This window comes from Floccifex porci (assembly GCF_009696175.1).
In the GTDB taxonomy this organism is placed as follows: Bacteria; Bacillota_I; Bacilli_A; order Erysipelotrichales; family Erysipelotrichaceae; genus Floccifex; species Floccifex porci.
This window is the reverse complement of record NZ_VUMM01000016.1, coordinates 1-40,715: the sequence shown is the minus strand read 5'-3', so window position 1 is coordinate 40,715 and position 40,715 is coordinate 1. Positions and strand designations below refer to the sequence as shown.

The window sequence follows — 40,715 nt, the reverse complement described above, 5'->3', positions numbered from 1 at the left end:
AGAAGCAGCTGTAAGAGCCTTACAGGTAGCAGGATTGGATATCACAATGATCAATGATGTGACACCAATTCCACATAATGGATGTCGTCCACCAAAACGACCTCGTGGATAAAATGGATAAGGAGGATCCCTGATGAACGTAAATTTTAATATCAAGACATTAGAAGAATCAAATACATTAGGAAAATTTGTATTTGAACCCATTGATTATCGTTTTGGAACCACATTAGGAAATGCATTACGAAGAGTACTTTTATCATCTGTTCCAGGAGGAGCGGTTTATTCTATTCGTATTGACGGCGTTTATCATGAATTTACTGGAATGAACGGAGTTACAGAAGATGTAGCAGCGATTATTTTAAAGTTAAAACAGTTAATTCTGAAAATTGATATTTCCGATAATGATATATATACGTTACGTATAAATAAGCAGGGTCCTTGTGTTGTAAAAGCAGGAGACATTGAATGTCCTGCAGGAGTGGATGTATTAAATCCTGAATTGGAAATTTGTACATTGGCCCAAGATGGTGTATTAGATATGGAATTACTGGCAAAGCTGGGAAGAGGATTTGTTCGTTCCGATACAAATAAGGCATTCTATCAGAATGAAGGACAACCTCTAGGTATCATTTATATTGATTCCTTATATTCACCAGTAAAAAGAGTTAGTTACCGTGTTGAACCACATATTGCGGTAAATGATACTTATGATATCTTAACGATGGAAATTGAAACAAATGGTACATTGCTTCCTTCTGAAACTTTATCAATCGCAAGTAAGATTTTAAGAGATCATATTCATATTTTAACAGAAATCAATGAAGAATCTTTGGAAGAGGCTGAAAATCAGGAAGAAGAAGTTATTGGAGAACCAGTAAATTCTGTATCTCAGAAAATGATTGAAGAATTGGAATTGTCTGTAAGATCTTATAATTGTCTGAAACGTGCAGGTATAACTACTGTTGAAGAATTGACAGAGAAAACAGAAGAAGAAATGATTCATGTTCGTAATTTAGGTAAAAAATCATTAAATGAAGTAAAAGAAAAATTACATTCACTTGGGTTATCATTTAAACCTGGGAATGAATAAAATAGGAGGACCGTATGAGCTATCGCAGATTAGGACGTAAAGCAGATCATAGAAAAGCTTTATTGAGAAATATGGCTACATCATTGATTGAAAACGGACAAATTGAAACAACAGAAATGAAAGCAAAAGAACTAAGCAGTGTTGTGGATAAATTAATTACTTTAGCAAAAAGAAATGATTTACATGCAAGAAGACAAGTACTTGCCTATGTAAGAAATGTAGAAGTAGATGAAGAAGGAACAACAGCTGTTCAGAAATTATTTAATGAAATTGCACCATCTTATGCAGATCGCAATGGTGGATACACAAGAGTGGTAAAAACACGCATTCGTCGTGGAGATGCTGCTCCAATGGCAATCGTTGAATTTGTGAAGTAGAAATCTACTTCACTTTTTCTTTAAGGAGATTTGATATGTTAATTTCAGTTAGTCATCTAAAGAAGAAAATAAATGAAAAATGGATCGTTAAAGAGGCTTCTTTTTCAATTGAAGAAAATGAAAAAATTGCTTTAGTAGGAGTGAATGGAACAGGAAAAAGCACATTTCTTAAAATGATTAGTGACTTAGAACCTTATGATCAGGGAGAAGTTATAAAGAAGAATGGAATTAAGATTTATTATCTGCCCCAAATTCCTCATTTTATAAAAGAAACCGTTTATTCTGAAATATCTTATATCAATCAGCAGAATACACATCCAAAAGAAGATTTTGAAATTAAATCAGTCTTAACAAAACTGGGTATTTTAGATTTCAATCAGAATATAAATGAAATGTCAGGTGGGCAACAAAGAAAATTATCCATTGCATGTGCTTTAATTGTAGAGTGTGATCTTCTTCTTTTGGATGAGCCAACCAATCATTTAGATAATGAAATGATAGATTGGCTAGAAAATTATTTGATGAAATCGAAAAATTCCATTGTGATGGTAACTCATGATCGTTATTTTCTGAATCGTATTTGTACGAAAATATTTGAATTAGATCAGGGAGATTTTTATATTCATAAAGGAAATTTTGAAACGTATCTGGAAAATAAAGAAAGTCGTATTGAAATAGAAACAAAAGCCATTCAAAAACATAAAAATCTGTATCGAAAAGAACTGGCATGGGTTCGCGCAGGATGCCAGGCTCGTTCGACAAAATCTCAGGCACGACTTAATGCGTTTGAACAATTGCGTCAACAGCGTTTTAAAACACAGGAAAAAGCTTTATCGATTACAGGTAATACAAAAAGATTAGGAAAAAAAACCATTGAATTAGATCACGTTTCTTTTGGATACAATGAAATTCTATTTGAGGATTTTTCTTATAATTTCTTAAGAAACGATCGCGTTGGGATCATTGGTAAAAATGGTTGTGGAAAATCAACATTATTGAATCTGATAGCAGGCGAACTAAAACCTTCAAATGGTACTATATCGTATGGGGAAACTGTATCCATTGGTTATTTTAAACAGAAAGATTTAAGTGATGTTTCAAATTTGAGAGTGATTGATTATATTGAAGATACAAGTAAAGTGGTACAAGATGGTAAAAATAAGATAACTGCCAGTCAGTTGCTTGAAAAATTCTTATTTGATAAAAAGATGCAATATACAACCATAGATCGATTATCAGGTGGAGAAAGAAAAAGACTTTATTTGTGTAAAATACTTATGGAAGAAGTGAATGTCTTACTACTGGATGAACCTACAAATGATCTGGATATTGTCACTTTAGAAATATTAGAAGATTATCTGGATACCTTTAATGGGATCGTAATTGTAGTAAGCCACGATCGTTATTTTTTAGATCGTGTCTGTGAAAAAGTGTTTGTTTATGAAAATAAAACTATACATCCATATATGGGAGGATACAGTGATACCATCAGTCAATTAAAAAAAGAAAAAGGATATACCAGAAATGAAAAAAAAGAATGGAAAACGAAAACAATCCGATTATCCTATATGGAAAAAAAGGAATTAGCCCAAATCAATGAAAAAATACCAGAACTGGAGCAGAAAATTCAGAATTTGAATAATGAAATGAATTTTGTTTCGGATTATGAAACCATTCATTCTTTATCATTGAAAAGAGATCTACTGGAACAGGAATTAGAAGAATTTACAATGCGATGGATGGAATTAGAAGAAAAAAATGAGGGATAGTATGAATTATTCAAAACCATTAAATGTATTTATTTTAGCTGTTATTGCGACCTTTTTATGGGGATGTGCTCCTTCTTTTATAAAAATTGGATATGAATTATTAAATATTGATGCCACACAAATTTCAAATATTATTTTATTTGCTGGATTACGATTCACATTAGCTGGAATTCTAGTCATCTTTATACAATCCATTTTAAAAAGAAAACCATTAATTCCTCAAAAAACAGATATAAAACCAATCATTGTATTAGCTCTATTTCAAACCTTTGGACAATATATGTTCTATTACCTGGGTTTATCCAAAACAACAGGTGTAAATGCTGCAATTATCACTGGAACAGGTGCTTTAATTACTTTATTATTTTCGGTATATTTATTTAAAAACGAAAAACTCACAAAGAGTAAATTAATTGGATGTTGTATAGGATTATTAGGCATTGTCTGTATGAATATTTCAAATGAAGTGAATATATCATGGGGTGGAGACGGTTTGGTTCTAATATCTCAAATATGTTACTCATTATCTGCTTGTTTTATTCACTTGTTTTCGAAAAAACATGATTCTGTTTTATTAAGTGGTTATCAATTTTTAACAGGAGGAATGGCTTTAATTTTAGTTTCACTTTGTATGGGAGCTTCTTTACAATTTGAAGGAATAAAAATATACTTTGTCTTATTGTATTTAGGAATCATTTCTGCAGTCGCATATACATTATGGGGACTATTATTAGCTCATAATCCTGTAAGTAAAATTGGAATCTATGGTTGTTTAACACCAATATTTGGTGTATTTATTTCAGCTGTTTTATTACAAGAATTTAAACAAGCAATATCTATTCAAAGTTTATCGGCATTGTTTTTTATAGTATTGGCATTGTATTTAGTAAATAAAGAAAAGAAGGCATAAAAACTCATGGATTCACTCATAAGTTTTTTTAAAATTTAAAGTAAATCTATACAAATAAATATTTTAATTATTAAAGGAGGACATAAAACAAATAGAATTAACATTATTAACGAAAAAAAATGAAATCATGCCGATTCTTTGGGAAAGTGAAAAACTATAAGCGATAGAATATTTATAGACAAAACTCAAAGGGAATTGAAATGATGGCTAAAATGCGTTATAGTTCATTAAATATTTTTTCGCAATATTATATCAAAAAGGTCGGGAGTTTGTTCAGTTCAAAATTTCGGCCTTTTTTTGACTGTATAATTAATTTGATATTTCAACCGTTACAGACCACTATATATTTATGAATTCGTTTTTTGATTCTTTCTTAAAATATACTATCTTAACTTTAATTTTGATTGTGTTAAAATTAGCAATTAAAATAAAAAAAGAATGTTTATGTTATTAAATGTTTACGGTATAATATTAATAGAAAGGAAGAATATTTATGGAACTAAAGTTATTAACAAAAAAAGAAAATCAGATAATGTCAATTCTTTGGCATAATGAAGAAGCTTTAACCGCTCATCAAATAACAGAAATAAATCCTGATTTAAGTATTTATACGGTTCAACAAGTGCTTCAAAGACTATTAAAAATGGAGTATATCAGAATTGATCAAATCAATTATTCTGGTACTGTACTCGCACGTTTTTATACACCAAATATAACAAAAGCAGAATATATGAAGTTTTTATTTGGAGAAAAAAGTACATTTGAATTGGCATCTAATTTTATTGAAACTAGTACAAATGAAAAAGAATTGGAAGCATTAGAGGAATTAATAAAAAAACAAATATCCTCTATAAAAGGATAGAAAATATGATTTTTTCCGTATCTTCTTTATTTATTACTCTTATTGTTTCAACTGTGCTTATTCTATTATTTTATTTAATATTATTTAATAACAAATTAATTTTTTTATTTCGAGTGGATTTACTAATTGTATTGTCTTTAATAATTATATTAAGATTATTTCTGCCATTCGAATGGCCATTTACAATCACAATTTTATTTCCAACTTTGATGAATCCGATTTTTGATTTTTATACATATAAATTGGTAAATAATTTTACAGTACTTTATTTATTAATTTTTATTTGGATAATCGGAAGTATAATTCAAACAATCCGGTTTATAATTCAATTTAAAAAAATATCCAACATATTTAATATATTAAAACAAACAGCAGAAAAGAAAAAATTATCGGATTTTTTAACAATTGAAGAAAAAATTAATTATCCAGTATGGATCGATAACGAGATTCCATGTCCAATGATTTTAGGTTTTAAGAAAATCATTTTACTTCCAAAAATGAACTTACAATCAAAAGAATTAGACTTTGTTCTTTTCCATGAATTAAATCATTTGAAGCACCATGACAATTGGATAAAACTCATAACAAATATACTTTTGATACTATACTGGTGGTTTCCACCCGTATATTTGCTTTGTAATAAAATTCATTTGGTTTTAGAAATGAGAGCAGATAAACATGCAATAAAAACATTGTCTAAATTAGAAGTGGCAGATTATGCTAAAACACTGACAAAGATACAAAAGTCAATTTCAAATCAACAATCTTCAATATTTAATAATTTAATGATTTCATCAAAATTTTATATTGAAGACAATTCGTATACACTTCTATTTAGAGTTAAATATCTGTTTAATCGACATTATGGAAAAAGGTCCAATGTATTATTGATTGCATTGATTGTTTTCTTACCATTATTAAGTTATGGGGTTGTATTTGAACCATACTTTAAACCTCCAGTTGAAGGAGAAGATTACTTTTATGCTTCCGATTTTGAAAGAGGATTTCTTGTTTATCACAAAGATGGGACTTATACAATGCATATTGATGATAAAATACTTGAGTTAGGTAAAATAGACCCAAAAGAGGATCTGGCTTTTAAAGATGTTCCAATTATTGAAGAATAATAAGATTGAAAGTCAATTATTTCTGATTTCAATTTTAGTTATGCTATTAAGGAAGTACATTTTTTTTGAGTTATAAAAAGTTCTATTCTAAAAAAGAAAAATTGCATTAACAGTCATTCCAATATCGTCATCTTTTGTTTAAATAATAAATGTCCATGTTCAAGGGCCTGCTTATTTATTTTTGAAGAATAGTGGTATAATATCAACTAAATAAGCATTTTTGTCTATTCTACTACACAAGTTCTATAGTATGCCAACTCTCAATAAAATGGTATCACAAATAGTTGAAGAGGATAGTAGTTACACTAATAAAATATTTATACTCGCATATAATGCGGGAGAGGAGGAAAACTATGAAAAGAATTATTTTATCTTTATTTATATGTACTTTAACATTGTTAAACAGATTTCCTATTTATGCTCAAGAAAATATTTCGATAGTTAATGAAGTTGAACCAAGAGCAGATGTTTATGAATGGATTTATAAAACAGAAAATGGAAAAACATACAAACGACTTTGGAATGCGACAAAGAAACGTTGGGAAACAGAATGGATTCAAATAGGAAATTAGTTTTGTTTTTAAATAAAAATAAGAAAAGAGTATGTCCTGAAATTGAAATCAGGACTTTTTTGAGAGTGTAATATAAACCGTGTAAGTTGAGAGCGTACGGATCAACTTCACGGTTTTTATTATTATCTATGCTATGATATAGGAGAAAAAAGGAAATGAATGAAATGGCAAGACAAAAAAGAGACCCTAAGGCTGTGGCACTTGCCCAGGCTATTATTGATACTTATAAACCTAAGTCAGTTGAAGACATGAATGATGCACTCAAGGATATTTTTGGACCGATGTTTGAAGCAATGTTAAAAGGTGAAATGGATAATCACCTTGGTTACGATTCAAATGACAAAGGACCAAAGAAAGATTCGAACAGAAGAAACGGTTATGGATCCAAAACAATAAAGACAACAAGGGGTGAAGTTAAAATTGATGTACCCAGAGATAGAGATGGAACTTTTGAACCCGTGGTAGTTCCTAAAAGACAGAAAGATGTCTCAGAAATCGAAGATAAAGTACTAGCTATGTATGCTAGAGGCATGTCTCAGAGAGACATATCATCAACGATTGAAGATATCTATGTGAGTATTCCACGCATTCAGAGCCACACCGTCCAGCACTGAGAGCCACCTATTCCATTATTTAGAGCCACCCAATCCATTAATCAGAGCCGTTTATACACCTTCAGTTGTAAGATGTATTTGTAGAATATTAAGTTCTACAGATCTTGCGAATTGGAGGTGTTTTTTTTATGCGAGATTTAAAACGAATTCTTGAACTTAGGTTTGAGAATCATTCTCAGCGTGAAATCGCTAGAATGCTGAAAGTGTCACGAAATACGGTTCGTGATGTATTTGATGCAGCAGATGCTGCAGGTGTCTATTGGAACACTGCTTACAATTTAAGCGAATCCCAAATTAATGAACTTCTTTTCCCATCAAATGGAATAGATGTTTCTTATGAACAGCCTGACTATGCATATGTGCATAAGGAGCTTTTGAAGGTTGGAGTCAGTTTGAAAATGCTTTGGAAAGAATATGTGGATCAATGTAAAAGTACGCATAAGGTATATCTAAAGTACAGTGCATTTTGCAGCAACTACTCAAGCTATGTAAAAAAGAACAAGCTTACAATGCATATCACGCATAAGCCTGGGGATAAGATAATGGTTGACTGGGATGGTAAGACAATGAAGGTTCATGATCGCTCATTGAACCAGGATGTTACTGCTTATATGTTTGTAGCCGTGCTTCCATTCAGCATGTACTGTTATGTAGAGGCTTGTCCTCGGATGGATTCTAAGAATTGGATTAATTGTCATATTCACGCATTTGAATATTTTGGTGGTGTCTCACGCATTCTTGTTCCAGATAATCTTAAAACCGGTGTTACTGAACACAAGAAGTATGAGGATCCTGTTTTGAATAAATCTTACCAGGAAATGGCAGACTATTATGGAATGGCTGTTATTCCTGCACGCGTTAAAATGCCAAAAGATAAAGGAGCTGCAGAAGGATCTGTATTCAGTATGGCTACAACGATAATTGGTATTTTACGTAATCGAACATTCTTTACTTTTGAATCATTGAATAAAGTCATCTATATTGAAATGAACAAATTAAATAATGAAGAATTCCAAAAGCGTGAAGGTTCTAGAAAATCTGTTTATATGAATGAAGAAAAAGAGTATATGAATCCATTGCCAGAACATCCATTTGAATTGAGTGAATGGAAAATGGCAACAGTCCAGCTAAATTATCATATTCAAGTAGAAAAAATGAATTATTCAATTCCTTATGAATATGTTGGAAAACGAGTGGAAGTAAAACTGACAAAAGATACAGTCACTGTTTATTATAAAAAGAATCAGATCTGCCAACATAAACGCTTATATGGTCATCGCAATCAGTATTCTACCAATGAGGCGCATATGCCAAAGAACCACCAATTGTTCCAGTGGAATAAAGAACGCTTTATGAATTGGGCTGCAACAATAGGTCCTTCCACTGTTGAACTAATCACTCTTATGTTTAGTCGTTACAAAGTAGAAGAACAAGCCTACAAGGGATGTTTGTCTATTTTGAAACTGTCCGATAAATATTCGCAGGCAAGATTAGAAAATGCATGTAAGTTGGCGCTTTCTCGCTTATCTAATCCTACCTATAAGAATATTAAGTTGATTCTAGAATCAGGTCAAGATGAAGTAAAACGCGAAACTGAACGTATGATAAATAAAGAAGATACTACATACGCATTCACTCGTGGAGCTGAATATTATGGGGGTAAAAAGTAATGAATCAAGAATTATATGAAAAACTAAGAGAAATGAGATTGCCTATCATGGCTGAAGAATATAAAGATCAGTCAGAAAATACGGATACACAAAATATGACTTTTGAAGAAAGGTTTGAATCCATAGTCATCAAAGAATATGATTCACGTATAAATCATACTGTTGAACGATATATCAAGAATGCACGCTTTTATGATTCGAATGCCAATCTACAGGATATTAATTATAAACCTGACCGTGAAATCAACAGAGGCTTGATAGAAGAATTGAGTACAAATGAATATATCCAGCATGAATATAACGGATGGGCAAGCCCATCCGTAATATTCATCTATATATAAAAGTTTTAAAACGTATATCTGTTATTTGTATAACAATGTTTCTCATAATCAATTAAATAAAATTGATATTGTATAAAATAACAATAATTGCTATAATTAATTTAAAGATAACGTTATCAATTAAATGGAAGATTAGTTATAGAGAAATATATTTTTTTGTACCGATATTGCGAAAAAAACTATAACAATAAATTCTAACATGATTTTAGTTGTTTCACTGACAACAATTCAATGTTATGAATCAAAAAGAAAAGGAATGATGTCAATGTGAACAATAAAAGAAATATTAATTAAGCATAATCAAAAAATTTTAGAAAGGAAAAAGTATATTACAAATAATTGTTAGATGGGTTATTTGTAATATACCAGGAAATATTATGAATTATTCAATAAATTTTAAAAAAATATTTTATGTTTTGGTTACTATGTTGGCTATGATGTGTATGAGTATAGTACCAGCACAAGCAGCTGCAGGAAGAAAACTTATTACAAAAAATGTAAAAAGTACACAATATTGGTCTACTTACACGATAACTTATTCAGTAAATGCTACAGCAGGATTAACTTATAACAATTCGAATAATATAACAGCAATATCAGATTTATCATTTTCAGGACATAGCTATACTGTTAATCCTGTCGCTAGTGGTGGTGTAACATGTACTTTAACTACAAGACAAAAGAGTAAAACTTATTCTGGAACAACTGCTACTTATGTCATGACGTTAACTCGAAATGTAATGGGAGTTTATGTTGATAACGTGGACTACACTCTTACGTACAGAACAAGCGATGCAGGAACTCCATATTCACTTGAAAAAGATGAATTTTTAGTATTAGTTGATGTTGAAGAAGGAGAACCATATAATATTCAAATTCTCGAATAAAAGAATTCGATCCTGAATGATAAAAAATAATTAGTTTTTCAAAGGGATATCAAAAAGTAAAAATTGCATTCGTCAATCATAGATTAAAATATAAAAAGTCAAATCATAACAGATATTAATAATGTATTATTGTTCATAGGATCTTTATTTTAATAAGTAAAAATAAAGATATAATTTAATTCTGTTTAAAGGGTATGTACTTTTAAGCTCAATTAGTGGATTATACTAATTGTGCTTTAAATTCTTGCTTAATTGTATGTTAATTGATTTGTTAAAAATTGTACTATATAAAGCTTATCTTATAGAAGAACTGTTATTATATTTTAATTAACAATATTATGTTTTAATATTTATGATACAATACATTTGAAGAAAGACATATAAATGAGGTGAAAACCAATGGGGACATAAATAAGCTGATTAAAAATGATATTTTAAAGAAAGGATTTAGATTATGAACGAGGAACAAAGAAAAAAAGTAGAACAATTAAATAAAGATAATAAACAATTAAATGACATTCACCAATCTTGGATTGAAAAATCTAAAGTTCAAATTATAGGTGGAATCATTATTGTATTATTGATTATAGGTGTTTTCATTTTTTAAATTATAATAAGAAAAAGAAGCTTACGTTGTAGGCTTCTTTTATAGTTGATCAAAATTTTTTGCGACATCTTTTGGATAATGTGCATCGGAACAAGTAATAATTTTGACATTGTGTTCTTTTAAAATATTGCGAAAAACTGGATGTAAACCAATTTCTGGATGATGATATCGATAACTAGCTCCAGTATTATCTTCTAAAGCAACATTAGCTTTAGAAGCATGTTTTGCGATTTCTATATAAGTATTTGTCAAATCATATGAAGGATAGATTTCATACATCTTAATCACATCGGGATGGGCAATTTGGGTAAATAACTTAGAATCAATGGCTTGAATTAAACAATCAAAATATTGTCTATAAATCATGTCTACGTCATTCTTTGTCCATAATAGTTCTTTCGATAGTTCATGTAAATCGTATATGGCGCCGTCTATGGAATGAATGGCTCCAACTAAGAAGTCATAAGGAAATTCATTGAGTTTTTCCTTGAGAAAGTCAATGTGATTTGGACTAAAACAGACTTCCAATCCAAAGGATACTTTGATTGGAAGTCTTTCTTTTTTGATTTCCTTTATTAAAGAATAATATTCGTGAATTGAATTTTTTTGTTTGGATTCTACCCATTTTTTTTGACGAACATCGAAAGCACAGACTTGGTCATAGAGCTCTTTAAATTCAAAGAATCGATGTGTGTGATCTAGAATACAGAGATGGTCAATTCCTTTTTCAAAGGCTGCATCAATGAATTGATGGACGTATTCTTTTGTTAAGGGACCATTTTCTAAGTGAGTGTGACCATCTATCATTGTTTGTAACAAAGAACACGAGTTACGCCATCAATTTTCGAAATCGCATCCAATGTATCTTGTGATACTTCTGAATCTAAGTCTAACATTGTATAGGCAATGTTAGACTTAGATTTATTTAATAAGTTTTCAATGTTAGAATTGTCTACAAAACAGTTTGTGATTTGGCTAATCATTTTTGGAACATTTTTATGAATGACACAAATACGATAAGGAGCACTGAATTCCATAGATGCATTTGGTAAATTCACGGAATTTGTGATATTTCCATTCTCCAGATAATCTTTCATTTCCTGACATGCTTTTACTGCACAGTTGATTTCACTTTCTTCTGTAGAAGCTCCTAAATGAGGGATTGCAGCTACAAATGGATGAGAGGCCAGTTTGTTTGTTGGGAAATCAGTAACATAGAAAGCAACTTTTCTGGAATCTAAAGCTTCTTTCATATCGTCGTCATTGACAAGACCACCACGGGCAAAATTTAAGATTTTAACTCCATCTTTCATCTGGGCAATGGATTCTTTATTAATGGTATTTTTTGTTGAATCATTCATTGGAATGTGTAGTGTAATAAAATCACATTTACGGTAAATATCTTCAATGCTTGTTTCATGATGAACATAACGAGATAAGTTCCAGGCAGCATCAATAGACATATAAGGATCGTATCCATGAACTTCCATACCAAAACGTAAAGCCAGATTAGCAACTTGAACCCCAATGGCACCACACCCAATGACACCCAATGATTTTCCAACCAGTTCATTTCCCGCAAAACGTTTTTTCTGTTTTTCTACAAGTTTAGATAAATCCGGATTATCGGATTCTTTTTTTACCCATTCCATACCATGATAAATGTCACGACTTGCTAAAAGTAAACCGGCAAAAACCAATTCTTTTACGGCATTACTATTGGCACCCGGTGTATTAAATACAGCAATTCCTTTTTCGGTACAAGTATTGATATCAATGTTATTAACACCGGCTCCTGCTCTACAGATGGCTTTTAATTCTGGATTGTATTCAATATCAAATAAATTTGCACTACGAACTAAAATTCCATCACAAGATTGTACATCTTCAGAAACATTATAATTCGCATTGAATTGATTTAAACCTTCCTTAGCAATATTATTATATAATTTTATGTTATACATTATAAATTCCTCTCTTCAAATTCTTTCATGAATTGAACAAGTTTTTCAACCCCTTCAACAGGCATCGCGTTGTAAATGCTGGCACGCATACCACCAACAGAACGATGTCCTTTCAGATTTTCAAAACCTGCTTCTTTTGCTTCTTTAATAAATTGAGCATCTAAATCTTTATCCCCTGTAATAAAAGGTACATTCATTAAAGAACGAGACTCTTTTTCTACCGTTCCTTTAAATAATTTCGATTCATCTAAGAAATCATATAGAATTTTAGCTTTCTTTTCATTGATTTCTTTCATAGCTGTTAAGCCACCTTGTTCTTTTAACCATTTAAAGACTAAACCACAAATATAAATTCCATAACATGGTGGAGTATTATATAAGGAATTGGCATCAGCTTGCGTTTTCCATTTTAACATGGTTGGAGTGCATTCCATAACATCATCACGAATCAGATCTTCACGAATGATGGCAACAACCACACCAGCAGGTCCAACATTTTTTTGAACTCCAAAATAAATTACACCAAAGTCAGAAACATTAACTGGTTCAGATAAAATACAGCTGGACATATCCGCTACCAATATTTTACCTTTTGTATTTGGAATTTCCGGAAATTTTGTTCCATAAATTGTATTGTTGTAACAAACATATACATAATCAGCATCTTCTGAAACGTTTAAATCCGAACAATCCGGAATGTAAGAGAAAGTTTTATCTTCACTGGAAGCAATCACATTGGCTTTAATATAGCGTTTGGCTTCCTGATAAGCTTTTTTAGCCCATTGTCCTGTAATGATATAATCCGCAACACCATTTTTAGATAAGTTTAATGGAACCGCTGAGAACTGCTGAGAAGCACCTCCCTGTAAAAACAATACTTTATAATTGGATGGAATATTTAACAGGTCTCTTAAATCTTGTTCTGCCTGATCTATAATTTCCTGAAACATTTTGGATCGATGCGACATCTCCATTACCGACATTCCACATCCTTTATAATCTAACATTTCATCTGCTGCTTGTTTTAATACGCTTTCTGGTAGTACAGCAGGTCCGGCACTGAAGTTGTATACTCTTGACATAATTTCACCTAAATCCTTTCTTCACGTGACTTATATTATACAACCTTTTATAGATTAATCAAGTGTAATGTTCATAATCTGTATTCAAATGTATACAAATTAAGCACATAAATTTATAAAAAAAGAAATGACAATTAAATTAAAAAAGGTTAAAATATATCTATATATTGTATTCTATATTGTGGTTGGAGGAAATTATGGCAGTAGATTATAATGACGAAATGTTTGAAGAACAAGACTTAGGTGCAGACATCAATGAAAAAGAAAAATTGATTGAAGAAGCTGAAAGTCTTAAGGACGAGACGAATTGGAATGAAGCCAATCGTAAAGCAAATCAATTGAAGAAAAGATGGCGTAAAATTCCATTCTATGAATCTTTGCAGGAAGAAGATTTGAAAGAACGTTTTGAAAAAGCTCTGGACGTTGTTTATGAAATGAGAAATGAAGTATTTAAAAAATCTCAGGAAATTAAAACGAATCTGATTCAGCAGGCAAAAGATTTATCTTTGTCCGAAGAATGGAATAAAACAACCCAAAAATTAAACGAACTAATGGATGAATGGAAAAAAGCTGGTAATGCGGGAGATAAAGATGATGAGTTATGGAAACAATTCAATGAAGCTCGTCAGGTATTCTATGATCGTAAACGCAAAAACTGGGAAGAAATGAATAAAAAATTTGAACAGGCTCGTCAAATTAAAGAAACTTTAATTAACCAGGCAAAAGAACTTCAAAATTCTGAACAATGGAAAAAGACAAGCCAGAAATTAAATGATTTAATGGATCAATGGAAAGCAGCTGGAAATGCCGGTAAAGAATATGAAAATGCATTATGGAATGACTTTAATGCAGCTCGTCAGGTATTCTATGATCGTAGAAGCGTTTTCTATGAAGAATTGCATAAAAAACAGGAAATCAGTTATGAACAGAAAATGGCTTTAGTGAATCAGGCAAAACAAATTGTCGCAACAAATGAATTCACAAAAGAAAATACAGAGACAATGAAAGAATTGTCAGCTGAATGGAAAAAGATTGGTTCTTGTGGCAAAGAAAAAGAAAATACGATCTGGAAAGAATTCCGTTCTATTAATGATGAATATTTTGATGGTTTAACAAAATTTAATGAACAGAAACATCAGGACTGGAAAAAGAGAATGATCGACACTCGTGATTATAAGAAATCACAAATTGAAAATCAGAAACGGCAGATTGCTCGTCTTCAGCAGGATACGTTAGGATTGATTAGTGAAGAACAGACTCGAGCTATTGAACAGCAAATTGCGGATAAAGAAGAATTTATTCAGAAATTAGAAGCAGAAGTTGCAGATATCGATAAAAAAATTGGAGAATAACAGGATGAATTTTTTCATCCTTCTTTTTTTATGATAGAATAGATTCAAAGAGGTTTATATGAAGAAAAAAAGAAGAAAAGTAAATGGATTTCATGTGGTTCTGATTAGTACATGTTGTTTATTAACAATCGTTTTGGTTTGTTGTTTGTCTTTAATTGGCATTCGAGTCATGAATAAAGATATTACGGAAAAAGAACAGCCGAAAGTACTGCAGAAAGTGGAAAAGAAAGAAAAAGAAACGAAAGGAAGTTCATCTTTTTCTTTTGTAGGAATGGGCGATAATCTGATTCATGGAGCAATATACTATTGGCAAATGCTGGAACAGAATGGCTATAATTTTGACGATATTTATGAATTGACGAATCCATATGTACAACAGGCTGACTTTGCTTATTTGAATCAGGAAGTTATATGTAATGGGGAAGAATATGGATTGTCCTCCTATCCTGTATTTAATGCACCTAGAGAAATATTAGATGCGGTTGCACATTCAGGTTATGACTGGTTATCTACTAGTTCCAATCATTCGATGGATACTGGAGCCACTGGTTTACTGGAAGAAATGAATTACCTGGATAAAACCTATCCAGAGATGGTTTATACAGGAACGCATACAAGTCAGGAAGATCGAGACAACTATAAAGTTATTGATTTAAATGGAATTAAAGTAGGATTATTAGGTTATACCTATGGATTAAATGGATATTCCATTCCAGAAGATATGCCATGGTTGATTGATGTCATTGATGAAGATTTAATACGATCCGATATGGAAAAATTAAACAAAATCAGTGATGTTCAAATTGTTGCGATGCATTGGGGAACAGAATATGTAACATCGGTAACTGACGAACAGGCTTATTATGCAAAAGTATTAAATGAATGTGGAGTGGATGTCATTATTGGAACACATCCACATGTTATTGAACCATGTGAAATTTATCATGGAGAAAAACAGGATACTTTAATTTATTATTCTTTGGGTAACTTTTTAAGTGCACAGGATACAGTAGCTGGAATGATAGGTGGAATGGCTAGTTTCACATTAAATTATGATTTTGATACAAAAGAAGTGTCATTTAAAGATGTGAAATTTATTCCAACGGTAACTTATTTTAATGCCAAGTTCACAGATATTAAAACAACGACCATTCATGAATATACAGATGAAATGGGATCCAGTCATGGGACAGTTGGAACAACAAAAGAAGCAGTTGCAGAATACGTACAGGAAGTTGTAGGAAATCCAGAAGGAATTGAGGTAGTGTTGGAATGACAAATCAGAAAACCGTTGCAGAGAATAAGAAAGCAAGACATGAATATGAGCTTTTTGATTGCTTTGAAGCGGGTTTAGAATTAAAGGGTACAGAAATAAAAAGCATTCGTAAGGGAAAAGTGCAATTAAAAGATAGTTTTGTCAGTTTTTCAAATGGGGAAGCTTATATAAAAGGAATGCATATTTCTCCTTATGAATTTGGAAATCGTTTTAATCATGATGAAGTAAGAGATCGTAAATTGTTGCTTCATAAAAATGAAATTCGTAAATTGTATCAGTCAACTCGTATTAAAGGATATACAGTTGTCCCTGTACGATTGTATTTAAATCATGGATTGGCTAAAATGGAAATTGCATTAGCTAAAGGTAAAAATCTACATGATAAGCGAGAAGCTCAGAAAACTAAGGATGCACAAAGAGAAATTCAAAAAGCATTGAAAAATCGATATTAGTATGTTAATATAGAGCATCCTGGGGGTGTTCAGGCATTCGATAGATAAATGTTTGGATCCAACTACAGCCGTGAAGGAACACGTAAAAACCAACTTAAATTAAACGCAAAAACTAAATTAGCTAATGTATTTGGATTTAACCAAAACATGGCTTTCGCTGCTTAATTCGTCGAAACAGACTTGCAGCCCCTTTTAAGAATTTCGCTTTCTTATTCTTAAATGTGTGTTATGGCAAAGAAGCTAGGATAACCTTTTGACCGCAAGGAAGTCTGAAATATTCAGGTTGATTTGAATGATTCCCTTCTGTTCATCCAGGCATTCAAATTATAAGATGAAATAAGCTGTAAACGTTGTTTCGTGGGACTTTGTTTAGACAGGAGTTCGATTCTCCTCACCTCCACCAATAAAAAATAAATGTGTCAGTTTTTCCTTAATATTAAAGAAAATTGACACTTTTTTTGGTTTATAAATTATTGTTTGACTAACATTTTTGACTTCTAAAACCACAAAGAATCAGGAGTTTTCCGGAGGGATTCTTTTTAATATAATTCCTGAAAATAGTATTTATCGTAGGAGAGGTTTCAACTGATTAAATTAAATGGGTTCTAATTAATTCCTAAATTACTACGTGCGAAATTTAATTGTTCCTCTATTTTTTCTTTATATTTATTTAAATCAAAAACAAATGAATCCATCTCACCATTTAACATATCTAATAATGGTTTAACAGCAAATGCAAACAAGTCATCGTTTATACCCAACAATTCATTTATAATTTCATTTTTATATGAAACATCTAGTAAATCTGGATATAAATCATTTTGATATATTTCAATGGCTTGTTTTATGTATTCCAAAGAACTATTCATATGATGCATTGAAACTGCTAAGTAGCTAAGTTGCAACAAATCTACAATCTTTTCCTTGTAAATTATAGTTGAAGTTATTGAAGGAGAACCATACAATATTCAGAATTTAGAATAATGGACTGTAATAAGAAAATAATCCTAAAATAATAAAAATATGCCAATCATAGTAATATAATTGTCGTATTGAATATGTATGTGAGCGTCAAATAACGTGTATTGACGAATTAAAAATGATGAAGAGTATGTGATTTTAGATCTTCATCATTTTGTTTTTGTGTACAGTTCTTTGACACTTACAGAAATTCTGACCTTAAGAAAAGGAGATAGACTTGGCCCGGTCAATCCCCTAGAATATTTTCTAAGATAGTTTTAAGCTGTTAAGAAATTTAAAAAATCACTTAAACAATTTGTTTAACAAGGTCTAGGATAATCAAAAATCAGCTATTCGTTACAGCCTCATTTATCCTTTTGTCAATCATTTTTTTAATCTTATTTGCTTCTTTATTATCTTCACGATATATATCTGTGTTAAAAATAGTTTTTCTATCTGAAATAAATGCAGCTTTTACAGATCCGTCTTTTAATTCAAATTTAAGACCAACATAAAATTGAGGCTCCATTATTGCACATAGAACAGCAGTACCATACATAATTTGATGTGTAAAAGGTTTTTTCTCATTTTTGAAAGTAGCTTGTTGATTTAGTATAGACACTTTTTTTATGTCAGCATAATCTATAGAACATTGATTTCCAATTAAAATAGATATTTTCTTATTATTATCATCAAATTCTACACATTTAAATTTGTTTTTAGTCATATTATATACCTCCTAAATATTAATTTTAATATAGATTAGAAATGGAGTTTCAAATGCAGTATTCAATATTATTTTAACATAATACATTATCCGTAATTAGCTGAATTACTTAGAAACTAAACAGTTTTTTTAATAATATCGAGTACCGATACACGATGCAGAGCTTGATAGAAAAAATCTGAGAAATCGACAGACTGGTAAAGAAGGCACGGAAACTAAGAGGATACCAAGCAAAAAAGAGTGAATATGAAGAATAAGCAAAATATATAAGTATAAAGGCTGAAAATGATGGATGTAAAGAATTTAGTATATATCATAATCTGTGGAGGATAGATAAAAAACTGAAATTCCAACCAAAATAATTATTTGTCTATGTTAAGCAAATAAATGATGCACATACGCCGTTTTTTTCAATAAGTTAGCATATTATTTAAATATTCAACTTATTTAGCCAGATTACATGCTTCTTTTTATTGTGTCTATAATTTGTTGTGCTTCCTGTTTTTCTTCAAAATAAGAACCACGTTCAAACTGAACCGGATGATCGGATATATACAAAGCTAAATGAGAACCATCTTTCATTTCAAATTGAATTCCAAAATAAAATTTTGGAAGATCTAACCAGCCCATTTGAACTTTACCATCCAATACCAGATGTTTAAAAGGATCGGTTTTTCCTTTATAACGAGCATCTTCACAATATCAGAGATAGGATAAACTCCTTTTGTTCCTTCTTATATCATGAAATTATTATTATCAATCATAATATGTTTCAAATCTTTATTGCTCATATTTCCTTTCTTAAATTTAGATAACGCTATCTTTAATTTCATTATATATCAATTGTAAAAAATCACAAGAGTTAATAAATCACCTTGTAAAGAAATATTTTCTTTGTTACAATTTTTAAGGAGAAAAATACAATGGAATATATACAGTTAACAAAAAGAGAAAATCAGGTTATGGATATTTTATGGAAAGAAAATCATGAGATGTCAGCAAATGAAATAGCACAAACTACAGAAGGATTAAGTATTTATACAGTTTCACAGGTTCTTCAGCATTTATTATCCATTGGATATGTTAAAGTATCAGGAATTGGGAAAAATAAAAAATCAATTGCTCGTTTATACAGTCCATGTATTTCTGAATCTGAATACATATCTTCTTTTATTAAGAAAGAAACATTTGAAGAACTAACACTTCATTTTATTCAAAATAACGATGACTTAGAATCTATTATAAAACTGGAAAAATTAATTGAACAAAAGAAAAAGGAATTGAATCAGAAAGTATGAATATAAGTATTTCTTCTTTATTTATTACTTTGTGTGTTTCTTTATTATTTATTCTATTTTTCAGTATGATATTAACACACAAGAAAAGTTATCGTTTATTTCGAGCCGATCTGTTATTCATACTGGCAATTGTGATCTGTTTAAGAATGATTTTTCCAGTTGAATTTCCATTCACAAAAACAATTCCTTTACCAGTCATTATGAATCCAATAATGGATTTTTTAAATTTTGAATTGTTTTCACAACAATTTAAAGTGGTGTATGTTTTATCATTCATATGGATAATTGGAATTGTGATAGGATGTATAAAATGGGCTGGAAATATCATTTCTACAAAAATATAAAGAATAAAGTATTATGATTTTTATCATAAGAGTTCAGGTTATTATAGGCTTGTTTCAGTTTAATTTTTTTGACTAACATTTGATTAATTCTCCATACCGTTTCAATCGTATGTAGTACTTTTTAGGCACTGTTGGTGGTGTCAATATCCTTTAAAATAGAGGGAATTACGAGAGTTATGTGCTTTAATCGCGCTCTCCTCACCTCCACCAAGTGAAAATAATTGGCTAATATTAGCCAATTTTTTTATGTTTAAATGAGAAATTCAGAAAAAATTGCGAATTTTTTTGAGGATTGCAAGAAATATTAAAAGGAAAGAACACAGAGTCATCATTTGAAGATGTCTCTTTTCTTTCAGGAAAAATTGGAAGATATGCAGAGAAATGCTTGTTAAAGTACATCAATAAAGAAACGATGCCAGATGGAAAACTATATTGGAACGTTTTATCAAGAACAGTTATTCCAATCGTGAAGGAAGCCCAAAACTAATCAATGATTTGGCCATTACTGTTCAATTAATTCAAGATAATAAACAAAATATTGGAATCAGTCCCATAAGAACAAAATTCAATCAGGAAAGGATTGAATCAATCATTAATAAATTAATGGTGCTTCAAGATGAGGTTATAGAAAATGAACAGGGATGAATTTTGGGATCAAGTCGATGAAGTAATGAAACGTTCCATAGAAAATTCAACAAGAAGTATTTTTGATGAATATATCAAACAGAATGCAGCTAATAGAGCATCTGTTGGAATTACTGCCAAGATTGTTAGGAAAATACATTCAGAAACATGTGAATGGTGCAGATCATTAGCTGGTGTATATATTTATGGACAAGAACCGCATGAAGTATATCAGAGACATGATAACTGTGATTGTACTGTTGAATATTATTGTGAAAAAGGTAGACAAAATGTTTGGGAAAGTGATACTGTTTGCATAGAAGAGAATGAGTACAAGAAAAAAGAAAGAATAGCTTTTATAATGGCAGAAGGAATAGACAAAAAAGTTTATTATAAAAGAATTAATGATAATTTTTTTGAAGGAAAGTATAATCTAAATAACAAAAATCAAAGAAACAAATTAATTCAACAGATTGATAAAAATTTTGATTCATTTCCAAATAGAGATATCAAAATTATTAAAGAAAGTAGTAATTTTGTAATAAATCCAAATAAAATAGTAAATTATTTATTGAAACCTAGTTCTGATCATTTTCGTGATTTCGTAAGAGTAGGATACAAACCAAATGATTATTCTTCTTTGTTTAACGATATTGCCATGGGATTTGATATAAACAAATCTAAAGATTCAGGAGTATATAAAATTATAATTACTATGGAATTAGGAGTTACGAAAAAGGAGATTTTTGCACTATATGGAAAAAAGATTCAAATGGAATATTGATGTTTGTTACGGCTTATATTAAAAATAGATAGGAGTGATTAAATTATGAAGTTTGAATTGTGTGATAAAGTATTGATAAAAAAGCTAAATGTTATTGGCACTGTTATTGATGTTGATGAAGAATCTGATAATTTGATAGTTGAAGACTGTAGTTATTATCATGAAAATGAATTAATACCTTATCCTTTGTATGATTGTAAGTCATCTGATTTAGAAATGATAAGAAAAGCTAATAAGTAATACATAATGGCAAAAGATGATTATTATGTAATTATATATAAAATATTGGCTTATCTTTATATGCAATTAAAAAATGGAGAAAATACAAATCCTGATTTTATAAAAAATGATGGTTTTCTGTTCAAGATAAATGAAAGATACTGGAATTATATAATCGTTCATCTGTTAAAAGATGGATATATAGAAGGAGTAAACGTTACTAAAGCATTTGGTAATGAAGTTATTATTTCAGATATAGAAAACTGTCAGATTACACCAAAAGGAATTGATTATTTATGTAATAATTCTTTGTTTGAAAAAACAAAATGCTTTTTAAAAGAAACTAAAGATATAACACCATTCGTTTAGAATGGTTTCAGACTGTTGACAATGTCAATAGTATTTAACAAAAAAATAAATTTAATAAAAAAATAGGAAAAAAATAAATTATCTGCTTCATTTTCAGAAAAAGAATTAAATATTATAAAGAAATCAAAAATTAAATTTGGAATCCATAATCATCCAACAAATTTGCCACCATCATGAGCAGATTTTGTTGCTTGTGGTGCAAGAAATTATAGTTTTGGAATTATAATTACACATGACGGTAAAATATATAAGTATTCATCTGGGAAAATACTTTTTAAATCATATCAATTAGATTTATACGTTGAAGAATATAAATAATGGATATAATTACGATGATTCTTATTTTTTTGTCATATAAAGAAATGCAAAGAAAGGGGTATGAAATAAAATGCGAATTAATAGAATAAGATTTTATATCGATATTCCTATCACTCATCCTGAATGGGATTTAGAGAAAATTGAAAAAGAAATAAAAAAAGCAGATGAAGAATCAAAAAAATTAACATGTTGGGAAGATCCTGATATTTAGAATGAATAATGCAAAAAGATGATTATATGGTATGATTAAGATACATAACAATCAATTAAATGATGAAAAATTAGTTAAATTAATTATTGAGGTATTAAAATATGATGAATATCGTTAGCAGAGAAGAAGTAGAAATGTCAGATATTTTAATAGAATGGATTTACTTTGATAAACAAGATGGAAAACCATATTTAAAGAAGGATACACCTAAGGAAATTATTGACATGTATAATTATTATAAAAAACAATATTTAAAAAAAATGATATTTGAATATTAATGAAGTATTATGATACTTTATTTTTAAAAGAAATTAAAGATATAACACCATTCGTTTAGAATGGTTTTTTTGTATGGTGTGTATACCCAAGTGGTCAAGGGAGATGAATGGATTATTTTGGATTTGTTAAGGAATGCACCCATGTCTACTTCAAGTGTAGCTATTGCAACAGGATTTGGAAAAACAAAGTCTTTAGAAATATTGAATAAATTGGTAGATAATGGACATTTACAGAAAATAGGTAGCGGGCGAGTAACGAAATATACTTTAATTTAAAAACAATACTTAAACTGACGAATTTTTGACAAACGTATATAGTGGTAATTCATGATAAGTGTATAAAAAAAGGTTAAAAAGTGGCATAAATAGATGAAAATAAGTGGAAAGAATTCATTAAATGGTTTTATGCCTGCTTTCCTCACCTCCACCAATAGTATATAATTGGCCAATATTAGCCAATTTTTTTATGTTTAAATTGTGAATTTTTTTGAGGGTTGCAAGAAATATTAAAAGGAAAGAACACAGAGTCATCATTTGAAGATGTCTCTTTTCTTTTGGGAAGAATTGGAAGATATGCAGAGAAATGCTTGTTAAAGTACATCAATAAAGAAACGATGCCAGATGGAAAACTATATTGGAACGTTTTATCAAGAACAGTTATTCCAATCGTGAAGGAAGCCCATAAACTAATCAATGATTTGGTCATTACTGTTCAATTAATTCAAGACTATAAACAAAATATTGGAATAAGCCCCATAAGAACAAAATTCAATCAGGAAAGGATTGAATCAATCATTAATAAATTAATGGTGCTTCAAGATGAGGTTATGAAAATAAACAGGGATGAATTATGGAATCAAGTCGATGAAGTAATGAAACGTTCCATAGAAAATTCAACAAGAAGTATTTTTGATGAATATATCAAACAGAATGCAGCTAATAGAGCATCTGTTAGAATTGCTGCCAAGATTGTAAGGAAAATACATTCAGAAACATGTGAATGGTGCAGATCATTAGCTGGTGTATATATTTATGGACAAGAACCGCATGAAGTATATCAGAGACATGATAATTGTGATTGCACTGTTGAATATTTTTGTGAAAAAGGTAGACAAAATATTTGGGAAAGCAATAATTCATGGTTAGAAGAGAATGAATATGAGAAAAAAGAACGAATTACTGTAATTATAAGTAAAGGTAAAACAGTAGATGATTATAATAAAAAATTAAAAAGAATAAACATTGATAAATTGTATGAAAATGAATTAACAAATGATAAAATAAAATTAGAAAAAGATATTAAGTTATCTACAAACAATTTGTTTAACAGTCATGATCCATCTGGAATATATGATATGGCAAAAAAAGTAGTTCCTTTAGATGGATATGATGATGTTTTCATACATGGAGATGAATTTGGCTTTGCTGTAATTGATGCAAATGGAAAACAAATCAGTTATACAATAAGAGAGATTGCAGAAATTTTAAATAAATATGGTAAATTTGAAAATGATAGCATAAGATTATGCTCATGCAGAACTGGTGCTAATAGTGGAGCAGCTGCACAGGGAATAGCAAACTTAACAGGTAAAAATGTTCTGGCGCCAACAAAAGATTTGTGGATAAAGCAAGAAGATGATAAAGGAATATGCGAAAAGGAAATAAAACATATGGTGAATGGAAATTGTTTATTCCAAAGAGGTGATTTATATGAAATCAATATTATACTGTAACAAATGGATCAGTGAAGAAGAATTCAGAGAAAATACGGATAAGTATATTACGATCAATCCAATAGAAAATAAAGAAAAGATACTAGAACATTTAAAACAGACAGAAAAAGGTCCTATGTGTTCTAAACCGGTTAAAGATCCTTTCACGAAAAAAATAATTTATCCTTACACATGTAAATATGAAGAAGGAGAATATGGATGGTATAATTTGTATATTTATTTATTTGAAAAATATAATTTAAGATTAGATGATAATTTTATAAAAAATGTATTAGACAATAAATAGAGTAATAATGGCAAAAGATGATTATTATGTAATTGTATATAAAATATTGGCTTATCTTTATATGCAATTAAAAAATGGAGAAAATATAAATCCTGATTTTATAAAAAATGATGGTTTTCTGTTCAAGATAAATGAAAGATACTGGAATTATATAATCGTTCATCTGTTAAAAGATAGATATATTGAAGGAGTAAACGTTACTAAAGTATTTGGTAATGAAGTTATTATTTCGGATATAGAAAACTGTCAGATTACACCAAAAGGAATTGATTATTTATGTAATAATTCCTTGTTTGAAAAAGCAAAATGCTTTTTAAAAGAAATTAAAGATATAACACCATTCGTTTAGAATGGTTTTTTTGTATGGTGTGTATACCCAAGTGGTCAAGGGAACGGATTGTGGCTCCGTTATCATGGGTTTGAATCCCATTACGCACCCCAATGTAGTATATACAAGTATTAACTTGTTTATATAGGAGGGTGGCAACCCGTCTTTAGAAGTTAGCACCATTTTTTTACTTCTAAAGTCAGGTTATATGTTTAAAACTATATTCTGTCGATTGATTATATATGATTAAAAAGTGCGTTTTTTAAATAAAGTTAAATAAAATTATAAAAAAATTTAATTTTTGTTTAAAAATGTTCAATTTTAATGTAATATAGAATCATAAATTGACCCTAGGTCGGAAGAAAGCTCGCATCATTCGGTGTGAGCTTTTTCGTTTGAAAGGTAATTTATCATCGATTCAAATGTTCTTGTACTTTTTCTGTCTCTTAAAGTTTTATACTTTGGATTGAAAAATCTTTTTAATACTTCCAAGCTATTGCAATGCATTACACAGTTTCTTACAGACACCAACGTAAAAACTTTTGAAGCAAAATCAGGTGTTTTATCAACATTAAAATGAATATTTATCGATTTACAACTATCGAATATTTTATCTTGTGTCTTATAGTCTAATCCATTAAATAACGTAAGCGATTCTCCTAACGACAAATTATCAAAGAAACAGTAAACATCATGATATTTTTCTATATTGTTTTCTAATTTCGAAATACTTTCATTCATGTGTTCTAATCTTTTTTCAGAATAATTATTAGATTGAGAAATTCTAAGACGTATCGACTCCAAAAAATTCATAAGATCAGAATCACAATTAATGTCTGTACTATTTAAAATTGCATAAGACAATATTGATCTAAATCTTGTTTCAAAATAAATAACATTAGCAGAAATTGTAGGATACTTTTTTCTTTCGTTGACATATAAGTCATAATATTCTTTGAAATCAACATCACGTTCATAAATGTGTCTTCCTGTTTCATCTTTTACAACTTTACCTTTATCTTTTTTTGCAAATCTATGCTTATAAGGGGTGATAACATTTATGTATCCATACTTAAATAGTATTTCTTCTGCTTCTTTCTTAGATATTTCGTTAAATACTACACGTTTATTCGATTCTAAGTATTCAACTTGTTCTTTAACTGTTTTTGAAGGTTTATATGTATGCATGATATTTCATCCTCTCTATGTTAAAATTCTTGAATGAACTGGAAAATCTTCCTGAAGTAGTGAATAAATTTATGGAAACGATAAAGGTTTTGTTTAAGAAAAAAATTATAAATAAAGTAATCAAAGAAACATTAAAACAAATTGGTCAATCTTTTCTTTCTTTTCCAGACCAGATAAATCAAAAAGAATTTAAAAAATTATTAAAAGACATACAATCTATGAATATAAATCAGAAAATTCAATATTTAAAAAAAGAAACAATCAATGTATACGATATACTGGATTTACTGGATCATAATATATTCTATGAAGATGAATATTTATGTTATTTTAATGCTTTAAAAACATTGCATACACCTGATAGTTCTTTTCATATAAAAATCACATTAGAAGATATATATGAATATTTAGATACAACCATTGATTGGCAAAAGGAAATGATTCAATATTTAAAGAATTGTTCAAGTGATAGAAAAAAAGAAATAGAGAAATATATAAATCAGATTCAAATATAATCATTCATGAGATTATGAATCTAAATTCATTATAAATCGGATTCAAACCAAATTGTTTTTCTGTAAAAAAAGTAAAACCTAATTTTTTTGAAGGAAGATAGAATGATTATTCTCCGTTTCCAATTGTCCAAAAGGAATTTTATTTTTAAATAGAAGGTGATTGACAAGAAACATTTCTAATTCGGTTCCATATCCATTTCCTTTATATTCTTCTAATATATACAATAAACCTATACTTCCTTCTAAATGTAGGCCAATAAGGCCAACAAGGATATTCTTTTTATAGCCTATATATAGATGATTCATAGATATTATTTTTTGAATTTCTGACTCTTCTAAAAGATTATAATGATACAGAATAAAAGAAAGATCCTTTATGCTGGCAATACGAATATTTAATTCAGATTGATATTCAAAGGGTTCTTTTTTAGATAGGCAATCGAATAACATTACAGAAAACAAGTATAGTTCTTTAAATTAAGTGGAGTATAAAGAGCTAAAAGCCTTATTTCTTTATGAGCTTGGATCCAATTCTTTAAAATATTTTTATTCTCATGAATACCAAAAAATGGAGCTGACTGTATCTTGAATTAGAAGTCCTTTGAAATCCTGTTCAATAATTTTATAAGTGTTTCTATAATGTTTGCATATAAAGTGGGATTTGATAATCGAATCATAAAAATATTGTAGTATAAAAGTCAGGGTATGAATAATTTTAATGCAATTCAGTCAATATAAAAAATGAAATAGGAGTATTAGACATATATAAATCAAATTTATTCATACAGTTTTAGTGTGATAATGATTGAGTTTTCTTAATATTAGCCGAAATTTAAGTAAAATTAAAAGGATTTAAATTAAAACTTTACTGAGGTATTAATATTGGACATTATCCCTTCCTCATAATTCGAACAATATTTATGAATAAATGCATTTTATGAAAGATTCATTGTAATTTTTATCACAAAAAATTAAAAAATTGGTATAATAGACATAATAAATGGAATATATAAGAGGAACTATATGAAATTGATGACACTTGATCTGATTGTAAGTGAAGAAGTGAAATACATGATAGAATCTGGACTGTTAAAACCAGGAGATAAAATACCGAGTGAAAGAGATTTGTCTGAGAAATACAATGTTCAAAGATTAACGGTACGTTCTGGTTTACAGATTCTAGAAGACGCTGGCGTTATTTATTCAAAACCTCGTAGTGGATATTACGTGGCCAATCCACCTATAAAAAAAATTGCGGATGATATAGTATCAACGACTTCTGAAATTCAATCAACAAATAATGAATTTGAGACAAAGATTATTAAGTTTACAGAAAAAGAAATTGATAAATATCTTTATACGGAAATGAAACTTCCTTTAGGAACAAGACTATATGAATTAAAACGACTGCGTATTTTAAATGGAGAACCTATTAGTATGGATTATTCTTTTATTCCTAAATACGTAACCCCGGGACTTGAGAAATTTAATTTTGAAAATGAATCGTTATATGCGGTATTAGAAAGAGAATATAATGTTCATTTAAAACGAAGTGAACAGAATATTGTTGTGATTAAGGCAGAAGAAAATTATTGTTACGACTTGAATTTAACACCACAAGATTATGTTGTATTACAAAGTGGTATTGTCTATGACCAGAATGGACAATTGGTTGAATTTTCAGAAACATATTCTAAAGTTGGATATTTTGAATATGTGACAAAGAGTAAATAGGAGAGAAATATGGAGTATAAAATTCCTTTATACATTCAATTAAAACAATTGATATTAGAACGTATTGCCGATGGAGAATATTTGCCAGGGGAGAAGATTCCCAGTGAAAGAGAAATGGCTGCTACTTATAAAATCAATCGTATGACTGTAAAAAATGCAGTGAATTCACTAGTAGAAGATGGAATCTTATATAAAGAAAAAAATGTTGGGGTTTTTGTCTGTAAGAAGAAAGCTAATCGGCTTTACACATTCCGAAATAAAGAAAAAGAAGGAGAAGTAGAATCCAGCTTTAGTGCAAAAATTCAATTAAGTGGGCAATCTATAGAAAGTGAAGTTCTTGAAAAAGGAATGGTCAACAACCGGAAATATGTTGAATATAAATTGGGGTTAGACGAGGGAGAATCGGCGTATGCCCTTCACAGATTAAGAAAAGTAAATCGTGAAACTATTTCATTAGAATACTGTTATGTTCCTGCAAAGTTTTTCCCTGATATAGATGATCATAATTTCGAAAAAGCAAGTTTATATGCTTATATGGAAAAACAGAATCATCTGCCAATTGTATTTGAACAGAAAATGATTGTGGAAAAAGCGAGAAGACCTTTTATGAAACCGATGGGATTAAAAGAAGACGATTATGTATATGCACTTGAATTTATAGGAAAAGATGCACAAGGAAATATTGTGGAATATACACAATCGTATTTAAAATGTGATTATTCTATTTATCAATTTTTAATTGAATCAAAGTGACGTATTATATGCGTCATTTTTTATTGTTTTCTTTTGCTTTAATTGGTATATTTAATATGAAATGTGGAATATATTAAACCAAAAGGAGAAATGAAATGAAAGAAACAATGTTGGATTATATTCAAAAAACACCCGAAATGATTCGTAAAAATGTTCAGAACAATAAAGAATTGACAAGAACACTGGTTGAAGAATATCTAAAAGAAGATTTTGATTCAATTGTATTGATTGCTTGTGGATCAAGCTACAATTCATGTATGAGTGCACGACCTTTTATGGAGAAAATACTAAAGAAAAATGTAAAAGTATTGGCTCCTTATACATATGAAAATTATGAAAATCAATTTTTTGGAAATCCATTTGTTGTTGTTGTATCACAAAGTGGATGTTCCACAAATTCCATTCGTGCTTTACAGAAATTAAAAGAAGATGGGCATAGAGCTATAGGAATCACTTCCAATGTGAACAGTGATTTTGGAGATGGAATCTGTGATGTTGTGATAGATTATGGAATAGGAATTGAAACCGTTGGATATGTGACAATGGGAATGGTAGGATTAACTTTATTTTTCATGTTATTCAGTTTAAATGCAGCTAAACTGGAAGATGATGTTTATTCTTATTATATAAAAGAATTAAATAAAGTTGCGGATGCGCATGAATGTATGCAGAAAAAAGCTGTGGATTTTTATCAGAAGAACCGAAAATATCTTTTATCTATGAACAATTGTTATATGGTTGGTATGGGACCTAACTTTGGAACAGCATTAGAAGGGGCTTTAAAATTTGGAGAAACCATTCAGATTGTTTCTGTAGCCTATGAACTGGAAGAATTTTTACATGGTCCTAATTTTCAGATTACACCAAATTATACTTTGTTCTTTATTGATAATAATGATGCGTGTTCAGATCATATTGTAGATATATACAATGCATATGCTACAGTAAGTGATCGCTGTTTTATCATTACCGATTCAAAACGTGTAAATACAGACAAAGTTTTATCTATGAATATAGATATAGATGCTTCTGTTTCTACTTTATATAATGTTGTATTGTTTGAATATATTGCTTATCAGGTGACAACAGATTTAAATAAATGGCAATATCATCCATTAACAAAAGATATTGAAGAAGCCATTAAAATTAAATCCGAAAAATATAAGGAAGGCTCAGATGATTAAAGTACTTGGATATGGAGACAATGTCTTTGATGATTATTTTCAGCAGAAGGTTATGTATCCTGGAGGGAATGCATTAAATTTCAGTGTGTATACACATGAACTGGGAGCAAATAGTGCATATTTGGGAAATATTGCCTATGATGAATTAGGCGCTTATATCATTTCTGTCTGTAAACAGATGAACATTGATATTTCAAAATGCAATCTGGTATCCAATCATTCCACACAAATCTGCAGAATATTACTGAATGGAAACGATCGTATTTTCTGTGAAGATAAAAAAGTAAACAATCAGGTTCCTTTTATTCAGTATGAAATTTCTTTAAAAGAATATATGTCTTCCTTTGATCTTATCCATATGGGTTGTTACTGTAAAGTGGAAAAAGATATTCCAATGTTTCAGTTTAAAGATACACTGATCAGTTATGATTTCAGTAATGAAACGGAAAATTTAGAAAAGACATTTTATGAAAATATATGTCCGTATTTAGATTTTGCTTCTTTTTCCAGTGATTATGATGAAGAAACAACCAAAAGAATTATGGAGTCTATGTTTCAATGTGGCTGTAAAAATGTTTTAGCCACTCGATCAACAAAAGGACAGATTTTTTATAATGGAAGTTATTATTATGGAAGCTGTAAACAAGTGAATGCGATAGATACCTGCGGGGCTGGAGATAGTTTTATCAGTGCATTTCTGATTTCGATTTTAGAAAGTGGATTTAAGAAAGGTGATATATTAAAAGAAGCACAGATTGTACAGGCTTTAGAAAAAGCACGTGATTTTAGTGCAGAAAACTGCATGCGAAGTGGTTCCTTTGGAATGGGGAAGAAATATGATTAGCAATAAAATTTGCTAATCTTTTTTTTATTTTGCTTGCATTTATAAATTAATGTGGTATATTAAATACATAAAGTGGTACAGAGGATAAACCACATATTATATCCATATTTCACATTTCAAAAAAGAAAAAGGAGGGCATAAGATGTCTGTAACAGAAAAGGTAGAATTATACAAATTTGATGAAGAGAAATATTTAAAAGAAGGAGATGCAATTATTGCACAAAGAAAAGAAGTTGAGGAAATTGCAGATCAGGTATTTGAAAAAGGATTTACAAATGTTTTCTTATTAGGAATTGGTGGAACAGAATTTGAATTTGCGCAATTTGATTATTTGTTAAATAAATATTCAACATTGGAAGTATATGCAATCAATGCAGCCGATGCCAATACAGTACATCCAACTAAATTGACAAAAGATTCGTTGGTTATTACTTCCAGTGCTTCTGGTACAACAGTTGAAATTGTAGAAGCGTTAACTTGGATCAAAGAAATTGGGGCAACTGTTGTTGGATTCACTAAAAAAGATTGTCCAGTTGGAAAATTATGCTCAATTGTGATTGAAGCAAAAGTTACAACAGGTCAATGTGAATATGCTTATGTTTTACAGTCTTATTTACTATACAGTATCCTGAATAAACGCAATGAATTCCCTGAATATGAACGTTTTGCAGATCAGATTAAGAATATTTTCAAGAATTTAGTGGACATTCGTAAAGTATTTGAACCAAAAGCGGATGAAATCGCAAAACAGTTGTACAATAAACCATATACAATCTTTACTGGATCTGGTGCATTATGGGGTGAAACTTTACTGTTCTCAATGTGTATCTTAGAAGAAATGCAATGGGTACGTACACGTCCTGTTACAAGTTCACAATTCTTCCATGGAACATTGGAACTGGTTGAAAAAGATGTTCCTGTATTTATCGTTAAAGGAGAAGATGAATATCGTAAACAGGATAATCGTGTTGAAGACTTCTGTAAGAAAATCAATGCAGAATATGTTGTTCTGGATACAAAGGAATATGCTTTGGATGTGGATGATAAGTTCAGACCATTTGTTGTCCCTTGGATCGTTACAGCTTTACTAACAGAGAGATTGGCAGCTCATTATGAATTGTATACAAGACATAATTTAGCTTATCGTCGTTACTATCATCAGTTTGATTATTAATCAAGAGGTCCTGAATTAAGGACCTTCTTTTTTTAAAAAAATTATGAAAGGGCTTGCATAAAAATTATAATGTGGTATATTAAAATAGAAATATGGAATATAATATAAACCACTAGAGAGGATATGGGGAATGAGAAGATTTATTGTTGCAACTCATGCATATATGTCCAAAGGAATTGTAAGCAGTCTTGAATTGATTATGGGACCTCAAGAAAACTTAAAATACTTTTGTGCATATGTGGAAGAAAACAAACCGTATCAGATTGAATTGTTAAAAGAATTAGATTCTTATGATCCTGAAGATGAAATTGTGATTTTTACGGATTTATTTGGTGGAAGCGTAAACAATGAAATAACAAAATTGATTCATGAAAGAAAAAATATTCATTTAATTGCTGGAACCAATTTAATACTTCTGATGAGCATGGTTTTATCGGATCTGGAAAGTCCAATTGAAGATGTGATTCGATTCAATATTGAACAGGCAAAAGAAGGAATCGTTTATTGTAATGATGCATTGAATGAAGATGCAGAAGTTGAGCTGGATGAATTTTAGATTGGAGAGAAAAACATGATTAAAGCATTAAGAGTGGATCATCGATTATTACATGGTCAGGTTGCATTCTCCTGGACACAGGCAATTGGAGCTGATTGTATCTTATTATGCAGTGATAGCTTAGTTAATGATACATTACGCCTTCAGACAATAAAACTGGCTAAACCTTCAGGAATTAAGGTGGTCGCAAAAAGTGTAGAAGGAAGCTTGAAAGCTATAAAATCGGGACAGACAGATAAATATAAATTGTTTATCATTTGTGAAGATATTCAAAGTGCAGCGAAAGTAGCTAGAGAGTTAAAAATCAAAGCCATTAATTTAGGAGGAACGTATCCTACTAAAGATAAAACAGAAATTTCAAAATCTGTATTTGTCAATGATGCAGATGTAGCTTTATTAAAAGAACTGGTAAATGAAGGAATTCATGTGTTCTGTCAACAAGTACCTGCTAATTCTGCAGAAGATATTAAAACATTAATTAAATAGAAAGGAAAACAGTCTATGGTATTACAAACCATTTTAATCACATTAGTCGCCATTTTAGGTAAATGTGAATTTTTATTAGGAACATCCCTGATTCAAAGACCTATTATTATGGGTGCTTTAACAGGACTTGTAATGGGAGATTTACAGGCTGGTGTTATCATGGGAGCTACATTAGAACTTGCGTTTGTTGGAGCTGTCAGCATCGGTGCTTATATACCTCCTGATATGTTATCTGGAACGATCTTAGGAGTTGCTTTTGCGATTAAAGCCGGAATGGGAGCTGAAGCAGCTTTAACATTAGGAATGCCAATTGCAACGATTATGCTGGCATTAAATACAATTATTGGATCCCCTGTCATGTTATTCTTTACACATTTGGCAGATAAACATGTAGCACAAGGAAATGAAAAAATGTTCTCCTTTGATGTTATTGGTGGTGGATTGATTGCTGCTATGGTGACTTTACCAATCATTCCATTAGCATTCTACTTAGGAAGCGATGCTGTAACTGCTGTATTGGGAGGATTACCTGAATTTATTCAGACAGGTATGAATATTGCCTGTGGTATGATTCCTGCACTAGGGTTTGCGATGTTAGCGCAAATGATCATGAATAAAAAAGTAGCTCCATATTTCTTTATTGGATACTTTATGGTGGCTTACTTAGGAGAATATGGAATTGGAACAACAGCGGTTGCTTTACTGGCTTGTTTAATTGCAGCCATTCAAATGTTTAAATCCGATAAACCAGTGGCTGTTGAAAAACCAGTGGATAATGATGCAGAAGATGGAGGGATTCTAGATGAGTTCTAAAAATGATGGATACAATGGTATCGTAACGAAAAAAGATCTTCAAAGAATATTTGTAAGATCCATTCCAACGGAATTGTCCTGGAACTACGAACGTCAGATGAATATGGCTTATGCCTGGTCATTGCTTCCTGTATTAAGAAAAATCTATCCAGATAAAGAAGAAAGAACAAAAGTCTTACAAAGACATCTGGAATTCTATAATACAACACCTTATATCATTACCCTTCCATTAGGTATTACAACCGCTATGGAAGAACAAAGAGCAAAAGACATCGATAACTTTGATGAAACAAGTATTACAAACGTTAAAGTTGCGATGATGGGTCCTTTAGCTGGTATAGGAGATTCCATTTTCTGGGGAACATTGCGTATTATCGCAACAGGTATTGGAACTTCTCTTGCATTGACAGGAAATCCTTTGGGACCAATTCTATACTGGCTGATTTATAACGTACCAGGATTGATCATTCGTTATCAGTTGACTTTCTTAGGTTATAAATTAGGATCGGATGTCATTGTAAAAGCCAATGAATCAGGTATGATGGATAAATTTACCAATGCTGCTGCCGTTGTCGGACTTATGGTAGCGGGCGCTATGACAGCTGGAAATGTATTCGTAACCATTCCATTATCCTTTGGTGCAGAAGGAATGGAAACTTCTATTCAATCTATATTCGATGGTATTGTTCCAGGTATTCTACCGTTGTGTGTATTTGGAATTACTTGGTGGATGCTTAAAAAGAAAATTTCACCAATCGCAATCATGTTTATTTTAATGGCGGTAGGAATCGCTGGAGCCTTCTTCGGAGTTCTGGCATAATGATCAAAGCTGTAATATTTGATATGGATGGTGTGATTATAGATTCTGAGCCAATCTATTTAGATCTGGCCATTCAGTTTTTAAAAAAATATTTAAAGCAGGATTACGACCAGGAAAAATTTGATAAAACGATTTGTACAGCTGTTGGAAAAAGTGATCATAAATTATTTGAAATTGTTTCCGAATTTCTATCCGATGAGTATACATGGGAAGAAGTTCATGAAAAAAGTCAGAAAGAATGGAGAACGTTTACTTTAAATTATAAAACGATATTAAAACCACATCTGATCAATGTATTAAAAGATTTAAAATCACAAAATTTGAAACTTGCGATTGCTTCTTCATCTCCATATGACAATATTATGCAGGTTGTAAAAGAATGTGAAATTCAGGATTATTTTGAATATATGACCAGTGGAGAAGATTTTAAAGAAAGTAAACCCAATCCAGAAATATATGATCATACGATTAAAAAATTAGGTCTGAAACCAGATGAAGTGATTGCGATAGAAGATTCTACATATGGAATTGAAGCAGCCCTGCAAAGTGGATGTACATGCATCGCTTTAGAAGATACACGATTTGGCTTTGATCAGTCCAAAGCACATTATCTGGTAAAAGATTTATTTCAGGCAAATAAAATCATAAATAAAGTAAAGTCCCAATAAATTGGGACTTTTTCTATATAAAAGGGAGGATTATGAAGGACAAAACATTTATAAAATATTTTATTGGGTTAGCCATACCCGTTGTTATACAACAATTACTTGTAAACTTATTAGCAATAACCGACACAATTATGGTTGGAGCTATATCTGAAAATGCAATTAGTGCCACTACGGTTGCCAATAAATTCTTTTTGATTTATAATCTGGCAATTTTTGGATTGACCAATGGAATTGGTTTATTCATCAGTCAGTTTTTTGGAGCATGCGATAAAGAAAACTGCAATAAAACACTTCGTTTTGGATTGTTATGTGTGATTGGATTATCTATAATTGGAACAGGAATTTTAATTCTATTTCCAAATTTTGTGATCGAAATTTTTGTAAAAGATGAAGACATTATTCAATTGGCACTTCAATATAATAATATTGTTCGTTTTTCTTATTTACCATATGGAATCGCTCAAATGATGGGAATTGCCAATCGCTCAAAAGGAAATACATTGTTTCCCTTGTATACAGGATTTGTTTCATTTGTTTCGAATATTTTCTTGAATTATATATTAATTTTTGGAAAACTAGGATGCCCAGAGTTAGGAATTCAGGGAGCTGCTTTAGCAACTTCATTATCAAGATTCATTGAAATGGCTATTTTATTATTGGCATCTTTTAAAAAGGAAGACTATTATTGTTTCTTTAATAGATACGGAACGCTTTCAAAAGAAAATCGTAAAGAAATATTAAGTAAGACCATTCCATTAATATTTAATGAAACCATCTGGTCTTTGAGCTTAAGTCTGATATTCATGAATTATTGTTATGTATCGGAACAATATGTACCATCTTTAACCGTTGTAGATCAGGTAGGTTCTTTATCGTATGTTGTATTTGCAGGATTTTCTTCTGCAGTTGGAGTTGTAATTGGAAATACACTTGGATCCAATCAACTGGAAGAAGCAAAGAAACTGGCAAAATTAATGATAAAAATCGGATTGATGATCAATATTATTATGGCGGTTCTGGTATCCTTATTCAGCCATGTAATACCGAAAGCTTATTTTTTAACCAAAGAGTCTACAACACTTGCAACGCAATTAATATTGATAAAATGTGCCGTTATGTGGACACAAGGCTATTCAGAAACGATATATTATATTTTAAGAGCAGGTGGAGATACCAAATCTGTATTCTTCATTGATGGTTTCTTTATGACTTGTGGTCCATTATTGATGTCGACCATTTTTTCAAGACTGATTCCCCTGGATCTGCTATATGTATTTACGATAACAGAAGGAATTTGTGTTTTAAAGATTTTTGTTTCAACCTTTTTCTATAAAAAAGGAACATGGATCAAAAATTTAACGGTGGAAATATAAAAGGAGGGTATTTTAAACCCCCTTTTATTCATCCGTTCGAATCGACAATTGAAGATAGGAACCAATTAGAAGTAAAATAGTAACAAGAATTAAGCCAATGGCCCATCCTTTCTTTCCACTCATCCAGAATGAAAAAGAAACATAGAGTAAGGCAAAGGCAATAAAAAAGGTAAAAACAAGCAAACAAGCTTTCGATAAAAGATTATCTTTTTTCATTTATCCTACTTTCTACTTCATCTCCACATCTATAATATACTATAAATCGGATTCATACCAATACTGTTTTTTATCTGTAAAAGTAAAACCTAATTTTTTTTGAAGAGAGATAGAAATAGTATTTGTTGTTTCCACTTGTCCAAAAGGGATTTTATTTTCAAATAGAAGACGATTGACAAGAAACATTTCTAATTCAATTCCATATCCATTTCCTCTATATTCTTTTAATATGTACAATAAACCCATACTTCCTTCTAAATGCAGGCCAATAAAGCCTACAGGAATATTGTCTTTATAGCCTATAAAAAGATGATTCATAGATATAATTTTTCGTATCTCCCATTCTTCTAAAAGAGTATAATGATTTAAAATAAAAGAAAGATCCTTAATGCAGGCAATACGGATATTTAATTCAGATTTATAATTAAAAGGTTCTTTTTTTAGATAAGCAATTGGATAACATTCCAGAAAACAAGTATATCCCTTCAAAAGAAGTGGCTTATAAAGAACTAAAAGTTTTATTTCTTTATGAGAATGGATCCAATTCTTTAATATATCTTCATTTTCATGAATACCAAAATAAATGGTACTGACTGTATCCTGAATTAGAAGTCCTTTTAAATCGTTTTCAATAATTTTAAAAGTGTTTCTATCTATTATTTCTAAAATTCCTGCATATAAAGTGGGATTTGATTTCATAAAAGTATTATATTATAAAAAAAGGAGTTATGGTATGAATTATTTAAGTGCAGATCAGGTAATTGAAAAATTAAAAGAAGGAAATCAGAAATATATAAATCAAATGTGTACCATAGGAGATACATCCATTCAAAAAAGAGTTCAGACCTATATAAAAGGACAGCATCCTTATGCGATTATTGTGACTTGTTCGGATTCTCGAGTGATTCCAGAAAGCATTTTTAATGCCGGAATAGGGGATTTATTTGTGATACGTTTAGCGGGAAATGTAATTGACGATCATCAGTTAGGAAGCATTGAATATGCAGCAGGACATTTGGATTGTCATCTGATTGTTGTATTAGGACATACTCATTGTGGAGCAGTAGATGCAGCTATGAATGGGAATCCAGATGGATATATAAAATTTATTACCGATGAAATTAAAAAAGCCATTGGGAATGAATCCGATGAAAAGAAGGCTTGTATTAAAAATGTGATTTATTGTGTAAAAGAAATTGAACAAAGTTTAGAAATCCAACATTATGAATGTGATCAGGGATTGAAAGTTATACCGGCTTTATATGATATTGAAACGGGAATGGTTGAATTTTTGTGATTTTTGATTGTATTCTGGTAAAGAATCTGTTTTAATTTTTATAGAAAAAGTGAATTGGATGAAGCTGATTCTAGACATCTTTTTAGAGGCCGAAGCGGCAAACTTTTTTGGATACATCCCCAAAACTTGTGAAACTAGCAGGCAAAAGGAAGATCAGCAGACAACTCTTTGGAGAGATCTCTTAAGCGAGGCGCCTACGTGGATATAACCAACTGGCAAAGGAACAGAGAAGAAAGATGGATTTTTTCCTCTTTTTTCTCTTTTTTATTTGGATGTTCAGGAGGTAAAGAAAATGAGAATGATGTTAGTAGGTACTGGAGCGGTTGGTCAGTGCATTGTTGAATTGTTGTTAAAAAGAGATCCGGAAAAAGAATGGTTTACGTATTGTTTATTAAGTGATGTAAATGTAAATCATGCAAAAGATGTATGGAAAACAATTAATGATGCTCGGTTACAGTTTGGATATGTAGATGCCACACAGAAAGAAATGGTAAAAGAAGAAATACAGAAACATCATATTGATTTTGTGATGGATGCTTCCAGTCCATTCTGTGCCAATGTGATTTTTGATGCGGCGTATGAATGTCATTGTGATTATGCAAATATGGGAACTTTCTCTATCCCAAAAGAAAAACCGGAATATGGAATGGGCATTGAAAACAGTTATGAACTTGTTATGACTAAATATAATTTTGATGCAGATGAAAAATGGAAACAACAAGGGAACTGTGCTTTGATTTGTTTAGGAATCGATCCAGGAACGGTTAATGTTTTTGCTAAATATTTATGTGAATATGAATTTGATACAGTTGAAGAGCTTCATGTAAAAGATGGAAACAATTTAAAAATTAAGGGACATGAAGATGAACTTATATTTGGATTTAATGTTTGGACTGTATTGGATGAAGTGATGAATCCAAATGTTGAATATGATAAAAGTAAAGGTGGATTTATTGTAGATAAACCATTTTCAGGAAAAGAAACTTTTGATATGCCTGAAATTGGAATGAATACACTGGTAAAAGTGGAACATGAAGAAGTGGTAACTATGGTCAAATATTTATCTGAATATGGATTAAAAAAATGTTCTTTTAAAATTTCTTTAGATGAAGATTTGATCAATGCATTACAAGTATTGGATAAACTTCATTTAAATAAGATTCAGCCTGTTCAAGTAAAAGGAGTCCAAGTGATACCAAGAGATGTGATTGCTTCCTGTGCCTGTCAGCCAGATACCATTAAAGATGAAATGGAAGGAAGCATGTGTGTTGGTGTTCTGGCAAAAGGAATAAAGAATGGAAAAGAAAAACAATGCATGATGTATCAATGTTTTTCAAATGAAGAAGCCATGAATCAGTTTGGTTTGCAGGCGGTTGTGGCACAAACTGGATTTTCAGCAGCGTTAGCAATTGAATTGTACGCAAAAGGAATTTATCGAAAACCTGGAGTGAATTCACTGGAAGCTTTTGATCCCATTCCTTTTTTAAAGTTGATGGAAGAAACAAATTTTATATATAAAATTAAACAATATTAAAAGGGATTTTAAATAATCCTGTGGATGAGCTCTAAACGATTTGTGGGTAGGCTTTAACAAATTGTGTTGATAGCTTTAAATAATTGTGTGGATGAGCTTTAAAATATAGTGTGATATTGTGATAAGAAA

Annotated in this window: 50 protein-coding genes, 1 tRNA gene, 1 other RNA gene and 1 pseudogene; 42 read left to right on the top strand and 11 right to left on the bottom strand. The window is 30.3% G+C overall.

Translation table 11 applies throughout. From position 1 onward, the window contains the following. From rpsK to FYJ50_RS07760, 13 genes and pseudogenes are all read left to right on the top strand, one after another. A partial coding sequence (gene rpsK, locus FYJ50_RS07820; protein WP_154460764.1) for a 30S ribosomal protein S11 occupies nt 1-112 on the top strand: 112 nt, incomplete at its 5' end. Between the two features lie 21 nt (nt 113-133). Further along, the gene (locus FYJ50_RS07815; protein ID WP_154460762.1) at nt 134-1,090 is read left to right on the top strand and encodes a DNA-directed RNA polymerase subunit alpha; all 957 of its coding nucleotides are present in this window, start codon (nt 134-136) and stop codon (nt 1,088-1,090) included. Between the two features lie 14 nt (nt 1,091-1,104). Continuing rightward, nucleotides 1,105-1,467, top strand: coding sequence for a 50S ribosomal protein L17 (rplQ, locus tag FYJ50_RS07810; protein WP_154460760.1), 363 nt, complete (start codon nt 1,105-1,107; stop codon nt 1,465-1,467). 35 nt (nt 1,468-1,502) lie between these two features. Next, a complete protein-coding gene (locus FYJ50_RS07805) occupies nt 1,503-3,236 on the top strand; it encodes an ABC-F family ATP-binding cassette domain-containing protein (RefSeq protein WP_154460758.1) in 1,734 nt (577 codons plus the stop codon). Between the two features lies 1 nt (nt 3,237). Next, entirely contained in the window at nt 3,238-4,146 is a 909-nt protein-coding gene (locus FYJ50_RS07800; protein ID WP_235900947.1) for a DMT family transporter, read from the top strand. Nucleotides 4,147-4,639: 493 nt separating this feature from the next. After that, complete coding sequence (locus tag FYJ50_RS07795; RefSeq protein WP_154460754.1) at nt 4,640-5,008, top strand: BlaI/MecI/CopY family transcriptional regulator; 369 nt, start codon at nt 4,640-4,642, stop codon at nt 5,006-5,008. A 242-nt stretch (nt 5,009-5,250) separates the two neighbouring features. Next, on the top strand, nt 5,251-6,135 hold the full coding sequence (locus FYJ50_RS07790) for a M56 family metallopeptidase (RefSeq protein ID WP_205946478.1): 885 nt from the start codon (nt 5,251-5,253) through the stop codon (nt 6,133-6,135). A 353-nt stretch (nt 6,136-6,488) separates the two neighbouring features. Next, the gene (locus tag FYJ50_RS07785) at nt 6,489-6,707 is read left to right on the top strand and encodes a hypothetical protein (protein WP_154460750.1); all 219 of its coding nucleotides are present in this window, start codon (nt 6,489-6,491) and stop codon (nt 6,705-6,707) included. 164 nt (nt 6,708-6,871) lie between these two features. Further along, a pseudogene (locus FYJ50_RS07780) lies at nt 6,872-7,279 on the top strand (transposase); the annotation flags it as partial. Between the two features lie 170 nt (nt 7,280-7,449). Then, nucleotides 7,450-8,991, top strand: a complete 1,542-nt coding sequence (gene istA, locus FYJ50_RS07775; RefSeq protein ID WP_154460748.1) for an IS21 family transposase — start codon at nt 7,450-7,452, stop codon at nt 8,989-8,991. Next, complete coding sequence (locus tag FYJ50_RS07770; RefSeq protein ID WP_154460746.1) at nt 8,991-9,332, top strand: ATP-binding protein; 342 nt, start codon at nt 8,991-8,993, stop codon at nt 9,330-9,332. Before istA ends, FYJ50_RS07770 begins: the two co-directional genes overlap by 1 nt. A 377-nt stretch (nt 9,333-9,709) precedes the next feature. Then, nucleotides 9,710-10,219, top strand: a complete 510-nt coding sequence (locus FYJ50_RS07765; protein ID WP_154460744.1) for a hypothetical protein — start codon at nt 9,710-9,712, stop codon at nt 10,217-10,219. Nucleotides 10,220-10,673: 454 nt separating this feature from the next. Next, the gene (locus tag FYJ50_RS07760) at nt 10,674-10,826 is read left to right on the top strand and encodes a hypothetical protein (protein WP_154460742.1); all 153 of its coding nucleotides are present in this window, start codon (nt 10,674-10,676) and stop codon (nt 10,824-10,826) included. Nucleotides 10,827-10,865: 39 nt separating this feature from the next. Here the strand turns inward: FYJ50_RS07760 and FYJ50_RS07755 are convergent, their stop codons facing one another. The 3 genes from FYJ50_RS07755 to serC are packed head-to-tail and all read right to left on the bottom strand — an operon-like array spanning nt 10,866 to nt 13,872. Next, nucleotides 10,866-11,633: a PHP domain-containing protein gene (locus tag FYJ50_RS07755; RefSeq protein ID WP_154460766.1), complete on the bottom strand. Its 768-nt coding sequence runs from the start codon at nt 11,631-11,633 to the stop codon at nt 10,866-10,868. After that, a complete protein-coding gene (locus tag FYJ50_RS07750) occupies nt 11,630-12,790 on the bottom strand; it encodes a phosphoglycerate dehydrogenase (RefSeq protein WP_154460740.1) in 1,161 nt (386 codons plus the stop codon). The genes FYJ50_RS07755 and FYJ50_RS07750 overlap by 4 nt, the downstream gene beginning before the upstream one ends. Continuing rightward, complete coding sequence (serC, locus tag FYJ50_RS07745; protein ID WP_154460739.1) at nt 12,790-13,872, bottom strand: 3-phosphoserine/phosphohydroxythreonine transaminase; 1,083 nt, start codon at nt 13,870-13,872, stop codon at nt 12,790-12,792. Before serC ends, FYJ50_RS07750 begins: the two co-directional genes overlap by 1 nt. A gap of 197 nt (nt 13,873-14,069) precedes the next feature. Between serC and FYJ50_RS07740 the strand changes: the two genes are divergently transcribed. The 4 genes from FYJ50_RS07740 to ssrA all read left to right on the top strand — a co-directional run bounded on the left by FYJ50_RS07740 (nt 14,070) and on the right by ssrA (nt 17,355). Beyond that, nucleotides 14,070-15,224 carry a DUF349 domain-containing protein gene (locus tag FYJ50_RS07740; protein ID WP_154460738.1) on the top strand — a complete coding sequence of 385 codons (1,155 nt, stop codon included), beginning with the start codon at nt 14,070-14,072 and terminating at the stop codon, nt 15,222-15,224. A gap of 58 nt (nt 15,225-15,282) precedes the next feature. Beyond that, nucleotides 15,283-16,500, top strand: a complete 1,218-nt coding sequence (locus FYJ50_RS07735) for a CapA family protein (protein WP_154460737.1) — start codon at nt 15,283-15,285, stop codon at nt 16,498-16,500. Then, entirely contained in the window at nt 16,497-16,952 is a 456-nt protein-coding gene (smpB, locus tag FYJ50_RS07730; RefSeq protein WP_154460736.1) for an SsrA-binding protein SmpB, read from the top strand. Before FYJ50_RS07735 ends, smpB begins: the two co-directional genes overlap by 4 nt. 21 nt (nt 16,953-16,973) lie before the next feature. Continuing rightward, nucleotides 16,974-17,355: a transfer-messenger RNA gene (ssrA, locus tag FYJ50_RS07725) on the top strand. A 202-nt stretch (nt 17,356-17,557) separates the two neighbouring features. On the opposite strand, the gene FYJ50_RS07720 is transcribed toward ssrA, so the two are convergent. The 3 genes from FYJ50_RS07720 to FYJ50_RS07710 all read right to left on the bottom strand — a co-directional run bounded on the left by FYJ50_RS07720 (nt 17,558) and on the right by FYJ50_RS07710 (nt 19,269). Beyond that, a complete protein-coding gene (locus FYJ50_RS07720) occupies nt 17,558-17,821 on the bottom strand; it encodes a hypothetical protein (protein WP_154460735.1) in 264 nt (87 codons plus the stop codon). 437 nt (nt 17,822-18,258) lie between these two features. Then, nucleotides 18,259-18,639, bottom strand: coding sequence for a hypothetical protein (locus FYJ50_RS07715; RefSeq protein ID WP_154460734.1), 381 nt, complete (start codon nt 18,637-18,639; stop codon nt 18,259-18,261). Between the two features lie 456 nt (nt 18,640-19,095). Further along, nucleotides 19,096-19,269, bottom strand: a complete 174-nt coding sequence (locus FYJ50_RS07710; RefSeq protein ID WP_154460733.1) for a hypothetical protein — start codon at nt 19,267-19,269, stop codon at nt 19,096-19,098. A gap of 293 nt (nt 19,270-19,562) precedes the next feature. Here FYJ50_RS07710 and FYJ50_RS07705 point away from each other — a divergent pair, with 293 nt between their 5' ends. After that, the gene (locus tag FYJ50_RS07705) at nt 19,563-19,937 is read left to right on the top strand and encodes a BlaI/MecI/CopY family transcriptional regulator (protein WP_154459659.1); all 375 of its coding nucleotides are present in this window, start codon (nt 19,563-19,565) and stop codon (nt 19,935-19,937) included. Between the two features lie 88 nt (nt 19,938-20,025). On the opposite strand, the gene FYJ50_RS07700 is transcribed toward FYJ50_RS07705, so the two are convergent. After that, entirely contained in the window at nt 20,026-20,214 is a 189-nt protein-coding gene (locus FYJ50_RS07700) for a hypothetical protein (protein WP_154460732.1), read from the bottom strand. Nucleotides 20,215-20,713: 499 nt separating this feature from the next. On the opposite strand from FYJ50_RS07700, the gene FYJ50_RS07695 reads away from it, so the two are divergent. The 10 genes from FYJ50_RS07695 to FYJ50_RS07650 all read left to right on the top strand — a co-directional run bounded on the left by FYJ50_RS07695 (nt 20,714) and on the right by FYJ50_RS07650 (nt 25,544). Beyond that, a complete protein-coding gene (locus FYJ50_RS07695; RefSeq protein WP_154460730.1) occupies nt 20,714-20,926 on the top strand; it encodes a hypothetical protein in 213 nt (70 codons plus the stop codon). Continuing rightward, nucleotides 20,913-21,689: a hypothetical protein gene (locus FYJ50_RS07690; protein WP_154460728.1), complete on the top strand. Its 777-nt coding sequence runs from the start codon at nt 20,913-20,915 to the stop codon at nt 21,687-21,689. Before FYJ50_RS07695 ends, FYJ50_RS07690 begins: the two co-directional genes overlap by 14 nt. A gap of 45 nt (nt 21,690-21,734) precedes the next feature. Continuing rightward, complete coding sequence (locus tag FYJ50_RS07685; RefSeq protein ID WP_154460726.1) at nt 21,735-21,929, top strand: hypothetical protein; 195 nt, start codon at nt 21,735-21,737, stop codon at nt 21,927-21,929. A gap of 6 nt (nt 21,930-21,935) precedes the next feature. Next, a complete protein-coding gene (locus tag FYJ50_RS07680) occupies nt 21,936-22,277 on the top strand; it encodes a YjcQ family protein (protein ID WP_154460724.1) in 342 nt (113 codons plus the stop codon). 388 nt (nt 22,278-22,665) lie between these two features. After that, nucleotides 22,666-22,806: a hypothetical protein gene (locus tag FYJ50_RS07675; protein ID WP_154460722.1), complete on the top strand. Its 141-nt coding sequence runs from the start codon at nt 22,666-22,668 to the stop codon at nt 22,804-22,806. A gap of 101 nt (nt 22,807-22,907) precedes the next feature. Beyond that, entirely contained in the window at nt 22,908-23,084 is a 177-nt protein-coding gene (locus FYJ50_RS07670) for a hypothetical protein (protein ID WP_154460720.1), read from the top strand. A 494-nt stretch (nt 23,085-23,578) separates the two neighbouring features. Then, nucleotides 23,579-24,817, top strand: coding sequence for a hypothetical protein (locus FYJ50_RS07665; RefSeq protein ID WP_205946477.1), 1,239 nt, complete (start codon nt 23,579-23,581; stop codon nt 24,815-24,817). Continuing rightward, a complete protein-coding gene (locus FYJ50_RS07660) occupies nt 24,795-25,103 on the top strand; it encodes a hypothetical protein (RefSeq protein ID WP_154460716.1) in 309 nt (102 codons plus the stop codon). The genes FYJ50_RS07665 and FYJ50_RS07660 overlap by 23 nt, the downstream gene beginning before the upstream one ends. Nucleotides 25,104-25,110: 7 nt before the next feature. Further along, the gene (locus FYJ50_RS07655) at nt 25,111-25,452 is read left to right on the top strand and encodes a YjcQ family protein (RefSeq protein ID WP_154460714.1); all 342 of its coding nucleotides are present in this window, start codon (nt 25,111-25,113) and stop codon (nt 25,450-25,452) included. Between the two features lie 17 nt (nt 25,453-25,469). Further along, a tRNA-His gene (locus FYJ50_RS07650) sits at nt 25,470-25,544 on the top strand. Nucleotides 25,545-25,803: 259 nt separating this feature from the next. Here the strand turns inward: FYJ50_RS07650 and FYJ50_RS07645 are convergent. Further along, nucleotides 25,804-26,619, bottom strand: a complete 816-nt coding sequence (locus tag FYJ50_RS07645; RefSeq protein WP_154460712.1) for an Abi family protein — start codon at nt 26,617-26,619, stop codon at nt 25,804-25,806. A gap of 17 nt (nt 26,620-26,636) precedes the next feature. On the opposite strand from FYJ50_RS07645, the gene FYJ50_RS07640 reads away from it, so the two are divergent. Beyond that, nucleotides 26,637-27,134, top strand: coding sequence for a hypothetical protein (locus tag FYJ50_RS07640; protein ID WP_154460710.1), 498 nt, complete (start codon nt 26,637-26,639; stop codon nt 27,132-27,134). 78 nt (nt 27,135-27,212) lie between these two features. Here FYJ50_RS07640 and FYJ50_RS07635 read toward each other — a convergent pair whose 3' ends face one another. Next, nucleotides 27,213-27,584 carry a GNAT family N-acetyltransferase gene (locus FYJ50_RS07635; RefSeq protein ID WP_154460708.1) on the bottom strand — a complete coding sequence of 124 codons (372 nt, stop codon included), beginning with the start codon at nt 27,582-27,584 and terminating at the stop codon, nt 27,213-27,215. A gap of 573 nt (nt 27,585-28,157) precedes the next feature. On the opposite strand from FYJ50_RS07635, the gene FYJ50_RS07630 reads away from it, so the two are divergent. The 11 genes from FYJ50_RS07630 (at nt 28,158) to FYJ50_RS07580 (ending at nt 37,539) form a co-directional block, all read left to right on the top strand. Continuing rightward, a complete protein-coding gene (locus tag FYJ50_RS07630; protein WP_154460706.1) occupies nt 28,158-28,868 on the top strand; it encodes a GntR family transcriptional regulator in 711 nt (236 codons plus the stop codon). A 9-nt stretch (nt 28,869-28,877) separates the two neighbouring features. Further along, nucleotides 28,878-29,621, top strand: a complete 744-nt coding sequence (locus FYJ50_RS07625) for a GntR family transcriptional regulator (RefSeq protein WP_154460704.1) — start codon at nt 28,878-28,880, stop codon at nt 29,619-29,621. A gap of 95 nt (nt 29,622-29,716) precedes the next feature. Continuing rightward, nucleotides 29,717-30,805: an SIS domain-containing protein gene (locus tag FYJ50_RS07620; RefSeq protein ID WP_154460702.1), complete on the top strand. Its 1,089-nt coding sequence runs from the start codon at nt 29,717-29,719 to the stop codon at nt 30,803-30,805. Then, nucleotides 30,798-31,649: a PfkB family carbohydrate kinase gene (locus FYJ50_RS07615; protein WP_154460700.1), complete on the top strand. Its 852-nt coding sequence runs from the start codon at nt 30,798-30,800 to the stop codon at nt 31,647-31,649. Before FYJ50_RS07620 ends, FYJ50_RS07615 begins: the two co-directional genes overlap by 8 nt. 142 nt (nt 31,650-31,791) lie before the next feature. Continuing rightward, complete coding sequence (locus FYJ50_RS07610; RefSeq protein ID WP_154460698.1) at nt 31,792-32,823, top strand: SIS domain-containing protein; 1,032 nt, start codon at nt 31,792-31,794, stop codon at nt 32,821-32,823. 130 nt (nt 32,824-32,953) lie between these two features. Next, on the top strand, nt 32,954-33,379 hold the full coding sequence (locus tag FYJ50_RS07605; RefSeq protein WP_154460696.1) for a PTS sugar transporter subunit IIA: 426 nt from the start codon (nt 32,954-32,956) through the stop codon (nt 33,377-33,379). Between the two features lie 15 nt (nt 33,380-33,394). Beyond that, nucleotides 33,395-33,865, top strand: coding sequence for a PTS sugar transporter subunit IIB (locus FYJ50_RS07600; protein ID WP_154460694.1), 471 nt, complete (start codon nt 33,395-33,397; stop codon nt 33,863-33,865). A 15-nt stretch (nt 33,866-33,880) separates the two neighbouring features. After that, nucleotides 33,881-34,678 carry a PTS mannose/fructose/sorbose/N-acetylgalactosamine transporter subunit IIC gene (locus FYJ50_RS07595; RefSeq protein WP_154460692.1) on the top strand — a complete coding sequence of 266 codons (798 nt, stop codon included), beginning with the start codon at nt 33,881-33,883 and terminating at the stop codon, nt 34,676-34,678. Beyond that, the gene (locus FYJ50_RS07590) at nt 34,668-35,498 is read left to right on the top strand and encodes a PTS system mannose/fructose/sorbose family transporter subunit IID (RefSeq protein ID WP_154460690.1); all 831 of its coding nucleotides are present in this window, start codon (nt 34,668-34,670) and stop codon (nt 35,496-35,498) included. Before FYJ50_RS07595 ends, FYJ50_RS07590 begins: the two co-directional genes overlap by 11 nt. After that, entirely contained in the window at nt 35,498-36,166 is a 669-nt protein-coding gene (locus FYJ50_RS07585; protein ID WP_154460688.1) for an HAD family hydrolase, read from the top strand. The genes FYJ50_RS07590 and FYJ50_RS07585 overlap by 1 nt, the downstream gene beginning before the upstream one ends. A 32-nt stretch (nt 36,167-36,198) precedes the next feature. Beyond that, nucleotides 36,199-37,539: an MATE family efflux transporter gene (locus tag FYJ50_RS07580; RefSeq protein WP_154460686.1), complete on the top strand. Its 1,341-nt coding sequence runs from the start codon at nt 36,199-36,201 to the stop codon at nt 37,537-37,539. A gap of 24 nt (nt 37,540-37,563) precedes the next feature. Here FYJ50_RS07580 and FYJ50_RS07575 read toward each other — a convergent pair whose 3' ends face one another. Both FYJ50_RS07575 and FYJ50_RS07570 read right to left on the bottom strand, forming a co-directional pair. After that, nucleotides 37,564-37,755, bottom strand: a complete 192-nt coding sequence (locus FYJ50_RS07575; protein ID WP_154460684.1) for a hypothetical protein — start codon at nt 37,753-37,755, stop codon at nt 37,564-37,566. Between the two features lie 39 nt (nt 37,756-37,794). Next, nucleotides 37,795-38,454 (bottom strand): GNAT family N-acetyltransferase, encoded by a 660-nt coding sequence (locus FYJ50_RS07570; RefSeq protein WP_154460682.1) that lies wholly within the window; start codon nt 38,452-38,454, stop codon nt 37,795-37,797. 34 nt (nt 38,455-38,488) lie between these two features. Here FYJ50_RS07570 and FYJ50_RS07565 point away from each other — a divergent pair, with 34 nt between their 5' ends. Beyond that, entirely contained in the window at nt 38,489-39,052 is a 564-nt protein-coding gene (locus FYJ50_RS07565) for a carbonic anhydrase (RefSeq protein WP_154460680.1), read from the top strand. A gap of 292 nt (nt 39,053-39,344) precedes the next feature. Further along, nucleotides 39,345-40,586 (top strand): saccharopine dehydrogenase family protein, encoded by a 1,242-nt coding sequence (locus FYJ50_RS07560; protein ID WP_154460678.1) that lies wholly within the window; start codon nt 39,345-39,347, stop codon nt 40,584-40,586. Nucleotides 40,587-40,715 lie beyond the last annotated feature (129 nt).

Excerpts from the sequence above, each read along its gene's own strand:
- FYJ50_RS07630 (WP_154460706.1), top strand. The coding sequence starts at position 28,158 with ATGAAATTGATGACACTTGATCTGATTGTAAGTGAAGAAGTGAAATAC.
- FYJ50_RS07640 (WP_154460710.1), top strand. The coding sequence starts at position 26,637 with ATGTTAAAATTCTTGAATGAACTGGAAAATCTTCCTGAAGTAGTGAAT.
- FYJ50_RS07670 (WP_154460720.1), top strand. The coding sequence starts at position 22,908 with ATGATGAATATCGTTAGCAGAGAAGAAGTAGAAATGTCAGATATTTTA.
- FYJ50_RS07565 (WP_154460680.1), top strand. The coding sequence starts at position 38,489 with ATGAATTATTTAAGTGCAGATCAGGTAATTGAAAAATTAAAAGAAGGA.
- FYJ50_RS07590 (WP_154460690.1), top strand. The coding sequence starts at position 34,668 with ATGAGTTCTAAAAATGATGGATACAATGGTATCGTAACGAAAAAAGAT.
- FYJ50_RS07605 (WP_154460696.1), top strand. The coding sequence starts at position 32,954 with ATGAGAAGATTTATTGTTGCAACTCATGCATATATGTCCAAAGGAATT.
- FYJ50_RS07755 (WP_154460766.1), bottom strand. The coding sequence starts at position 11,633 with ATGATAGATGGTCACACTCACTTAGAAAATGGTCCCTTAACAAAAGAA.
- FYJ50_RS07700 (WP_154460732.1), bottom strand. The coding sequence starts at position 20,214 with ATGAATGATAAAACATACACCACTTTAAATTGTTGTGAAAACAATTCA.
- FYJ50_RS07685 (WP_154460726.1), top strand. The coding sequence starts at position 21,735 with ATGAAGTTTGAATTGTGTGATAAAGTATTGATAAAAAAGCTAAATGTT.
- istA (WP_154460748.1), top strand. The coding sequence starts at position 7,450 with ATGCGAGATTTAAAACGAATTCTTGAACTTAGGTTTGAGAATCATTCT.
- FYJ50_RS07735 (WP_154460737.1), top strand. The coding sequence starts at position 15,283 with ATGAAGAAAAAAAGAAGAAAAGTAAATGGATTTCATGTGGTTCTGATT.
- FYJ50_RS07600 (WP_154460694.1), top strand. The coding sequence starts at position 33,395 with ATGATTAAAGCATTAAGAGTGGATCATCGATTATTACATGGTCAGGTT.
- FYJ50_RS07785 (WP_154460750.1), top strand. The coding sequence starts at position 6,489 with ATGAAAAGAATTATTTTATCTTTATTTATATGTACTTTAACATTGTTA.
- FYJ50_RS07660 (WP_154460716.1), top strand. The coding sequence starts at position 24,795 with ATGAAATCAATATTATACTGTAACAAATGGATCAGTGAAGAAGAATTC.
- rplQ (WP_154460760.1), top strand. The coding sequence starts at position 1,105 with ATGAGCTATCGCAGATTAGGACGTAAAGCAGATCATAGAAAAGCTTTA.
- FYJ50_RS07705 (WP_154459659.1), top strand. The coding sequence starts at position 19,563 with ATGGAATATATACAGTTAACAAAAAGAGAAAATCAGGTTATGGATATT.
- FYJ50_RS07620 (WP_154460702.1), top strand. The coding sequence starts at position 29,717 with ATGAAAGAAACAATGTTGGATTATATTCAAAAAACACCCGAAATGATT.
- FYJ50_RS07575 (WP_154460684.1), bottom strand. The coding sequence starts at position 37,755 with ATGAAAAAAGATAATCTTTTATCGAAAGCTTGTTTGCTTGTTTTTACC.
- FYJ50_RS07750 (WP_154460740.1), bottom strand. The coding sequence starts at position 12,790 with ATGTATAACATAAAATTATATAATAATATTGCTAAGGAAGGTTTAAAT.
- FYJ50_RS07715 (WP_154460734.1), bottom strand. The coding sequence starts at position 18,639 with ATGACTAAAAACAAATTTAAATGTGTAGAATTTGATGATAATAATAAG.
- FYJ50_RS07760 (WP_154460742.1), top strand. The coding sequence starts at position 10,674 with ATGAACGAGGAACAAAGAAAAAAAGTAGAACAATTAAATAAAGATAAT.
- FYJ50_RS07815 (WP_154460762.1), top strand. The coding sequence starts at position 134 with ATGAACGTAAATTTTAATATCAAGACATTAGAAGAATCAAATACATTA.
- serC (WP_154460739.1), bottom strand. The coding sequence starts at position 13,872 with ATGTCAAGAGTATACAACTTCAGTGCCGGACCTGCTGTACTACCAGAA.
- FYJ50_RS07765 (WP_154460744.1), top strand. The coding sequence starts at position 9,710 with ATGAATTATTCAATAAATTTTAAAAAAATATTTTATGTTTTGGTTACT.
- FYJ50_RS07580 (WP_154460686.1), top strand. The coding sequence starts at position 36,199 with ATGAAGGACAAAACATTTATAAAATATTTTATTGGGTTAGCCATACCC.
- FYJ50_RS07595 (WP_154460692.1), top strand. The coding sequence starts at position 33,881 with ATGGTATTACAAACCATTTTAATCACATTAGTCGCCATTTTAGGTAAA.
- FYJ50_RS07720 (WP_154460735.1), bottom strand. The coding sequence starts at position 17,821 with ATGAATAGTTCTTTGGAATACATAAAACAAGCCATTGAAATATATCAA.
- FYJ50_RS07560 (WP_154460678.1), top strand. The coding sequence starts at position 39,345 with ATGAGAATGATGTTAGTAGGTACTGGAGCGGTTGGTCAGTGCATTGTT.
- FYJ50_RS07795 (WP_154460754.1), top strand. The coding sequence starts at position 4,640 with ATGGAACTAAAGTTATTAACAAAAAAAGAAAATCAGATAATGTCAATT.
- FYJ50_RS07585 (WP_154460688.1), top strand. The coding sequence starts at position 35,498 with ATGATCAAAGCTGTAATATTTGATATGGATGGTGTGATTATAGATTCT.
- FYJ50_RS07610 (WP_154460698.1), top strand. The coding sequence starts at position 31,792 with ATGTCTGTAACAGAAAAGGTAGAATTATACAAATTTGATGAAGAGAAA.
- FYJ50_RS07770 (WP_154460746.1), top strand. The coding sequence starts at position 8,991 with ATGAATCAAGAATTATATGAAAAACTAAGAGAAATGAGATTGCCTATC.
- FYJ50_RS07690 (WP_154460728.1), top strand. The coding sequence starts at position 20,913 with ATGAACAGGGATGAATTTTGGGATCAAGTCGATGAAGTAATGAAACGT.
- FYJ50_RS07635 (WP_154460708.1), bottom strand. The coding sequence starts at position 27,584 with ATGTTATTCGATTGCCTATCTAAAAAAGAACCCTTTGAATATCAATCT.
- FYJ50_RS07675 (WP_154460722.1), top strand. The coding sequence starts at position 22,666 with ATGCGAATTAATAGAATAAGATTTTATATCGATATTCCTATCACTCAT.
- FYJ50_RS07805 (WP_154460758.1), top strand. The coding sequence starts at position 1,503 with ATGTTAATTTCAGTTAGTCATCTAAAGAAGAAAATAAATGAAAAATGG.
- FYJ50_RS07570 (WP_154460682.1), bottom strand. The coding sequence starts at position 38,454 with ATGAAATCAAATCCCACTTTATATGCAGGAATTTTAGAAATAATAGAT.
- FYJ50_RS07680 (WP_154460724.1), top strand. The coding sequence starts at position 21,936 with ATGGCAAAAGATGATTATTATGTAATTATATATAAAATATTGGCTTAT.
- FYJ50_RS07615 (WP_154460700.1), top strand. The coding sequence starts at position 30,798 with ATGATTAAAGTACTTGGATATGGAGACAATGTCTTTGATGATTATTTT.
- smpB (WP_154460736.1), top strand. The coding sequence starts at position 16,497 with ATGACAAATCAGAAAACCGTTGCAGAGAATAAGAAAGCAAGACATGAA.
- FYJ50_RS07800 (WP_235900947.1), top strand. The coding sequence starts at position 3,238 with ATGAATTATTCAAAACCATTAAATGTATTTATTTTAGCTGTTATTGCG.
- FYJ50_RS07655 (WP_154460714.1), top strand. The coding sequence starts at position 25,111 with ATGGCAAAAGATGATTATTATGTAATTGTATATAAAATATTGGCTTAT.
- FYJ50_RS07625 (WP_154460704.1), top strand. The coding sequence starts at position 28,878 with ATGGAGTATAAAATTCCTTTATACATTCAATTAAAACAATTGATATTA.
- FYJ50_RS07645 (WP_154460712.1), bottom strand. The coding sequence starts at position 26,619 with ATGCATACATATAAACCTTCAAAAACAGTTAAAGAACAAGTTGAATAC.
- FYJ50_RS07740 (WP_154460738.1), top strand. The coding sequence starts at position 14,070 with ATGGCAGTAGATTATAATGACGAAATGTTTGAAGAACAAGACTTAGGT.
- FYJ50_RS07710 (WP_154460733.1), bottom strand. The coding sequence starts at position 19,269 with ATGGGCTGGTTAGATCTTCCAAAATTTTATTTTGGAATTCAATTTGAA.